Origin of the sequence: Wolbachia endosymbiont (group A) of Paraperithous gnathaulax, assembly GCF_964028485.1 — a bacterium.
Lineage (GTDB): Bacteria > Pseudomonadota > Alphaproteobacteria > Rickettsiales > Anaplasmataceae > Wolbachia > Wolbachia pipientis.
Genome location: NZ_OZ034784.1, coordinates 113,954 through 171,624 on the forward strand (window position 1 = coordinate 113,954; position 57,671 = coordinate 171,624).

General features: G+C 35.6%; 60 protein-coding genes, 1 tRNA gene and 6 pseudogenes (2 of these 67 running past the window's edge). 34 read left to right on the forward strand and 33 right to left on the reverse strand.

The genetic code is table 11. The annotated features are described in order from the left end of the window. Positions 1-142, reverse strand: the 5' portion of a protein-coding gene (locus ABWU74_RS00660; RefSeq protein ID WP_353285498.1) for a hypothetical protein. It extends 2 nt beyond the left edge of the window; only the first 142 of its 144 coding nucleotides appear in the window; it begins with the start codon at positions 140-142; only part of the stop codon is in view: it crosses the left edge, with 1 base visible at position 1. A 45-nt stretch (positions 143-187) separates the two neighbouring features. On the opposite strand from ABWU74_RS00660, the gene ABWU74_RS00665 reads away from it, so the two are divergent. From ABWU74_RS00665 to ABWU74_RS00680, 4 genes and pseudogenes are all read left to right on the forward strand, one after another. Then, positions 188-418 carry a transposase gene (locus tag ABWU74_RS00665; protein ID WP_353289437.1) on the forward strand — a complete coding sequence of 77 codons (231 nt, stop codon included), beginning with the start codon at positions 188-190 and terminating at the stop codon, positions 416-418. Continuing rightward, positions 406-540 carry a hypothetical protein gene (locus ABWU74_RS00670; RefSeq protein WP_353289323.1) on the forward strand — a complete coding sequence of 45 codons (135 nt, stop codon included), beginning with the start codon at positions 406-408 and terminating at the stop codon, positions 538-540. The genes ABWU74_RS00665 and ABWU74_RS00670 overlap by 13 nt, the downstream gene beginning before the upstream one ends. Positions 541-573: 33 nt before the next feature. Beyond that, positions 574-1,177, forward strand: a pseudogene (locus ABWU74_RS00675) (transposase); the annotation flags it as partial. A gap of 72 nt (positions 1,178-1,249) precedes the next feature. Then, on the forward strand, positions 1,250-1,534 hold the full coding sequence (locus ABWU74_RS00680) for a transposase (protein ID WP_209472580.1): 285 nt from the start codon (positions 1,250-1,252) through the stop codon (positions 1,532-1,534). Positions 1,535-1,586: 52 nt separating this feature from the next. On the opposite strand, the gene ABWU74_RS00685 is transcribed toward ABWU74_RS00680, so the two are convergent. After that, positions 1,587-2,419 (reverse strand): IS5-like element ISWpi1 family transposase gene (locus ABWU74_RS00685; RefSeq protein WP_209472412.1). Its coding sequence is split into 2 segments (ribosomal slippage): positions 1,587-2,050 and positions 2,050-2,419, totalling 834 coding nucleotides; the frame shifts between segments, so codons are not numbered across the junction. Between the two features lie 63 nt (positions 2,420-2,482). Here ABWU74_RS00685 and ABWU74_RS00690 point away from each other — a divergent pair. Further along, on the forward strand, positions 2,483-3,100 hold the full coding sequence (locus ABWU74_RS00690) for a transposase (RefSeq protein ID WP_353289324.1): 618 nt from the start codon (positions 2,483-2,485) through the stop codon (positions 3,098-3,100). Here the strand turns inward: ABWU74_RS00690 and ABWU74_RS00695 are convergent. Both ABWU74_RS00695 and ABWU74_RS00700 read right to left on the reverse strand, forming a co-directional pair. Next, positions 3,093-3,227 carry a hypothetical protein gene (locus tag ABWU74_RS00695; RefSeq protein WP_256437677.1) on the reverse strand — a complete coding sequence of 45 codons (135 nt, stop codon included), beginning with the start codon at positions 3,225-3,227 and terminating at the stop codon, positions 3,093-3,095. The two genes, ABWU74_RS00690 and ABWU74_RS00695, sit on opposite strands and share 8 nt — an antisense overlap. After that, positions 3,218-6,016 carry a WPE palindromic element domain-containing protein gene (locus ABWU74_RS00700; protein ID WP_264329429.1) on the reverse strand — a complete coding sequence of 933 codons (2,799 nt, stop codon included), beginning with the start codon at positions 6,014-6,016 and terminating at the stop codon, positions 3,218-3,220. The genes ABWU74_RS00695 and ABWU74_RS00700 overlap by 10 nt, the downstream gene beginning before the upstream one ends. A 99-nt stretch (positions 6,017-6,115) precedes the next feature. On the opposite strand from ABWU74_RS00700, the gene ABWU74_RS00705 reads away from it, so the two are divergent. The 6 genes from ABWU74_RS00705 to ABWU74_RS00730 all read left to right on the forward strand — a co-directional run bounded on the left by ABWU74_RS00705 (position 6,116) and on the right by ABWU74_RS00730 (position 14,714). After that, the gene (locus tag ABWU74_RS00705; protein WP_353289325.1) at positions 6,116-9,193 is read left to right on the forward strand and encodes a phosphoribosylformylglycinamidine synthase subunit PurL; all 3,078 of its coding nucleotides are present in this window, start codon (positions 6,116-6,118) and stop codon (positions 9,191-9,193) included. Between the two features lie 95 nt (positions 9,194-9,288). Next, complete coding sequence (locus tag ABWU74_RS00710; RefSeq protein ID WP_022626376.1) at positions 9,289-9,801, forward strand: hypothetical protein; 513 nt, start codon at positions 9,289-9,291, stop codon at positions 9,799-9,801. 50 nt (positions 9,802-9,851) lie between these two features. After that, positions 9,852-9,992 carry a hypothetical protein gene (locus ABWU74_RS00715; protein ID WP_010962923.1) on the forward strand — a complete coding sequence of 47 codons (141 nt, stop codon included), beginning with the start codon at positions 9,852-9,854 and terminating at the stop codon, positions 9,990-9,992. Positions 9,993-10,417: 425 nt separating this feature from the next. Then, on the forward strand, positions 10,418-13,213 hold the full coding sequence (gene uvrA, locus ABWU74_RS00720; protein ID WP_353289326.1) for an excinuclease ABC subunit UvrA: 2,796 nt from the start codon (positions 10,418-10,420) through the stop codon (positions 13,211-13,213). Positions 13,214-13,394: 181 nt separating this feature from the next. Beyond that, the gene (locus ABWU74_RS00725; protein WP_264705874.1) at positions 13,395-13,595 is read left to right on the forward strand and encodes a hypothetical protein; all 201 of its coding nucleotides are present in this window, start codon (positions 13,395-13,397) and stop codon (positions 13,593-13,595) included. A gap of 387 nt (positions 13,596-13,982) precedes the next feature. Beyond that, on the forward strand, positions 13,983-14,714 hold the full coding sequence (locus ABWU74_RS00730; protein ID WP_264329435.1) for a ComF family protein: 732 nt from the start codon (positions 13,983-13,985) through the stop codon (positions 14,712-14,714). Positions 14,715-14,750: 36 nt separating this feature from the next. Here ABWU74_RS00730 and ABWU74_RS00735 read toward each other — a convergent pair whose 3' ends face one another. From ABWU74_RS00735 to ABWU74_RS00765, 7 genes and pseudogenes are all read right to left on the reverse strand, one after another. After that, positions 14,751-14,885 (reverse strand): hypothetical protein, encoded by a 135-nt coding sequence (locus ABWU74_RS00735; protein WP_256437791.1) that lies wholly within the window; start codon positions 14,883-14,885, stop codon positions 14,751-14,753. 7 nt (positions 14,886-14,892) lie between these two features. Continuing rightward, entirely contained in the window at positions 14,893-15,849 is a 957-nt protein-coding gene (locus ABWU74_RS00740) for an IS5 family transposase (protein ID WP_338482730.1), read from the reverse strand. A 165-nt stretch (positions 15,850-16,014) separates the two neighbouring features. Continuing rightward, positions 16,015-17,562, reverse strand: a complete 1,548-nt coding sequence (locus ABWU74_RS00745; RefSeq protein WP_264329829.1) for a UDP-N-acetylmuramoyl-L-alanyl-D-glutamate--2,6-diaminopimelate ligase — start codon at positions 17,560-17,562, stop codon at positions 16,015-16,017. Further along, positions 17,537-18,770 (reverse strand): annotated as a pseudogene (gene metC, locus ABWU74_RS00750) (cystathionine beta-lyase). Before metC ends, ABWU74_RS00745 begins: the two are co-directional and overlap by 26 nt. Positions 18,771-18,777: 7 nt before the next feature. Further along, positions 18,778-19,062 (reverse strand): BolA family protein, encoded by a 285-nt coding sequence (locus tag ABWU74_RS00755; protein WP_077188332.1) that lies wholly within the window; start codon positions 19,060-19,062, stop codon positions 18,778-18,780. Positions 19,063-19,132: 70 nt separating this feature from the next. Continuing rightward, positions 19,133-21,055 carry a molecular chaperone DnaK gene (dnaK, locus tag ABWU74_RS00760; RefSeq protein WP_012673300.1) on the reverse strand — a complete coding sequence of 641 codons (1,923 nt, stop codon included), beginning with the start codon at positions 21,053-21,055 and terminating at the stop codon, positions 19,133-19,135. A gap of 86 nt (positions 21,056-21,141) precedes the next feature. Beyond that, positions 21,142-22,905 (reverse strand): ribonuclease E/G, encoded by a 1,764-nt coding sequence (locus ABWU74_RS00765; RefSeq protein WP_353289327.1) that lies wholly within the window; start codon positions 22,903-22,905, stop codon positions 21,142-21,144. 149 nt (positions 22,906-23,054) lie between these two features. On the opposite strand from ABWU74_RS00765, the gene rpmG reads away from it, so the two are divergent. Both rpmG and ABWU74_RS00775 read left to right on the forward strand, forming a co-directional pair. Continuing rightward, complete coding sequence (gene rpmG, locus ABWU74_RS00770; protein ID WP_010082633.1) at positions 23,055-23,255, forward strand: 50S ribosomal protein L33; 201 nt, start codon at positions 23,055-23,057, stop codon at positions 23,253-23,255. A 73-nt stretch (positions 23,256-23,328) separates the two neighbouring features. Further along, positions 23,329-23,556 carry a helix-turn-helix domain-containing protein gene (locus ABWU74_RS00775; protein ID WP_264339655.1) on the forward strand — a complete coding sequence of 76 codons (228 nt, stop codon included), beginning with the start codon at positions 23,329-23,331 and terminating at the stop codon, positions 23,554-23,556. 188 nt (positions 23,557-23,744) lie between these two features. On the opposite strand, the gene ABWU74_RS00780 is transcribed toward ABWU74_RS00775, so the two are convergent. After that, complete coding sequence (locus tag ABWU74_RS00780) at positions 23,745-23,873, reverse strand: hypothetical protein (protein WP_264374075.1); 129 nt, start codon at positions 23,871-23,873, stop codon at positions 23,745-23,747. Positions 23,874-23,876: 3 nt separating this feature from the next. Here ABWU74_RS00780 and ABWU74_RS00785 point away from each other — a divergent pair, with 3 nt between their 5' ends. Further along, positions 23,877-24,107, forward strand: a complete 231-nt coding sequence (locus ABWU74_RS00785) for a transposase (protein WP_353289437.1) — start codon at positions 23,877-23,879, stop codon at positions 24,105-24,107. Continuing rightward, positions 24,095-24,820: a transposase gene (locus ABWU74_RS00790; RefSeq protein WP_353289182.1), complete on the forward strand. Its 726-nt coding sequence runs from the start codon at positions 24,095-24,097 to the stop codon at positions 24,818-24,820. Before ABWU74_RS00785 ends, ABWU74_RS00790 begins: the two co-directional genes overlap by 13 nt. A 224-nt stretch (positions 24,821-25,044) precedes the next feature. On the opposite strand, the gene ABWU74_RS00795 is transcribed toward ABWU74_RS00790, so the two are convergent. Beyond that, positions 25,045-25,926 (reverse strand): zinc ABC transporter substrate-binding protein, encoded by an 882-nt coding sequence (locus ABWU74_RS00795; RefSeq protein WP_341811258.1) that lies wholly within the window; start codon positions 25,924-25,926, stop codon positions 25,045-25,047. On the opposite strand from ABWU74_RS00795, the gene ABWU74_RS00800 reads away from it, so the two are divergent. Both ABWU74_RS00800 and ubiB read left to right on the forward strand, forming a co-directional pair. After that, entirely contained in the window at positions 25,918-26,658 is a 741-nt protein-coding gene (locus tag ABWU74_RS00800) for a metal ABC transporter ATP-binding protein (RefSeq protein WP_038199232.1), read from the forward strand. The genes ABWU74_RS00795 and ABWU74_RS00800 overlap by 9 nt on opposite strands. Beyond that, on the forward strand, positions 26,655-28,085 hold the full coding sequence (gene ubiB, locus ABWU74_RS00805; RefSeq protein ID WP_070356945.1) for a 2-polyprenylphenol 6-hydroxylase: 1,431 nt from the start codon (positions 26,655-26,657) through the stop codon (positions 28,083-28,085). Before ABWU74_RS00800 ends, ubiB begins: the two co-directional genes overlap by 4 nt. A gap of 416 nt (positions 28,086-28,501) precedes the next feature. On the opposite strand, the gene ABWU74_RS00810 is transcribed toward ubiB, so the two are convergent. The 5 genes and pseudogenes from ABWU74_RS00810 to ABWU74_RS00830 form a co-directional block, all read right to left on the reverse strand. After that, positions 28,502-28,837 (reverse strand): transposase, encoded by a 336-nt coding sequence (locus ABWU74_RS00810; RefSeq protein WP_353289328.1) that lies wholly within the window; start codon positions 28,835-28,837, stop codon positions 28,502-28,504. Positions 28,838-29,004: 167 nt separating this feature from the next. Next, positions 29,005-29,352 (reverse strand): IS630 transposase-related protein, encoded by a 348-nt coding sequence (locus ABWU74_RS00815; RefSeq protein ID WP_022626382.1) that lies wholly within the window; start codon positions 29,350-29,352, stop codon positions 29,005-29,007. Between the two features lie 176 nt (positions 29,353-29,528). Further along, positions 29,529-30,086 carry a hypothetical protein gene (locus ABWU74_RS00820; protein ID WP_341813882.1) on the reverse strand — a complete coding sequence of 186 codons (558 nt, stop codon included), beginning with the start codon at positions 30,084-30,086 and terminating at the stop codon, positions 29,529-29,531. After that, positions 30,041-31,141 carry a hypothetical protein gene (locus ABWU74_RS00825; protein ID WP_353289329.1) on the reverse strand — a complete coding sequence of 367 codons (1,101 nt, stop codon included), beginning with the start codon at positions 31,139-31,141 and terminating at the stop codon, positions 30,041-30,043. The genes ABWU74_RS00820 and ABWU74_RS00825 overlap by 46 nt, the downstream gene beginning before the upstream one ends. Before the next feature lie 157 nt (positions 31,142-31,298). Continuing rightward, positions 31,299-31,706, reverse strand: a pseudogene (locus tag ABWU74_RS00830) (IS4 family transposase); the annotation flags it as partial. A 216-nt stretch (positions 31,707-31,922) separates the two neighbouring features. On the opposite strand from ABWU74_RS00830, the gene ABWU74_RS00835 reads away from it, so the two are divergent. After that, on the forward strand, positions 31,923-32,870 hold the full coding sequence (locus ABWU74_RS00835; protein WP_209472550.1) for an IS110 family transposase: 948 nt from the start codon (positions 31,923-31,925) through the stop codon (positions 32,868-32,870). A gap of 193 nt (positions 32,871-33,063) precedes the next feature. Here ABWU74_RS00835 and ABWU74_RS00840 read toward each other — a convergent pair. Next, positions 33,064-34,048: pseudogene (locus ABWU74_RS00840) on the reverse strand (IS4 family transposase); the annotation flags it as partial. Between the two features lie 25 nt (positions 34,049-34,073). Next, positions 34,074-34,259 carry a hypothetical protein gene (locus ABWU74_RS00845; RefSeq protein WP_147155110.1) on the reverse strand — a complete coding sequence of 62 codons (186 nt, stop codon included), beginning with the start codon at positions 34,257-34,259 and terminating at the stop codon, positions 34,074-34,076. A gap of 45 nt (positions 34,260-34,304) precedes the next feature. Between ABWU74_RS00845 and ABWU74_RS00850 the strand changes: the two genes are divergently transcribed. From ABWU74_RS00850 to ABWU74_RS00875, 6 genes and pseudogenes are all read left to right on the forward strand, one after another. Continuing rightward, positions 34,305-34,535 carry a transposase gene (locus ABWU74_RS00850; protein ID WP_353289437.1) on the forward strand — a complete coding sequence of 77 codons (231 nt, stop codon included), beginning with the start codon at positions 34,305-34,307 and terminating at the stop codon, positions 34,533-34,535. Further along, entirely contained in the window at positions 34,523-35,248 is a 726-nt protein-coding gene (locus ABWU74_RS00855; protein WP_353289322.1) for a transposase, read from the forward strand. Before ABWU74_RS00850 ends, ABWU74_RS00855 begins: the two co-directional genes overlap by 13 nt. 7 nt (positions 35,249-35,255) lie before the next feature. After that, positions 35,256-35,594 carry a hypothetical protein gene (locus tag ABWU74_RS00860; protein WP_353289330.1) on the forward strand — a complete coding sequence of 113 codons (339 nt, stop codon included), beginning with the start codon at positions 35,256-35,258 and terminating at the stop codon, positions 35,592-35,594. Between the two features lie 12 nt (positions 35,595-35,606). Further along, a complete protein-coding gene (gene rpsO / locus ABWU74_RS00865; RefSeq protein ID WP_006279944.1) occupies positions 35,607-35,879 on the forward strand; it encodes a 30S ribosomal protein S15 in 273 nt (90 codons plus the stop codon). A 14-nt stretch (positions 35,880-35,893) separates the two neighbouring features. Then, a complete protein-coding gene (gene pnp, locus ABWU74_RS00870) occupies positions 35,894-38,167 on the forward strand; it encodes a polyribonucleotide nucleotidyltransferase (RefSeq protein ID WP_095742791.1) in 2,274 nt (757 codons plus the stop codon). Between the two features lie 248 nt (positions 38,168-38,415). Continuing rightward, a pseudogene (locus ABWU74_RS00875) lies at positions 38,416-38,757 on the forward strand (DUF6444 domain-containing protein); the annotation flags it as partial. Between the two features lie 28 nt (positions 38,758-38,785). On the opposite strand, the pseudogene ABWU74_RS00880 reads toward ABWU74_RS00875, so the two are convergent. Further along, positions 38,786-39,596: pseudogene (locus ABWU74_RS00880) on the reverse strand (IS630 family transposase). Positions 39,597-39,685: 89 nt separating this feature from the next. Then, a protein-coding gene (locus ABWU74_RS00885) for an IS5-like element ISWpi1 family transposase (protein WP_209472412.1) occupies positions 39,686-40,518 on the reverse strand; the annotation gives its coding sequence in 2 pieces (ribosomal slippage) (positions 39,686-40,149 and positions 40,149-40,518; 834 coding nt in all). Positions 40,519-40,663: 145 nt separating this feature from the next. Here ABWU74_RS00885 and ABWU74_RS00890 point away from each other — a divergent pair. From ABWU74_RS00890 to ABWU74_RS00905, 4 genes are all read left to right on the forward strand, one after another. After that, positions 40,664-41,675, forward strand: a protein-coding gene (locus ABWU74_RS00890) for an IS630 family transposase (RefSeq protein ID WP_094745768.1) whose coding sequence is annotated in 2 segments (ribosomal slippage) — positions 40,664-41,125 and positions 41,127-41,675 — 1,011 coding nt in all. Because the reading frame shifts where the segments join, the coding sequence is not laid out codon by codon here. Beyond that, positions 41,672-42,142 (forward strand): IS3 family transposase, encoded by a 471-nt coding sequence (locus tag ABWU74_RS00895; protein WP_353289331.1) that lies wholly within the window; start codon positions 41,672-41,674, stop codon positions 42,140-42,142. Before ABWU74_RS00890 ends, ABWU74_RS00895 begins: the two co-directional genes overlap by 4 nt. Then, complete coding sequence (locus tag ABWU74_RS00900) at positions 42,075-42,287, forward strand: DDE-type integrase/transposase/recombinase (RefSeq protein ID WP_167347179.1); 213 nt, start codon at positions 42,075-42,077, stop codon at positions 42,285-42,287. The genes ABWU74_RS00895 and ABWU74_RS00900 overlap by 68 nt, the downstream gene beginning before the upstream one ends. Further along, a complete protein-coding gene (locus ABWU74_RS00905) occupies positions 42,277-42,441 on the forward strand; it encodes an IS3 family transposase (RefSeq protein WP_080717614.1) in 165 nt (54 codons plus the stop codon). Before ABWU74_RS00900 ends, ABWU74_RS00905 begins: the two co-directional genes overlap by 11 nt. 240 nt (positions 42,442-42,681) lie before the next feature. On the opposite strand, the gene ABWU74_RS00910 is transcribed toward ABWU74_RS00905, so the two are convergent. The 3 genes from ABWU74_RS00910 to rpmE form a co-directional block, all read right to left on the reverse strand. Further along, the gene (locus ABWU74_RS00910) at positions 42,682-44,046 is read right to left on the reverse strand and encodes a hypothetical protein (RefSeq protein WP_353289332.1); all 1,365 of its coding nucleotides are present in this window, start codon (positions 44,044-44,046) and stop codon (positions 42,682-42,684) included. A gap of 83 nt (positions 44,047-44,129) precedes the next feature. Then, complete coding sequence (locus ABWU74_RS00915) at positions 44,130-44,924, reverse strand: NAD kinase (RefSeq protein ID WP_070356930.1); 795 nt, start codon at positions 44,922-44,924, stop codon at positions 44,130-44,132. A gap of 38 nt (positions 44,925-44,962) precedes the next feature. Continuing rightward, a complete protein-coding gene (gene rpmE / locus ABWU74_RS00920) occupies positions 44,963-45,166 on the reverse strand; it encodes a 50S ribosomal protein L31 (protein ID WP_007548602.1) in 204 nt (67 codons plus the stop codon). Positions 45,167-45,294: 128 nt separating this feature from the next. Here rpmE and fabD point away from each other — a divergent pair, with 128 nt between their 5' ends. Then, the gene (gene fabD / locus ABWU74_RS00925) at positions 45,295-46,275 is read left to right on the forward strand and encodes an ACP S-malonyltransferase (RefSeq protein ID WP_264373760.1); all 981 of its coding nucleotides are present in this window, start codon (positions 45,295-45,297) and stop codon (positions 46,273-46,275) included. Positions 46,276-46,314: 39 nt separating this feature from the next. On the opposite strand, the gene gpmI is transcribed toward fabD, so the two are convergent. The 7 genes from gpmI to ABWU74_RS00960 form a co-directional block, all read right to left on the reverse strand. Next, on the reverse strand, positions 46,315-47,835 hold the full coding sequence (gene gpmI / locus ABWU74_RS00930; RefSeq protein WP_353289333.1) for a 2,3-bisphosphoglycerate-independent phosphoglycerate mutase: 1,521 nt from the start codon (positions 47,833-47,835) through the stop codon (positions 46,315-46,317). A gap of 33 nt (positions 47,836-47,868) precedes the next feature. Further along, positions 47,869-47,940 (reverse strand) — tRNA-Asn (locus ABWU74_RS00935). Between the two features lie 781 nt (positions 47,941-48,721). After that, entirely contained in the window at positions 48,722-50,233 is a 1,512-nt protein-coding gene (purH, locus tag ABWU74_RS00940) for a bifunctional phosphoribosylaminoimidazolecarboxamide formyltransferase/IMP cyclohydrolase (protein WP_209472590.1), read from the reverse strand. An 80-nt stretch (positions 50,234-50,313) separates the two neighbouring features. After that, the gene (gene fmt, locus ABWU74_RS00945; protein WP_209472592.1) at positions 50,314-51,213 is read right to left on the reverse strand and encodes a methionyl-tRNA formyltransferase; all 900 of its coding nucleotides are present in this window, start codon (positions 51,211-51,213) and stop codon (positions 50,314-50,316) included. Between the two features lie 12 nt (positions 51,214-51,225). After that, entirely contained in the window at positions 51,226-51,591 is a 366-nt protein-coding gene (gene rplT, locus ABWU74_RS00950) for a 50S ribosomal protein L20 (RefSeq protein ID WP_006279340.1), read from the reverse strand. A 20-nt stretch (positions 51,592-51,611) separates the two neighbouring features. Then, the gene (gene rpmI / locus ABWU74_RS00955) at positions 51,612-51,818 is read right to left on the reverse strand and encodes a 50S ribosomal protein L35 (RefSeq protein WP_007548610.1); all 207 of its coding nucleotides are present in this window, start codon (positions 51,816-51,818) and stop codon (positions 51,612-51,614) included. Positions 51,819-51,916: 98 nt separating this feature from the next. Beyond that, positions 51,917-52,360, reverse strand: coding sequence for a PAS domain-containing protein (locus ABWU74_RS00960; RefSeq protein WP_010962890.1), 444 nt, complete (start codon positions 52,358-52,360; stop codon positions 51,917-51,919). 165 nt (positions 52,361-52,525) lie between these two features. Here ABWU74_RS00960 and alaS point away from each other — a divergent pair, with 165 nt between their 5' ends. From alaS to ABWU74_RS00985, 5 genes are all read left to right on the forward strand, one after another. After that, positions 52,526-55,159 carry an alanine--tRNA ligase gene (alaS, locus tag ABWU74_RS00965; RefSeq protein ID WP_353289334.1) on the forward strand — a complete coding sequence of 878 codons (2,634 nt, stop codon included), beginning with the start codon at positions 52,526-52,528 and terminating at the stop codon, positions 55,157-55,159. A 186-nt stretch (positions 55,160-55,345) separates the two neighbouring features. Beyond that, positions 55,346-55,585, forward strand: coding sequence for a hypothetical protein (locus ABWU74_RS00970; protein ID WP_353289335.1), 240 nt, complete (start codon positions 55,346-55,348; stop codon positions 55,583-55,585). Continuing rightward, the gene (locus tag ABWU74_RS00975) at positions 55,578-56,237 is read left to right on the forward strand and encodes a RadC family protein (protein WP_236514289.1); all 660 of its coding nucleotides are present in this window, start codon (positions 55,578-55,580) and stop codon (positions 56,235-56,237) included. The genes ABWU74_RS00970 and ABWU74_RS00975 overlap by 8 nt, the downstream gene beginning before the upstream one ends. A 103-nt stretch (positions 56,238-56,340) precedes the next feature. Continuing rightward, entirely contained in the window at positions 56,341-56,676 is a 336-nt protein-coding gene (locus ABWU74_RS00980; RefSeq protein ID WP_264375456.1) for a helix-turn-helix domain-containing protein, read from the forward strand. A gap of 1 nt (position 56,677) precedes the next feature. Beyond that, the gene (locus ABWU74_RS00985; RefSeq protein ID WP_353289235.1) at positions 56,678-57,040 is read left to right on the forward strand and encodes a helix-turn-helix domain-containing protein; all 363 of its coding nucleotides are present in this window, start codon (positions 56,678-56,680) and stop codon (positions 57,038-57,040) included. A gap of 180 nt (positions 57,041-57,220) precedes the next feature. On the opposite strand, the gene ABWU74_RS00990 is transcribed toward ABWU74_RS00985, so the two are convergent. Next, on the reverse strand, positions 57,221-57,671 hold the end of the coding sequence (locus ABWU74_RS00990; RefSeq protein WP_353289236.1) for a hypothetical protein. The gene runs 632 nt beyond the window's last position; only the last 451 of its 1,083 coding nucleotides appear in the window; the start codon falls outside the window, past its right edge; its stop codon occupies positions 57,221-57,223.

Below are 57,671 nucleotides of genomic sequence, written 5' to 3' on the forward strand. Positions count from 1 at the left end.
AAGAGAGCCCAAGAGAGGTGTCATTCCAGCGCGTGACGCTGGAATCCCAAAAAAAGGATGATGTCATCCCAGTGCTTGACACTGGGATGGCTTTGTTGCATCGCTCAAGTGAAAAGAACTGGCAGTTACTGACAAAATTCATTATAAATAGCCATTTAACTGTTGAAGAAAAAATATGCCACAAAAAATGAGAGTCAGTAACTGCCATGAATATAACAAATTTCTCCAAGAAAGAGGAAGCATTTTTTGTTATATCAATGACGCCATAGAAAATTGGTACGAGAATTGTCCAAAAATGCAGGGCGGCAACTATATTTATAGTGATAAAGTTGTGATTTTGGTGCATATAATCGTCAGTTTCTTTAGAATTGGTTTAAGACAAACAGTCGGGTTTAAAAAGGGTATTTGCAACAAATAGGAAGAGATTTGGCAGTTATCAGCTATTCACAAGCATCAAGAAGGTTTAAGAAACTTAATATTAAGATAAATGATTGCAGAATTGATAAAAATATAGCTCTTTCCATAAAAGTCCGGATGTGATAGGATAAGGGTAGATGATGATAAGGAGGTTGAATGCCAGCAGCATATAGTTATGATTTAAGAAAAAAAGCAATGGAAGCGCTAGACGAAGGAGAAAGCAGAGAAACAGTGGCAGCAAAGAAGAAAAGAAACAGGAGACTTTCAATCAAAAAAACTTGGAAATGGGGGTTACAATCACAAAATTACCGACTGGGATACCTTTGCCAAATTTGCCAGAGAACACGGAGGAAAGACTCTATCGGAAATGGCTAAACTTTGGAACAACGTTAGTATCCAAACGATCTATCGAGCCCTTAAAAAAATTGGATTTACGCGCAAAAAAAGACATATGGATACAAGGAAAGAAACGAAGAAAAACGTGCTGAATTTTTGAAAATTATAGCGACAAAAGAACCTAAAAACTTAGTGTATATAGATGAGTCTGGCATTGATAACACCGAACTACGGATATTGCCAGAAAGGACAGCGGTTTTATGCCTTAAAATCTGGAAAGAAGACTCAACGAATCAGTATGGTTGCAGCCTTAAGTGGAAGAAAGATAGTTGTTCCGTTAACCTTTGAAGGCCACTGTAATATGGATGTTTTTAATGGATGGTTTGAGCAATTTTTGACACCGATCTTGGAACCTGGACAGACTGACCTTACCCAGAAAAAGTGGAGAGAAAGAAAGGAGTTTTTTCGGGTAAAATAAAATTTTGGAGGATTAGAAATGGCAAGAGAATATACGGCAGAATTCAAATTGGAAGTTGTTAAGCTGGCAAATGAACAAAGAAAGGTAGGTCAACCAGTTGCAAAAGTAGCAAGAGATCTAGGAATAAGGGATAGTGTATTAGGAAAATGGATGAAGAAATATAACGAAAAAAAGTCAGCGGCAAATGCATTTCCAGATGTAGCACCTTATGACAAAGAGAGATTTGATTTACAGAAAGAGTTAGCAAAAGTAACAAGAGAAAGAGACATTTTAAAAAAAGCCCTGGCCAGTCAAAAAGAGTAAAATATTTTTTCATAAAAGAGCATAGTAAGAGGTTGTCCGGAAACTAGTAAATTCAAGCATATTCCCTCTTTAACATAACCCTACTCATAGCTAGGTATATGAAATTCTCAGTGGATGTTGTGAGTAAATCATACTCCTTCGATAGCCTTCTATTCCTATTAACCCAAGCAAAAGTCCTTTCTACAACCCATCTTCTTGGCTGTACTTTAAACCCTTGTTCTCTTGTTGGTAGTAGCTCAGGTGGCGTATCTTTGTGCACCCAAAATCTACATGGAGGCCTTTTAACAATTTCAATATCTATGTCATATTCTTCCTTTATGTGATTCTTTAAATTTCTTCCTTGGTATCCCATGTCAGCCCACATTTTTTTAACTTTAGTATATTTTGTTCTCATATTGTTTAATGCTATTTTAATACCATCTCTATCATTTTCGTTAGCAGCGCCTACGTAACAACCTAGTATAAAACCCTGAGTGTCTGTAATTATATGCCTTTTTCTACCCTTTACTTTTTTACTTCCATCATAGCCTTTGATCCCCCCTTTTCTGTAGTCTTTACAGATTGACTATCTACTATACAGGCACTCGGCTGCTCATTCCTTCCTATTTTTCTTCTACTATATTTTGTAATTTCATAATTCATTTTCTCAAAAATTCCCTGCTTCTTCCATTGCCTGAACTGCTCATACACAGTCTTCCATAGCGGAAAATCATTTGGTAAATACCGCCATTGACACCCTGTACGCAATACATAGAAAATTGCTTCTAATATTTCTTTTTTGCTATACTTTGGCGGCCTTCCTCCTTTCTTGTATGATACTCTGAAGTGTTTTTCTATTCTTGCCCATTCCCTTTCGCTTAGATCTGTTGGATACTTTTTTCTCATCTTTACCCCGTACTAAAATTTCAGATATTATAGCCTTTTACTTGTTTCCGGACAACCTCTAATATGGAAGATATCGAAATTGCTATAGACAGTACAGGAATTAGTATATACAACAACACTCCTGGTCACAGCAAGGAAAATAGCACTGACAGAAAATATCGTGGCTATGAGCAAACGAGAAAATTGCACGTAATGTTGAATATAAACAACAAAAAAGCCATAGCTGTAAAATACAGTAACGGTGTCTACTCTGATCACTATGGAGCTTGTGATTTGCTAAAAGAAGTTGATTTTCAGCATGCCATAAAAGCACTATATGCAGATAGAGCATGTGATAGGCACAAGTTTTATAAGTTGTGTAACGAATATGATATAAAGACAAAAATTCCACCAATAAACAATGCGGCAGAACATCCAGAAATAGATTATATGTCTGACAGGAATGCTGCTATTAGGTTAATAAAATTATACGGTGAAGATGGCATGAAAGAATGGAAAAAAGAAGTAAATTATGGGAAAAGATCTTATATTGAAGGGTTTTTCTCAAGATTAAAGCAAATATTCGGATTTAGTTTTAGGAATAAATCTGAGACAAATAGAGAGAAGGAACTACTTGTTAAATGCTATTTGCTCAATAAGTTCACTGATATTGGTATGGCTAAATTTGAGATAGTTACATGAATTTACCATAAATCACCATCTCATAAAGTGTGATGCAACAAAGCCATCCCAGTGTCTGGGCACTGGGATGACACCCTTTTGGATGGAAACCAGTGTCAGGTACTCGGATGACACCATTTACAACCACTCTCCTACCCTTTCTAGCTGTTTATAGCTGTTAAATCTCAGGAATTTATCAAAATATGGAGAGGCAATAAAGGGTGTGGAATTACTTAAATAGTTAGATAAAAAACCAGGCAGATCATTTTTTAATTCTTGCATTTTGTATCTATAATTTTGTATAGAAATAACTTTTATTTTATCATAATCAAGTTTCCAATAAGCAAGTTCTGAGACTTCTCTTTTTGTTATATGTTCTACCGCTAAGGCTTGTAAAATTAATTGCGGAAAAAATCCCGACATTACTTCTTCATTGGAAGGTGGTGTACCAAGCTTATAGTCTATAATTGCCACTTGCCCACTTGGTAGATACTCAACTCTATCACATCTTGCTATCAGTGAAATTTCTTGTGGCTTATTTGTCATCCAAGCAGTTTCATACTGATCACAAGAACCAGTGTCACGCGCTGGAATATGAAATATCGGACAGGAAAAGTTCTTTTCCAACTCAACATAATTGCTTCGAGTTTCATCAAATTCGACAAAAGATTGAATTATCCTTTGCAGTCTTACCCACCACATATTTGAAAAATTAAACTGACTAGTCGAGAATGCTTTTCGTGCAATGCTCATTGGCGATTTTTTGTTGCGTAAATATCTTGCAAGAATGTTGTGTACCATAGTGCCAAATTCCAATATCGATGGCTTGAAATTCAAGTCTCTTAATTGTTTAAGACCCAGTATATATTCAACGTAAAATGAATAAGGATTACGAATTAGCTTTTCTATTGCACTGCAAGACATCACCTGCATTTTTTCTTTTCTAACTTCGGTTTGAGGTTTTGGCATAGGCTGAGTACATGGAACAGTACATTCAGGCGTATTTAATATCCTTAGCCAATCACGATACGGCTGCTTCCCCTCCTTGAGTAGAATTTCCAAACGCTGCAATAGAATTGGCTTTCTATGGCTTAGCGATCTTGTAATATAAACCTTACTTGCACAAAACAAATTGTGTAAAGTATAAAAAAAATACCCCTGCTCTTCTTGCGCAGAAGGAAGATTAAATTTTTCTCTCGTAAGTGCATTCAAAAGCGGACTTTGAAAGCTTGGCGCTTCATTAAATCCAGCAAGTATTACAACTTTGTTGTGATATAAGCTGAATTTATTCAAGTCACTTGCTACAAAGAAAAACTCTTTCTCTAAAAATAAGGTCAGAATTTGGCTATATAACTCTAAGGAGCATTTAATTCCTACACCCTCACATGCATTTGAGAAATTACAGGTAAAATTACCTATTTCACTATTTAGCTCTGAAAAATTTATACCAGATAATATATTAATACACTGCAAATGAGTTGCTACCACATCGAAAATAGAGCAATTTATAGAACGAAGTAAAGGATTAAATATAACCTCTAACTTACTGATAATAAGTAATATATCTTCTTTGTATTTTAGCTTTTTATGGGCATTGATAGCATTTATAATATCACTCAGACCATTTGTACTAAAGTTGCGTAATATCTCTATTTCAAATTCAGATAAAATCCGAGTGTACTCTTCTTGAGTGTAACCAAAAGTCACTAGCCTATGTTTAAGGAGCGAAAGTAATGACACACTGCTCCAATTTGAGGTCAAAACTTCGATACTATAAAGCAGAAGCGTTATATAAGGGTAATTTTCCGGTATGGCACTGTGTTGCCTTGATAAACATGCTATACGAGCTGCAAGTAATTTATCAAAGACGACCAAAGAAATGTTTTCATAACCTTCATTTTCTATAATTAATGATGTCACTTGTGCTTCTTCCTCTCTGGAATCACAAGTGATGACTTCAATATTGCCAACATGTCCACTACTAACTTTGCTTAGATCGGCAGTTGTATCAAAGACGTAATCTAGATATTCCTCAGGACTTCCTGTTATCCCAGCCCTTTCTTCTGTCATCCAAGTAGCTGACACTGGGATCCAGTTTTCATTATACAGCCACCTGGTGCGCTCATTTAAAGTTAAGTTTTCTGGATCCCAGTGTCTGGGCACTGGAGAACACGCTTCTGGCAGAAAACTAACATCCCTTCTATCCACTTTTAAATAATCGAGCAGATCTTTCAGGCAATATTGATAATGTTTTTTATCAAGCGATTTCCAGTCTTTCTCTTTAATTTTCAAATTCAAGTTAGGCAAAATTATTTTTCCAAATGGCAGATCATATATAGCCCTAATTAACGACTTATCCTTTCCAATTCCAACAAAGATTATATATTGGTCTTTTTGTAAAGAGATTATCATATTGTTTATGTAATCACTCTTATGTTTTAATATATCTACTACTTCTAAATCTTTTAAAGTTTTACTCCAAGTCTCAGTGAGTAAGCTTATGAAATTCTCTATTTTTTTTGAATGTTCATCAAATTGATAACAATCCGTTGTTTGGGTAGATTGAATTTTATCAAGCAGTGATGGCAGGCTATAAGCTAAATCAATTGGAAAATTATCATTATTTTTTCTATTCCACTCTAATATGAATTGAATGAGTAGCAGTGTCCTTTTTGTTGGCTTGATAACTTTAACCCTATCAAGATTTAATATTAAATCTTCCTCATCAATATTCTCTAGCGAAACTATCTCTGGCAAAATTATGCATTTTTTAGCGTTATGATTCTTGAATGCACTCAGCAGCGCTATCACATCCCTCTTGCAAGGAAGTATGATTTTTACTTCAGGAATTTTTTCTCTTTCATATTCAGAAAATATGTGCTGAACCAGCACATCAAAAAGAGATTCATCCACATTAACGGTAAAAACTCTTCCCACTAACAGTAACAATTAATACAATATTTTATTGTATAGAAATTATTCAAAATATAAACGTGCTTGTATGCTATTATATATTAAAATTTTTTATAACATTACATGGCAAACATTAGAATAGAAGTTTTAAATAAATGCGAGCAAATTGGCCGCAGATGGTTAGTCAACGTTTACTCGATTTACATACGCAAAGGATTACCATCCAAATTATATGAAGAAATTTGCGGGCTATTTTATAATAAAGTCATACAAGACTGCCGTTATTATTCCTACAATGAAAACCTTGAAGAAGTTCCGTATGATTTCATAGAACCACAAGCAAAGTGGGGCTTGGAAATAAGCTTCCTACCTGGCATGACCGATAATGTAGGCAACACAGTGAAACAAATTGTTAGAGAGTATTTAATAAGCAAAGGCTATATCGACCAGCCTGTCATCCCAGCCCCTTCTTTTGTCATCCCAGTGCTTGACACTGGGATCCAGAAAGAGAAAACGCAGATTCCAGCGTCACGCGCTGGAATGACACCAATTGAGATCAAAGCAAGAAGTTCAAAATTGATTCTAAGTCAAGGAGATTTACCAACCGAAGATGATATAAAACAAGAGTTCAACCCCATCACTGAGTATTGCACACTTATCTGTAAAGAAAATAATAACTATAGCTGGAAATATTATGGTAAATATAAGTCATTAAATACCCACTCCGGTGTCATTCCAGCGCGTGACCAGGAAAAAAAAGAATGGATCCCAGTGTCAAGCACTGGGATGACAAAAGAGAGCACTGGAGTGATATCAAGTAGTAATGGGGCTAAATCTGTTGATTTAAATGTAAGTGACCAAGAACTTGAGAAAATCAGCAGAGATGGAATCGATGGTAATGGCACTTTAGGGCTCTCGCTGGCAGCAATGAAAGCTATAAAGGATTACTTTAAAAAACTTGGTAGAAATCCATATGATATTGAACTTGAGTCTCTGGCACAGACTTGGTCTGAACATTGTAAACACAATATTTTTTGCTCCCCTATTGATGAAATAAAAGACGGTCTATATGCTCATTATATTAAGCGTGCAACGCGTGAGATAAATTCTGATATATGCGTGTCAGTTTTCTCCGACAACGCAGGAGGAATAATTTTTGATGACGATTACTTGATTGTAGATAAAGTTGAAACTCACAATAGCCCTTCAGCTCTTGATCCATTTGGTGGAGCAATGACCGGAGTGCTTGGAGTTAATCGCGATATAGTGGGTTTCGGGAAAGGCGCAGAGCCTATAATGAATACCTATTACTTTTGCTTTGCCAAAGAAGCAAAAGGCAAATTTTATAGGGATAAAGAGCGCACTGATGAGATCTTACCGCCAAAATATATAATGAAAGAAGTGATTCACGGTGTTAATGTTGCTGGTAATTGCTCTGGTATTCCAACACAACTTGGATCGGTATATTTCGATGATAGATTTTGTGGCAAGCCATTAGTTTTTGTCGGAAGCATTGGAATTATTCCACGCAATATAAATAATGCACCTTCACACATTAAAGGACCAAAAAATGGCGATAAGATTGTAATTATTGGCGGAAGAGTTGGAAGAGATGGAATTCACGGTGCAACGTTCTCTTCAGAGGCTTTATCGGGAAATAGCCCTTCAACAATTGTGCAAATTGGTGACCCTATAACACAAAAAAAATTATCCAATGCCGTCATAAAAGCAAGAGATCTTGATCTTTATAATGCAATAACGGATAACGGAGCAGGTGGGCTGTCGTCGTCTATTGGTGAAATGGGAAAAGACGGATTTGAAGTTGATTTGAGCAAGGTTCTCCTTAAAAACGATGGTATGGCTCAGTGGGAAATATGGATATCAGAATCACAAGAGAGAATGACCTTAGCAGTGCCAGAAGAAAATCTCCCTATGTTTAAGCAAATCATGAAAAAACATGATGTGGAGGTTTGTGTGATTGGAGAGTTTAATGAGAGTGGTAAAGCTGTTGTTAAATGTCCTGAAGGGACAGTAATAATGGACATCGAAACTGAATTTCTGCATGATGGTAATCCCAAAGTGCATTTACAGACGAAACCGTGGTCTAAGGGGCTTCCAGCGCTATGCGCTGGAATGACAACAAGTTCGCCTTCTTTAGCAATTGAACTAAAAGAAATGCTGAGCAGACCAAACATTTGCAGCAAAGAGTTCATAGTGGTGCAATATGACCATGAGGTTCAAGGGTCGTCAGTGCTGAAACCACTGCAGGGCAAGGGAAGAGTGTGCAGTGAAGCTATTGTTTCAAGGCCAATCCTTTCTTCAAATAAAGGTGTTGTAAAATCGCAAGGATTTGGCTCAAGTTATGGAGAAATTGACACCTACCACATGGCAGCATGTGCAATTGACACCGCGATACGCAACTATGTAGCCGCAGGAGGAAATATAAATCATCTAGCGTTGCTCGACAATTTTTGTTGGTGTGATGCTTATAATCCAGAAAGGTTGTGGCAACTAAAGAAAGCTGCAGAGGCTTGTTACGACTTCGCAACTGCATTTAAAACACCATTCATATCCGGAAAAGACAGTATGTTCAATGACTTCAAGGGATATGATGAAAATGGCGAGAAAGTGATAATCTCTGCACCACCTTCATTACTCATCTCAGCAATTGGAATTATAGAAAATATTGAAAATGCGGTATCGCTTGATGTAAAAATGCCAGGGGACTTGATATATGTGCTTGGAGAAACACTTGATGAACTTGGTAGATCTGAATATCAGTTATATAGTGGAATAGGTAATAACAACGTACCAAAAGTTGATGCAAAGAGCGCTAGGAAGTTGTATGAGCGTTACAACCAGGCAATAAAAGATGGCATAATTGCCTCTGCAATTGCACCAAACTTAGGCGGATTAGTTATTGCTCTGGCAAAATCGCTAATTGCAGGAGACCTTGGTGCTGAAATCGATCTTTCACTAGTGCCAATAGGAAAAATACAAAATACAGACATAATAAACAAGATAATAATGTTTTCTGAATCGCAAAGTAGAATTTTGGTTACTATTGCACCACAAAATCAGAAGAGGTTTGAAGAATTGTTTGAAGGTGCAGTTTATTCATGTATTGGCAAAGTAACAGAGAAAAAGGTGCTAAACATAAAGGATGTTTTAAAAGTAGATCTGAAAGATGTGGCATGCTAATATAAAATATTTTTCTTATTATGCTAAATAACTCTTTTACTATATGTAATGTTTATTTAGAATGAATGTATGTTATTAATTTTGGGTAGGTAATTATGTCTATTTTATCGATACTCCTGTTTATCAGTCTTTCTTTACTCAACACTTCAAATAAATTGATGATATGTGCTGCCTTATTTGTGGGAGCTGCTTTAGTTGTAAATTCAATGGTTGAATTTTATGGCAGAAGCAAAGCTACGTACAACTTAATAGTGTGTACAGCGCTATGTTGTGTTTTTAAATGGCAAAGTTTTAATTTGATGATATTGATTTCATATACTGCAATTTTAGTATCTCTTCTCTCAAGCATAATTATTTTTGAAAAATTGAAGTCCAAGTTGAATTTTCATATGGCAAATTTCATTACTTTAATTATAGCATCAGTGGTTGATAGTGCCGTTGTATGTGTTGGATTACTATACAAATTTTCTGCAGGTAAATGCCTATCAATATATACTAGAGACTTAATTTTTAAGTTTTCTTATGCGTCAGTATTGAGCATCTGTTTGTTTGTAGGAATGTATTTATTTTGCTTGGCAAACAAGAAGTATTTTAAGATTTCCACATAACCTGTTTTCTGATATAGCTAAACTGACTTTGGGTCCTAGGGGTGTATTTGGTGCGTAACAACAGTTTAGAATTTATAGGTAGCCTAAACCCACAACTGTACAAACATTATGATTTGAGCCTATCAGGGGGGTGTCATTCCAGTCTGGAATCCAGAAAAAAGAATGGTGTCATCCCAGTGCTTGACACATAGCTGTACGAACATTCATTTTTGAAGGTAAATTGCACAGCAAATGGTGTCATTCCAGTCTGGAATCCAGAAATTTTGCTTATAACTGAGCTGATGAGCTAAAGGTAGTTGTCTTACGCTAAAACAAACGTTTTTAATTAAGTTGCATAGAACCAGTGTCTGGGCACTGGCCCACTGGTGGGAATTGCTCCTAAACTACAACGTTCGTACAGCTATGTGCTTGACACTGGGATGACATCATAGGGGCACTGGCCTACTTAACCGTCATACCGTCGCGGTATCTCAGCCGCTAACAAGTAGCGGAATGACGATTTATCAAACGCTGCCTAATTTTCCGTAACAGTTGAAAAAATCAATAGAAAATCAATATATCACTATAAATTCACGTATTTTGAGGCTATAATGGTTAATACGTTATATGGTATAATATGGACGATTTTATCAGAGTTAAGGGCGCAAGGGAACATAATCTGCAAGGTGTAGACGTCAATATACCGAAAAATAAGCTAGTTGTTATAACTGGGCTAAGTGGTTCTGGCAAGTCTAGCCTTGCATTTGATACGATTTATGCAGAAGGCCAACGCCGGTACGTTGAAAGCCTGTCAGCTTACGCGCGTCAATTTCTCAACATTCAGGATAAACCAGATGTTGAGTCGATTACAGGTCTCTCTCCTGCAATATCTATCAACCAGAAATCGATCTCAAAAAATCCAAGGTCAACAGTTGGAACTGTTACCGAAATTTACGATTACTTGCGCTTAGTATATGCACGAATAGGAGTTCCTTATTCACCTGCAACTGGATTACCAATAACAAAACAAACGGTGTCTCAAATTGTAGACACTATAATTGCGTTACCTTTAGAAACTAAGATATATATACTTGCCCCTGTTGTGCCTGGTAGAAAGGGAGAACATCTTAAAGAGATATTGGAAATTAAAAGACAAGGTTACGTAAGGTTCAAAATAGATGGTGAAGTGTACAATGTAGATGACTTGCCTAAACTCGATAAGAACAAGAAACACGACGTTTTTGTGGTTGCAGATAGAATATCAATATTGGGCGATATAGGAAATCGACTGCCAAGTAGTATAGAATCCGCACTAAAACTTGGTAATGGTCTAATGTATGTAGAAATAGTAAACCTACCTGACAACCATAATTCCGAGTATAAAAATGGTCAAATTCTGACTTTTTCAGAGAATTTTGCATGCCCCGAGTCTGGTTTCACTCTTGAGGAAATAGAACCAAGATTATTTTCTTTTAACAGCCCTTACGGTGCATGTGGTTCGTGTAATGGGCTTGGTAAAAAACTAAGTGTTGATATAAAGCTAATAGTACCGGATGAAACTCTTTCAATATCTGAGGGTGCTTTAAAGCCAGTGGGATCAATGTTCCGCCAAGTGCACACAGGTTATGGATTTCTAAAAAGTGCAATTCTATCACTGGCTGAAAACTACAAATTTAACCTTGATATTCCGTGGAAGAACATAGATCAAGAAGTAAAAGATATGATACTCTTTGGCTCTAATAAATTTCAAGGTTTGATCAGTATCTTGGAGAACCAGATGGATTATGATGAAACACTTGTTGAGCGATATTGCTCTGTCACTCACTGCAGAGAATGCACTGGCTATAGATTGAGAAAAGAAGCGCTTACAGTAAAAATTGATAGCAAACATATAGGTGAAATATCAGGGCTTAGTATCGATGAATCCCTTAAGTGGTTTGAAAATTTGCCAGACAAGCTCACAGAACAACAGAAGCAAATCTCAAATAAAATACTAAGTGAAATAATCAAGAGGCTAACATTTTTAAAGAATGTAGGGTTGAATTACCTAACGCTTGATCGAGAATCTAGCACTCTCTCTGGCGGTGAGAGTCAGAGGATCAGACTTGCTTCGCAAATTGGCTCAGGATTAACGGGGGTTTTATATGTTCTTGATGAACCCTCGATTGGCCTTCATCAATGTGATAATGATCGGTTAATTGCCACACTAAAAAACTTAAGAGACATGGGTAACACTGTAATCGTTGTTGAGCATGATGAAGATACAATAATGGCTGCTGATTATGCGATTGATATTGGTCCTGGAGCTGGCGTAAATGGTGGAAAAGTTGTTGCAGAAGGAACACCAGACCAGGTGCAAAGAAATTCAGGGAGCATAACAGGGCAATATTTGAGTGGAGAGAAAAAAATTTTAATTCCAAGGAGAAGAAAGAAAGCAACTCAGTTCATAAAAGTAATAAATGCATGTGAAAATAACTTAAAAAATGTGAACGTTAAATTTCCTATAGGGAATCTTATTTGTGTTACTGGAATATCAGGAGGGGGAAAATCAAGTTTAGTCATAGAAACGTTATATAAATATTCAGCACATAAGGTACATCACTCGTCTGCACGGTATGGTCGGTGTGATAGAATAGAAGGCCTTGAATATATAGATAAAGTTATAGAAGTTGATCAGTCGCCAATTGGTAGAACTCCAGCGTCAAATCCAGCAACATATGTTGGTATGTTCACTCATATAAGAAATTGGTTTGCTGGTCTTCCAGAGTCAAAAGCAAGGGGATATAATATAGGCCGGTTTTCATTTAATACCAGAGGGGGAAGGTGTGAGGCTTGTAAAGGTGATGGGCACTTAAAGATAGAGATGCATTTTCTACCGGACGTTTATGTGAAGTGTGAGCAATGTAAAGGGCGAAGGTATAATCGGGAAACATTGGAAGTTACTTATAAAGAAAAATCAATCTCTGATGTGCTTGATATGACGATAGATCAGGCTTGTGATTTTTTTGAAAACCTTCCAATGGTAAAAGAAAAGTTGGTTTCTTTGCAGGAAGTAGGGCTTGGCTATATAAAACTCGGACAGTCGTCAACAACGTTGTCTGGGGGTGAAGCACAACGAATAAAGCTGTCCAAAGAGCTATCAAAACGATTTACCGGAAGAACATTGTATATTCTTGATGAGCCAACAACTGGATTACACTTTGAAGATATAAATAACTTACTAAAAATACTCCATAGATTAGTCAATCTGGGAAACACTGTTATAGTTATCGAGCACAATTTGCACGTTATAAAAACTGCAGATTATATAATAGACATCGGACCAGAGGGAGGAATAAAAGGCGGAGAAGTGATTGCTACTGGAACTCCAGAAGAAGTGGCAAAAATTCCAGAAAGTGTTACAGGCAGGCATCTTAAAACATATTTATTATAAACTATTTCTTAATTATATTAGGCTAGGTTGCATATTTATGATTTGGAGATAAGAATATCGATACTTTAGAAGGTACGTTGAATATGGAGTTGTACCTGCTAAGAAAGCAGAAGATAACACACTAGTTCCAGAAAATAGTTTCTATAAATCTGTACGTTACGTTGATAATGTGCTAGGACCTGTGAAAGATGTAATTTGTGGAGTTGAGAGTAAAGACAATTATAACAAGTATTATCAAGATAATGATAAATGTGAATACGTGGGCCACAGAGCAGAGGGAGTGTATTCATTGTGTACACTGGGTGCTGTTTTAGCAGCCAACATAATATTGCAACCTTTATTTTTGATAGTGGCATGTTTGTCATACTTTCCAGTCAAGTGATTGTCAAAAATAACAGGGGACTATTGTTTAAAAGCAAGTACAAAGTCATTAGTTGATCATTCAAATGCATTTTAAGTGCTGGGCAAGATTGTGCTAATGCAGTAGCTAGAGTATTTAACAAGATTGTAAGTTATGCTTGCGCTGCTATCGTTTGGGCTGCCGCGTCAATCATAACGCCACTTGTGTGGGCTTGTGACAAAGTGCAAAGTAAGTTGAGTGAAATACAGGAACCAGAAAAATATCAGCGTTTATCTACTGAGTTATAAGTTCTGCTTTTTCAGCAGTGGCTTAGTTTGAACTATATTGAGATGAAATAAAAAGTGAAAGAGTGTAAGCACAAGTTACTTTAGCTATACTATATAAATTTTATAATATATTTAATGAATTGTGAACCTTCTCTTACTAAACAAAGCTACAAATCTCATATTTCCAAACGTATGCGTAAGTTGCGAGTGTATCATTGATGAAAATCTTAATCTGTGTAGTGAATGTAACAAAAAAATCAATTTTCTAACTAAGCATTACTGCAATGTTTGTGGCGTAGTAATCTTAGACAATATTTATACGTGTGGTAAGTGCATCATCAATCCTCCACCGTTTAAAGTATTAAGATCAGTTTTTGCTTATGATCAACATAGTAGAAACATGATTATAAATTTCAAATTTTTTGATAATTTGAATTACGTAAAAATCTATGCAAAGTGGATACACCAAGCTAATCAGGATACATTTCAGAACGCAGAGATCATAATCCCTATACCGTTACATAAAATGCGCTTGTTTAAACGTAAATATAATCAAGCAGCACTGCTTGCAAAAGAATTGAGTAAGTTGTCCAATTTATCCTATACGCCATTTGCAATAAAACGCCTTCGCCATACTGCGCCTCAAGCTGGTCTTTCACTTAAACAGCGTGAAAAAAATTTAAAGAAGGCTTTTAAAACAAGCAACAAGAAAATTATCGAAAATAAAATCGTGATATTAGTTGATGATGTGGTAACAACCGGAGCAACTGTAAGATCTTGCTCTCAGGAAATTTTAAACTCCGGTGCAAAAGAAGTGAGAGTGCTATCACTTGCAAGAACGGTGAATGATTGGACCTCTTGCATAAAAAATTAGCAGTCAGTATCATCCAAGTAGCTTGACTACTTGGATCTATTTTTTTCTAGATTCCAGCGCCAGCGTCACGCACATAGCTGTACGAACATTGTTTGCCAAGGAGGGTGTCATCCCAGTGCTTGACACTGGGATGGCTTTGTTGCATCTCTCTTCGGATAGTAGGTAACGCACAATAAATTTATGAAGCTATCTCAAATTTAGCCATGCCTATTTCAGTAAATTTGTTAAGCAAATAACATTTGAGTAGCAGTTCCCTCTCACGATTCATTTCAGATTTGTTCCTAAAACTAAATCCAAATGTCTTTTTTAATCGCGAGAAAAAACCTTCTATATAAGATCTTTTTCCATAACTCATCTCTTTTTTCCACTTCTTTATACCATCTTCATCATATGACTTTATGAGCTTGACTGCAGAATTTCTCTCAGCCATATAGTCTAACTTTGGATGCTCTGCTGCGTTGTTTTTCGGAGGAATTTTCGTTTTTATACCATATTGATTACACAGCTTATAGAGCTTTTCTCTGTCATATGCCCTATCTGCATATAGTACTTTTATGACATACTGAAAATCGACTTCTTTTAGCAAATCACAAGCTCCATAGTGATCAGAGTAGACACCGTTACTGTATTTTACAGCTATGGCTTTTTTGCTGTTTGTATTCAACATTACATGCAATTTTCTTGTCTGTTCATAGCTGCGATACTTTCTATCTTCGCTATTTTCTTTGCTATGACCAGGAGTGTTGTTGTATATACTAATTCCTGTACTGTCTATAGCAATTTCGATATCTTCCATATTATTTTTATCAATTCTGCAATCATTGATCTTAATATTGAGTTTCTTAAACCTTCTTGATGATTGTGAATAGCTGATAACTTGCAAATTTTTCCCAATTTGCTCAAGGTATCCTGCTATAAACCCAACTGTTTGCCTCAGGCCTATTCTAAATAAACAAGTTATTATGTGCACCAAAATTACAACTTTATCGCTATAAATATTGTTGCCACCTGGTATTTTTGGACCATTCTCGTACCACTTTTCTATGGCTTCGTTGATATAATGAAAAATATTTCCTCTTTTTTCTAGAAATTTGTTATATTCGCTATGGTTACTGACCCTCATTTTTTGTGGCATATTTTTTCTTTCAAGGTTAAATGGCTATTTTATAATGAATTTTGTCAGTAGCCACCAGATTTTTTCAGTTGCTATGCAACAAAGCCATCCCAGTGTCAAGCACTGGGATGACATCACTTTTGCTTCAATATTCGCACATTAGCGGAGGTAAGCCCATTGCGAAAATCAGTATGTTAAGGCATGATTTTTAATAACCTCAACATCGCTAAATTCAAAAGTTTGGTTGCCTATAATTTGAAATTTCTCATTTCCCTTTCCTGCAACTAGCAGAATCATACCCTCGTTATAGGCAATATCTACGCCTTTCTCTATAGCTTCTCTCCTACCTCCTATCTCCAGTGCATCAGGGCAATGTAGCAAAATATCGTGGCGAATTTTTGCCGGATCTTCATCACGCGAATTATCATCTGTAATTATTACTTTATCTGCATACATTTGTGCTATTTTGCCCATTTCTGAACGTTTCGTCTGATCGCGATTTCCACCGCATCCAAAAACTAGAATTATTTTTTTGTTGATATGCCATTTTAAAGACAATAGGGCTTGTTTAAGTGCACTTGGAGTATGAGCGTAATCCACGAATGCAAAAGGTTTCACTTTTTCCATTCTTCCTGGTGGAGAAACGAGTTTTTCTACGCATATTTCTCTGTAATTTAATCCAGATATACCAATTGCACATAGCAGATTATATGCTTGAAATTTTCCTAAAACTGGGAAAAATGTATTGTAAATTTGGTTATCAATTTTTACTGTAAGATGTTGACCATTAGGGGTTGATGTTTGCTCTAATAAAGTAATATCAGAGCCTTTTTTTCCATAAGTCACAACTTTATTACTGCGTTTTTCAGCTATTTTAAGCAATGCGCCGTATTCATCTATATCCGCATTTAAAATCGCTGTTTTTCCTTCTGGTAATACTTCGTAAAATAACCTTTTTTTAGTTTCTAAATATCCACCAAGACTTTTATGGTAATCTAAATGATCTTGCGAGAAATTAGTAAAAGCTGCAGCACTCAACTTTAATCCATGGATTCTGTATTGATCAATCCCATGACTTGATGATTCCAACACTAAGTGTTCTACACTTATACCACGCAATGTTGCGTAAAGGTCTTCTGCACCTGGAGTGGTAAGGCTGTTGCTATTACCTTTTCTGCCATTATTGATGCATGTTCCAAGTGTTCCAATAGACGCAGCATTATAGCCAGAGTTTTGCCAGATCTGGCGGCAAAATTCTACTACTGAAGTTTTACCATTTGTACCAGTTACAGCAGCAACATATTTGGGCTGTTTGAATTGATAAAACCTGCTGACTATTTCGCTGTATATTTCTTGAGGGTTTGGGTGTTCAAGCACTGCAAAGCTCGAAGTATCTGTCATTCCAGTGCGTGACACTGGAATCCAGTTTTTATTATACAATTGCCTAGTGTGCTCATTTGCAATTAAATTTTCTGGATCCAAGTAGTCAAGCACTGGGATGACATCTTTCTTGGCCCCTTGTATCACAACGTCTACACAGTTGTGTACGTAACACTGTGATTCAGTAGGAAGGATATGGATTCCAGTATCGCATGTTGCGTATTCTTTACTCCTTTCTGACACACAAACAAAAAGATAACCTTCCTTGACTCTCTTGGGATTACATGTAACGCCCTTGATTTCAATATCAAAGTTAACATCAATAATGTTATGCAGTAATTCTCTCAGTTTCATCTGCCAGCTTTGATATTCAAACATGGCAGTCTTGCTAGTGCAGCATTTAAATCAGAGATCAAATCCTCAGAATCTTCTAGTCCACAAAATATCCGCATGAAACTTCCACCATAATCTGAATTCATTACAGATCTTGACATAGATCTACGATCTATTGGTAATATCAAACTGTCGCACCCTCCCCAAGAAGCACCAATACTAAAAATTTTCATATGATCAACCATGCAGCTTAGTTCTTCACATGAATATTCTCTATCCAGTATTATACTGAATACGCTACTTGCTCCTTTGAAGTAACTTTTCCATAATTCGTGTTGAGGATGGGAGGGAAGTGCTGGGTACAAAACTTTTTTGATTTTTAAATGTTTTTCTAGCCACTTTGCCACTTCCATTGCTGTATTTTGGTGCCTTTTTATACGTGTGTGCAGTGTTCTTAGTCCCCTATGTGCAAGGTAGCAGTCGTGCGATTGAATGGTTACTCCATAATTTTTATAGCTCTCATAAAGCAATTTAAAAGTTTCACCTTCAGCAACCATAGCTCCCATCACTAAATCTGAGTGACCGGCTAGATACTTTGTCACCGCATATAGTGCAACATCAACTCCATAATCAAGCGGCTTAAATAACAAAGGAGTGGCCCATGAATTGTCACAAACGGTCACAATTTTATGTTCCTTAGCAACTTTTACTATATGCTCTATATTCGAAATCTCAAACGTTACAGAACCAGGAGTCTCGATCATTATCAATGAAGTATTACTCTGAATTAAATCAGTTATATCCTGTGTTGGATCATAAAAAGTTACTTCTGTTCCTCTTTTTGGTAGCTCATTTTCTGCAAACCTCCTAAGCCTATAATAACTATTATCTTGAATTAAAACGTGCGAGCCTGCTTTAGCGAAAGTTAGAATAGCAAAAGTAAGTGCAAATAGTCCGGAAGGATAAATAAGCGCTTGTCCACTCCCTTCAATTTCAGCCAGTGCATTTGAAAGATAATGAACAGTAGGAGTACCAACATTACTGTAGCTATAATCCCTTGCAACACCATCATTGATTACATCGTATATACTTTCTCCATTTGCTGCATTTAAGTAGTCCTTGTAAGTAGGGAATAATATGGTAGAAGAATGATAAACTGGCGGGTTCATGGAACCTTTATAGTCATTAAATTTTCTTCCTGCTTTAACTAATATAGACTCTTCCTTCACATTTTTATTATTTATTTTTTAAATTGTACTCATCTTGCGTATACAAGTGAAGAGAAATTGCATGTATTAGCTCTATCTCACCCTTCAATAACTCATAAATCAACTTGTGTCTTTTTAGAACGCTCATTCCAATAAAGCCGTCAGATATTAATATTAATTTAATGTGCGAAGGTAATGTTGAAGATGAAGCAAAATAATGATCAGCATGCTTTGCTGATTCATCGATAATGTTGATATCAATTACATCTATCGAATCGCGTATCTTTTCTTCTATTGTTTTAATAATATCCATAATGGTTTCTTTAAGCAACAATATGCTCCTCTTGTCATCCCAGTATCAGCTACTTGGATGACAATCGCAATTACTTATTCTCTTCTTTATTATCTATGTCTTGATAATCAGAATCTACTACTTTTTCCTCTTTATCATTTGGATTTCCTTCTGATGAAAAGCCATTTTCAGCACTATTTTGTTGAGATGCTTGATACATAGCTTCTCCAAGTTTCATAGATAATTGAGAAAGATTAGTGACTTTCTGCTGTATTGAATCAGCGTCATCAATGTTATCAGATTTACTAACTTCTTTTAATTCGTTAACTGCATTTTCAATAGCAGATCTATCTTCTGGTGAAACTTTATCACCATACTCTGTCAGAGACTTTTCTGTAGAATGGACTAAGCTATCCGCTTGATTCTTCACTTCAATAAACTTTTTGCGCTTTTCATCTTCTTGCGCTTTTTCTTCAGCTTCTTTTACCATGCGATTTATTTCATCATCAGATAAACCACCTGAAGATTGAATGCGTATTTTTTGCTCTTTTCCAGTAGCTTTATCTTTTGCAGAAACGTGTGCTATTCCATTTGCATCTATATCAAATGTCACTTCAATTTGTGGCCTTCCGCGCGGAGCAGGAGGTATCCCTTCCAAACTAAACTGACCGAGTAGCTTATTATCAACTGCCAGTTTTCTTTCACCCTGATGCACCTTAATTGTAACAGCTGTTTGGTTATCTTCTGCAGTTGAAAACACCTGAGATTTTTTAGTAGGAATTGTAGTATTACGCTCAATAAGTGGAGTGAATACTCCTCCTAGAGTTTCAATACCAAGAGAAAGTGGGGTCACATCAAGTAGTAACACATCTCTTACATCACCTTGAATGATCCCCGCCTGTATTGCAGCTCCAATTGCTACAACTTCATCAGGGTTAACTCCTCTATGTGGATCTTTGCCAAAGAATTCTTTAACTTTCTCTATGACTTTTGGCATACGAGTCATGCCACCAACAAGAACCACTTCGCCAATTTGACTAGCAGATAAACCAGCATCCTCAAGAGCTTTTTTACAAGGAGCCATAGTTCTTTCGATTAAATCATTCACTAAGCTTTCAAGTTTTGCTCTCGTTAATTTCATATTTAAGTGTTTTGGACCACTTGCATCAGCTGTAATAAACGGTAGATTTATTTCCGTTTCCATTGCACTTGATAATTCAATTTTCGCTTTTTCAGCAGCTTCTTTGATTCTTTGCATAGCCATTGGATCATTTTTCAAATCAATGCCATTACTTTTCTTGAATTCATCTAGTAAATAACTCACTACTCCATTATCAAAGTCTTCACCTCCAAGATGGGTATCACCGTTTGTTGCTTTCACTTCGAAAACTCCATCACCTATTTCAAGTATTGAAACGTCAAATGTACCACCACCAAGGTCATATACTACTATTGTGTGCCCATGTTTCTTATCAAGACCATAAGCAAGTGCTGCAGCAGTCGGTTCATTTACTATTCTGAGTACATTTAATCCGGCAATTTTTCCTGCATCTTTTGTTGCTTGACGTTGAGAGTCGTTGAAGTATGCTGGCACTGTTATCACAGCATCTTTTACTTCCTCTCCAAGATAAGCTTCTGCTGCCTCTTTCATGTTTTGTAGTATAAATGCACCAATTTGACTAGGAGAATATTCTTTATTATCAGTTGTTTTAACCCATGCATCACCACTTTTTGCTGCAAATACTTTGTATGGTACACTTAGATTTTTCATCTCAGGATCACTATATTGACGGCCTATTAATCTCTTAGTAGCAAAAAAGGTATTACTTGCATTGGTGGTTGCTTGCCTTTTTGCTGGAGCACCAATCAACCTTTCTCCTGAAGAAGTCAATGCAACTATAGATGGAGTAGTTCTTGCCCCTTCTTTATTTTCTATTACCTTTGTATCCTTGCCCTGCATTATTGCAACACAAGAATTTGTTGTTCCGAGATCTATGCCTATTGCTCTTCCCATAATGAGTACCCCATTGTAAATATTATCTGATATAAGAATATATAAGTATAGGGCTCATTAATTACAAGCCCAATTTAGGTTTCTAATTAGTTATTAGAACTTAAAAGGCGCGAAAGCCACTTAGTCAGCCAAAAATTGCCTCGTAGTTTATTTGAATTATCAGCTTCTTCATTGCTGCTATCCCCAATTTGGTATCCAGAGTTCTGTAATGGCTTATAACCGTTTAAATTAACATCATCTCCTTGTTTTAAAACAAATGTATTTACATCTAAACTGTTATCAATACTAACGTTCAATGTAATATTAAACTCTTTTTCGATTGTAGAAACTGTATTGCGTTTGTTATTAAAAATGTGCGCTATAACTGCACTGTGTGCTACTAAATCAAAAGACTTATTTCGATTCTTGTTAGCAATATGTTGTAAATCCCTTAGTATTGATGAAACAATTACTTCGTTTGATTTTACTCTTCCAGTACCTTTGCAGCGTAAACACTCTGTAGTATTAATTTCTTGTATGTTTGGTTTAATTCTTTGTCTTGAAAATACCATTAAACCAAAGTCATTTATGTAGCTAAATTGAACTTTAGCTTTATCATCTTTAAACGCTTGCTTTATAGCAGACTCAACAGCTCTGCAATACTGATATTTCAACATATCAATAAAATCGACTACTATTAATCCTGATAGGCCCCTAAGATTCACCTGTCTTGATATTTCAGGTACTGCTTCCATGTTGGTTCTATAAGCTGTTTCTTCTATGCTATCTTCTCCTGTCATCTTTCCTGAATTTACGTCTATTGAAACAAACGCCTCAGTTAAAGTTATTATCAAAGACCCACCAGATGGCAATTCTACTCTATTGCTATATAACTCAGAAATTTGATCTTCGATTCCGTAGTAAGTAAAGATCGGAGCATAACCTCTATACAATCTATAGCGCAACTTACTACCTTTTAGTGCATTGTTAGCATATTGCCTAACTGCCTCAAAAGCTTCCTTTCCAGACACTATAACTTCTATACCATCGCTACAAAAATCACGAACAGATCTCATAATTACATCTGCTTCATTGTAAATTAATGATGGAACGTTTACAGAGAAGGCATTTTTTTGAATGCTCTGCCATAATGAGGATAAGTAATTGTAATCCTGCTCAATTTCTTTCTTATTTTTTCCTGAACCAACAGTTCTTACTATTAAACCTGATCTTTTTGGCAAGTTTATTGAACTCAGTATCTCCTTTAACTGCTTTCTGACATTAGCATCTTCAATTCTGCGGGACACTCCACCTTTGCTCATGGAATTTGGCATGAAAACACAGTATCTACCCACTAAAGTTATGTATGTTGTAAATGAAGCTCCTTTATTGCCTCGTTCCTCTTTAGTTAGCTGGACCAATACTTTTTGATTTACTGAAATAACATCTTGTAATTTGTATTTTTTATATAAAGGTACCTCTCTTACAAAACCACTACCTGATCCGTTGACATTCTTACTAGCTGCAGAATCTGAAGAAACATTTGCTGAGGCTTCTTCTATACAATCGTCATTTGAGTAGCCCTCAAAGATAGTTTCCTTTTCTTTTTCTGGAATGTTGAAGTAATCTAGAGATATCTCGGAAAAAGACAAAAAACCTTGCTTATTTTTCCCATATTCAATAAATACGGCTTGCAAAGAAGGCTCTATACGCTTTATATAAGCAACGTATATATTACCTCTTAATTGTTTTTTTTCCTTGAATTCTTGTTCAAATTCTACAACCTTGTTATTAATTGACAAGGCAACTCTTACCTCATTAGAACAGATAGAATTTTCTATCAATAATACCCTTTTACCACTATTTGTCACTTATTTACCGTTTGCTTTTTATTCTGAAGTTAACTTTATGCTACTTAATGCACTGTTGATTGTCAAGGATTTTGCAATCTGCATTATTCGATTGACTTTTAGTATTTTGCGTAATAAACTCGCATAGAATTTATTATATCATTATAAGTATGGCGAAAAAAAATGCTTCTTTGCTCGTTAAGTTAGTCAGCACTGCAATCAAGATAACAAAAACTGGTGAAGAAAAATCAACTGGCTATTTTTATGTAAAAAAGCGTAATCCAAAAAAGCTCACCAAAAAACTGGAGTTTAGGAAGTATGACCCAGTAGTCAGAAGGCATGTGTTATTTAAAGAAGAAAAACTAAAGTAATTTTTTTATAAGGAATTTTATTATTATGCAAAATTTACAATTAAGTTATCCTATAATAGTAGAGTTGGGGGATGTGAAAGATACAAAACTGAAATTAATAAAGGTCATTGCACAATTAATAAGTAAGAAGTACACAACACAGAAAAAAGCAGCAAACGCTCTAAAGATTGATCAACCTAAAGTATCTCAAATCAATAGGTCAAAAATCGAAGGGTTCTCCTTAGAATACTTGCTTAACTTATTGATTGTATTGGGCCAAGACATAAACGTAAGAATAAAGCATAATTCTAAACCTGCATAATATGGTATCCGTTCAGCGGAGTGGCAAAATAAGGTAGACAAGATAAATCAATCTCGGTGTCAAGCACTGGGATGACAAGGTATAAACCTTATCGTCATGCCGCCGCGAACCGTCATACCGCGATTCATTCGCGGTATCTCTAGATCCCGCTAACAAGTAGCGGGATGACGGTTATCAGGCCAGCACCCCTACGATGTCATCCCAGTGCTTGACACTGGGATGGCTTTGTTGCATCGCTCAAGTGAAAAGAACTGGCAGTTACTGACAAAATTCATTATAAATAGCCATTTAACTGTTGAAGAAAAAATATGCCACAAAAAATGAGAGTCAGTAACTGCCATGAATATAACAAATTTCTCCAAGAAAGAGGAAGCATTTTTTGTTATATCAATGACGCCATAGAAAATTGGTACGAGAATTGTCCAAAAATGCAGGGCGGCAACTATATTTATAGTGATAAAGTTGTGATTTTGGTGCATATAATCGTCAGTTTCTTTAGAATTGGTTTAAGACAAACAGTCGGGTTTAAAAAGGGTATTTGCAACAAATAGGAAGAGATTTGGCAGTTATCAGCTATTCACAAGCATCAAGAAGGTTTAAGAAACTTAATATTAAGATAAATGATTGCAGAATTGATAAAAATAATATGGAAGATATCGAAATTGCTATAGACAGTACAGGAATTAGTATATACAACAACACTCCTGGTCACAGCAAGGAAAATAGCACTGACAGAAAATATCGTGGCTATGAGCAAACGAGAAAATTGCACGTAATGTTGAATATAAACAACAAAAAAGCCATAGCTGTAAAATACAGTAACGGTGTCTACTCTGATCACTATGGAGCTTGTGATTTGCTAAAAGAAGTTGATTTTCAGCATGCCATAAAAGCACTATATGCAGATAGAGCATGTGATAGGCACAAGTTTTATAAGTTGTGTAACGAATATGATATAAAGACAAAAATTCCACCAATAAACAATGCGGCAGAACATCCAGAAATAGATTATATGTCTGACAGGAATGCTGCTATTAGGTTAATAAAATTATACGGTGAAGATGGCATGAAAGAATGGAAAAAAGAAGTAAATTATGGGAAAAGATCTTATATTGAAGGGTTTTTCTCAAGATTAAAGCAAATATTCGGATTTAGTTTTAGGAATAAATCTGAGACAAATAGAGAGAAGGAACTACTTGTTAAATGCTATTTGCTCAATAAGTTCACTGATATTGGTATGGCTAAATTTGAGATAGTTACATGAATTTACCATAAATCACCATCTCATAAAGTGTGATGCAACAAAGCCCACTGGGATCCAGGAATTTTATTAAGTTAGTAAGCATAAAAGCAGCCATTTTATGTTAAAATACAACGTTTTGATGATTATGAAAAAGCTGGATTCCAGACTGGAATGACACCATTTGTTGTAAACTCACTTCTTCTTGATTTGTAGAACAATAAAACAGTAAGCTAAAAGGGAACTTATTACTCAACAAAACAAGACTTAAAATTTTGTGCAATGCTATTGATTATAGCTAGATATGCATCTTTTCCAGGCTCTATGTCTGATCCAATAGGATCAAGAACTACCATTTTTGCGTCATTAGAAAGGGCGTTAGGCTTTATGCTATCTTCCTGTGAATGAGCAAATATACATTTAACGTTTTCTTCCTTCATTATCTTTTTTAGCTTCATTAAACTCTTCATACCTATGTAAGAATCCTCTTCTATGGAAAGAATAGCGCTTGGATGATTTAGACCGAAATATTTTTCAAAATATTGATAAGCATCATGAGTAACGATGTATTTTTGATTTTTAAAATCATTCAGTTCTTTCATGATTTCTTTTACTTCTTGGTCTATTTTTTTTATAGCTTTTGTTGCATTAGAACTGTATCGATGGGAATTTCCTTTATCTATGTCAGACAATGTTGCACTTATAGAAAGTATCATGCTCTTTGCATTTTTGGGACTCAGCCACATGTGTAAATCTTTTTCATCTTGAATGTGAGTGATTTTTCTAGAAAATGAATGTGGCCGAGTAGGAAGTAGGTTGATTGCCTTTGACAATTGCACTAGTTCTTTATTATTTTTGGCGAAAGTTTGAACAAACGTCTCTAAGTTATCGTCAACATAAAATATAACGTCACTTGATTCTAAATTACTCGCATCAGATGGCTTTAATATATAATTATGTGCAGATGTTGCATAGCCAAGCAATTCCGGTTCTAAAATCCCTTCTGTAACAGAAGCTACAAGTGAGTGGATAGGTTTGATTGTAGCTACAACTTTTAAATTGGATGAAAAGGCAATATTATAGTATAGTGTAAGTGAAAGTAATAGAAAAAAAGCCAGTAAATGTCTCATATAAACGTTGAGAAGAAGTTAAATTTTGTCAATAAATTGAATAATGTCAATAATCGTGTTCTAAAAATAGAAAATCTTGCTCTCGCATATGATGGTAAAAGAATCCTTGACAATATCAATATGTTCATGGAAAGAGGAGACATAATTACAATACTTGGTCCAAATGGTGGAGGTAAAACCTCTTTAGTGAAAGCAATTGCTGGTATAAATAAAAATTATACTGGAAATATTGTGTTAGCTGAGAACACAAAAATTAGCTACATGCCGCAAAATTTTAGTATTAGTAATTTGATGCCAATAACAGTTGAATATTTTCTTTTAAATAGCTCCTTGAAAAGACTAAAGAAAAATCAATCCATTATTACAGAAACGATAGAGTTGGCTGGTATCGGTAACATTTTGAAAAATCAAGTGTTAGAAATTTCTGCAGGGCAAACACAATTATTACTGCTTGCACGTTGTTTAATTGCAGAGCCTGACTTGATCATTCTAGATGAACCAGTTAGTGCAATGGATATTAACGCGCGGGCTAAATTTTATGATATTATAAATAAAATAGCAAAAAAACGATTGGTATCGATTCTTATGACTTCTCATGATCTTAACTCTGCTCTACCATCCTCAGATTACATAATTTGTATAAATAATACTATCTATTGCCAAGGCAAGCCTGATGAGATTATGAAAAATAGAACCCTAAATGAAATATTTAGCAGTTACGCAGCGAAATGATTCAAAATATTTTGCGTCTTCTGCACATAACTACGGTGCTGACGCGTTACAATATATTACCTTATTTACTTCCACCATCAAAAAAATCAATAAATAAAATACAAGGCCACAAGCTAAAGTGTGCTCTTGAAAAATTAGGTCCGGTGTTCATTAAGTTTGGGCAGTCTATCTCATCACGTACTGATGTTTTAAATGAGGATATAACAAATAACTTGTTATTGATATGTGATAGATTGCCATCATTTTCACATAAAATAGCAGTTAAAACTATAGAAAGTGAGTTTAATTGTAAATTGAGCGACATTTTTTCAAGCTTTTCTGAAAAGCCAATTGCAGCAGCATCGATTTCTCAGGTGCATAGAGCGGTTACAACTGAGGGTAAGGAAGTTGCTGTGAAGGTTTTAAGGCCAAATATTGAGAAAACATTCTCAAGGGATATAAAAATGCTTTCTTGGCTTGCAGAAATTGCAGAAAAATTTAGCGAACAATCAAAAAGGCTGAGGCCAATTGAATTAGTCAAAACTTTTGCTGAAATTTGCCGATTAGAGTTAGATCTACGTTTTGAAGCTGCTCACTCTTCGGAACTAAAGGAAAACACAAAAAATGACAGAGGTTTTTACGTACCTGAAATAGATTGGAATAGAACTTCGAAAAAGGTTTTAACATTAGAATGGATAGAAGCAACGCCAATATACGAAGTTGAAAAACTGAATAATCGTAAGCAAATAGCTATCAATCTTATAGAATCGTTTTGCAATCAAGTATACAGGGATTGTTTTTTTCATGCTGATATGCATCCTGGAAATCTAATGGTTGATAGTAATAACAATATTATTGCCCTGGATTGTGGAATCATGGGTAGAATAGATCGTGAGACATGCTATTACGTTATAGAGATACTCAAAGGCTTTTTAAATCGGGATTATGATCACGTTGCAAAAATGCACTTTAGGGCTGGTTATGTTTCATCACAGCATAGAAATTTTGTCACAGCTTGCAGGGCAATAGGTGAACCCATTATTGGGCAGCCTATACAGAAGATTTCATTTGCTAGTTTACTTGCTCAGCTATTAAAAATAACTGGTGATTTTGATATGAAAGTTCAAACACAATTGTTATTGCTGCAGAAAACTATGATTTTACTGGAAGGGACATGTAGAAAGATCTACTCAGAAATCAATATGTGGAAAGTAGTTGAAGCGTGGATAAGCAGTCAACATGAAAATAAAATAGGGTATAGGGAAAAAATTAGAAGTTCTTATCCTGTAAAAACAATCCAAGGGATATTTAGCCTTATAGAAAAATTAAACCTAATAGCTGATAAAAAATTAGAAAACATCCAAATTAAAAATAAATCAAATGGAAAAGTCTATTTTTTATTGTGGTTTGTAATTATAATTCTAATCGTTAAACTTTTAATTTCTTAAACTATGGGAAAAAACTGCGTCAAATCCAATTTTTATTCAACTTAATTTTTAATCTGCAGGAGCCGAGTTGAGAATGTCCAATTTTCCACTTTCTTTATGTATCTGTTCAGCAGAGTGGCAAAATAAGGTAGACGAGAAAAGACAACTATAGGAACAAATGGGTGTCATGCCAGTGCGTGACACTGGCCTCTTGTTTCAATGTTAAACAAAATACCATAGAATTCAAAAAGACAATTCCTAGAAAATTTCTACATCCAAAAAAGGCATAAGTTATGTTAATGCTGTTTGAATGAGATGATATAAAGATAAGCCAAATTTTTACAAAGAAAACATTTCAAGCAGCAAGACACCTTTGATTGAAAGAGAGCACCAAATTTATGGGGTGAGTAACTGCGCTATTTCAACTATAGTATTTTCTAAAACGAATGATAAACGTCTAAAATGGTATTACCAACTAAAAGGTGTAAGTCTGTACATTGATGCATTAGAGGTCTGAGGCAACTTTTGATGGTGTGCCAACAATGCTCTATCGGATTTAGATCAGGTGAATATGTTGGAAGATAAAGCAAATGACAGCCAAAAGACTCTATTAATGACTTTGTTTTGGGAGTTTTATGGAATGTAGCATTATCCATAACTATGGTTGTATCACGCTGTAATTGTGGAAGTAATCTTCGCTCTAACCATACATTAAACATATCTTTATTACACCCTCCTGTGAAGGTCATTGGTGCAATAAACTTCTCATCCACCTATTATACTCACTCTTTCCCGCTTTTTTCCTGGAACATCAGCATATATTTTTTCTCCTCTTGGAGCTCGTGCATATTCTCGGTATAGTCTATTATCAACTCCTGCTTCATCTATATATAAAATGCTACAGTGGTCTATTTTTGAGACTTTATCGATAAATTGCTGCCTATCTTCTTGATTGCGCTCTTGATAGAATGTGACTTTTTTTAAAGGTTATTTTTAGCTGTCTTAATCTATACCAAATTGCACTTATCCCAAAGCCAAGGTTTTGTTTCATTTCTGCTAGTGTGTGATCTGGGTGTTTTTTGACATATTCTTTGAGTATTTCTGGATCTATTTTTCGAATAAAACCAGTACTTTTTACCGCTTTGAGACCTTGGCCAGTAGCTTTCTTTTTTAGCCATCTATATAGTGTTGCTATCCCTATCTCAAAAACCTCTGCAACTTCAACCTTTGACTTTCCTTTTTCTACCAAAGACACTGCTTTTTCCCTTAAATCTACACTATATACCATCGCTTTCCCTACTTTAAAAAAACATATTATACCTTTATCATTCGCTTTTGAAAATACTATAGTTAGCGGAATGACGGTTTTTCAAATTGTCGGTAAATCTAAGTCAGTTTAGCTATAATTTCCTAAATTTGCTCACAATCTCTTGACTTGACACATATGTTTTTTCCCAAATGTTACTATCTTCCTCCTTTTCCTTTCTCAATTTGTGCAACCATTTCCTTTACATTTGCATGCGTGAGAAGGGAATTTTTGCTGACATGAGATTTTGGATCAGATTTTGCTGTTACGTGTTTCGTTGCAGATCTTTTATTCTCTGTTAGAAATGAATGAGATTGTTTTTTCTTCACACCGATATCCGCTTGTGCTGCTGGAGTGGTTTTGCTTTCAGCAAGCTGTACATTAGCATTTCCTTTTGCTTGATTTTGCTCAAATTTTTCTTTTAATGCCTTTACTTTACTGCCCATCTCGCGATTAGCTCCTCCTTTCATAGTAGCTGCTGCTACTTTTGGTATCGCCTTACCAGCAGCTTTTTGTGCTGATTTCCTATTGTCTTGATTTTCAGATTTTAGTGGTACTCTTTCAGCTGATTTTTTAAGAATTACTCCTACTACTTTTGGCTCTGTGCTTACTTTTTGATTAGCACGGCTTAGATTTTTAGGCTTTGGCGGTACTGCAGGTTTATCTTTGATTACCACTTTCGATTCTTGTCTAACTTCTTGACCAGTAGTAAACATTTTTTTGGCACTTGCGGTGGTTTTGGTGGTACGAGGGATTGAGGTTGTTGTTTCTGCTTACGTTCTCTTTTTGCTTCTATATGTTCTTTAGGAACTGTTGCATAAATTGGCTCTTCTTTGGGCGATTTTGAACTCTGCGAATTTTCTATTAAAATTTTACTCTTCTTCTCTTGATAATTTGATATCTCTTTGTATACAGACTCTTCATTTAATGAACTTCCATAGCCTGAATCTTCTCTCTGCTCATATAAAGGATTTTCCTTTTGCTTTTTCTCTTGATAATTTGATATGTCTTCATATTCAGACCCCTGATCTAATGAACTTTCATAGCCTGAATCCTCAGAAGGATTTTCCTTAGCATCAGGCATACTAAAACTATTAGCTCCTTTTAGTAAAGAAGATGTAGACTTTGCCTTGCTTTCTCCATCTGAGGATATTTCTGATTTAAAGCGTACCTTCCTCGAATCTGGAGCAGCCGGAGGTGCTGTTGTTGGTCGCTTTATTTGCCTCATGCGATTACCACCTAATTTTTCTTTCGGCTGTTCTTCTTTTCGCAGCTCAAAAGTACCTTCCTTTTGCTTTCTACCTTCCAAACTCACTTCGTGTGATCTATCTTTTCCTTGACTCTTTTCACTTTGTTCTAAATTTAAAGAATCTTTTAAAATATTATTTTTTCTGAAATCTTTTTCTAATTGTTCCAAGAGATCAATTTTTTTTAAAATTCTTGTATACTTAGCTGCTGTTTCTAAAGTGAAACTTGACAACTCATCATTTACAAAATTACTTATACTACTGTTCTTGGTTGGAAAATTTTTTCCCAAAATTCTATTCATTAATGTTTTAAAAAGACCTAATGGCTGTTCTACATAATTGTTCAAGTCAGTATATATAACAAACTCAGCTATACCTTTTGCCTCACCTGTAAAACCTTCTAATGCATGAGATAAATCCCTTAACGTTTTGTTATATTGTTTCTCTGCATTTCCTAGCTTTACAGCTTTGATCAGAGAATCGAGATTTTTTTTATAGTTCTCACTTTTAAATGGATTATTCATACTAATTACAGCTCATTATTTATTAAAATATAGATCTAAAATATTAAGATCTAGTAAATATTACTTTTGTAATTCATGTAGAACTATAGCTATAATAAGTAAGATTTCCCTACGTCATACCGCCGCGGTATCTCCAGATCCCCCTAACAACTTACTATTACCCACAAATATGAGGTTCGTGAGCAAGTCGCCATCCTTCTGCTAAATCAAAGAGACGTTTATATCCTTTCCAAAGAGTAATTGGTCCTGGTTTTGGGTCATTTTTTCTTGCTAAATGGCCTCCAAGTTCATGAAACAGCTTCTTTTATGTTGGGAACTACACTTGGACATGGTTTTCTGTGTATTTTAACGTATAAAACTTTCCATTCTTCTTCAGCTAATAAGGTAGTACATGGTAATGTTGGGTTAGCTCTTGCAATTGATGTAATAAAGAAGATCCTCCAAGCAATAATACTCATAACTGTTAGATATCTCATTAGTCTTTCTGCTATTCCAAGCCTACATTCTTCAACTTTGAGACCGGATTTAAAATTTTATGTAATATCTCTATTTTCCATCTAAGGCAATTGTAAGTTAAAAACGTGATATAAAAGAGATAAGAGAGAAAGATAACCCTGCTCACTAGGAATAGCGGGCGTGCGCGACCGAAAGGAAATTGGTATTACAACCGTTGGTATCAAGGTACGCTAGCCCTATCTCTCGATACGTTTGAATAGTTGCTTGGGACATATATATGCACCCGTTTACAATCTTAAATTAACTAAAACTATCGAGGTTTATTATGGTTACATCTTATCAAAATTTTATTGGCATTGACATCGGAAAATTTAAAAATGTCGTTGCAATTCACAAACAGAAGAATGCTGTCGAATTTGATAATAATGCTTCTGGTTGGCAACAATTATTTCAAGAGTTTTCAGATATTCTACCTAATGCTTTAGTGACTTTAGAAAATACAGGGAAATATGAGCTTGGCTTATCACATTTTCTTACCGACAAAAATATTGCCGTGCATCGAGCTAATACTCGTAAAGTAAAAAGCTTTATTTTATCTCACGGAACTTTAGCAAAGTCTGATAGATCAGATGCAAGAGCTCTTGCTCAATATGGATTTGAACGCCATAGAACTATCTCTCTATTTGTACCTACCTCTACAGAACAATCAACTTTGGCTGCACTTTGTCAACGTCGTGATGATATTACGCAAATGAGAACTCAAGAAAAATGCAGACTTGAAGCACCGGAAAATGATCATATAAAAGAAAGCTGTCAAAAGACCATTGAGTTTTTCGATAGTCAAATAAACGAACTCAATGATACTATACAAAAGATTATTGATGAAAGCCGCGAATTACAACAACGCCAAAAAATTCTTAAAACAGTTCCTGGAATAGGTAAAAAGTTATCACAAGATTTTTTGTGTTTAATGCCAGAGCTTGGTTACTTAAATAGAAAAGAAGTAGCAAGTCTTGCCGGAGTTGCACCGCATCCAAAAGAAAGTGGTAAAGCTGTTGGTTACCGAAGGATTACAGGTGGTAGAAGTAACGTTCGTTCAAAGCTCTTTACAGCCGCTATGGCTGCTACAAGGTCAAAATCTATACTTGGCGCCTTTTATTCTAAGCTTGTTGAAAGTGGTAAGAAGAAGATGGTGGCTATAACAGCCCTAATGCGTAAAATTATAGTAATTGCTAATACAAGACTTAAAGAAGCAATTAATTTGCATACTTAAAAATCTTCACAACGGTAACTGAAATTGGCTAATGAATATGTGCGTCCACACAGACTTAAAGCACATATTCATTAGCTTAAGCAGAAATTGCTGTGGTAGCTGTTTGATATAAAATTCTATTTCTATGACAAACGGGTTTTTATTGCCCATATAATTTGCAAAATTACACAAATAAAAAAATTTTTAAAAAACATAGTTGATACCAACTAATTTTTTCAACAGCTTCATCGAAAGTATTAACTGAAAGATTCGTTAATAGCATCCATTCTAGCGGTTTTTTTTAAGGGAAGGGGAGTTTTCTCAACAACATAAACTGCATAAAGTGGTAATTTAGGTAGTTCTTCCGTCTTATGCCTAATATTATTCTTAGATGGATTCATCATAAACTTTCCAAATCTAACTTCCAAACGTGCTGTTCTTTTTGGCTTATTATCTTTTACAGGAACTTCAACTTCTACCGTACCTGCACAATGAGAGGATTTAATAAATGCCCATAACTTCTGCTCACCTTTTTCAGGATATCGAGATTTTCTATTTACTGCTCTATCTCTGCATGCTCTAACTAGCACTGCCGAATTAAGATTATGTGCAAGCTCAAAAAAGTCATATATATATCTGCTTCTCTATCGCATACAGTTATAGTCTCAGTTTGAGTTGGATCAATAATATTATTTGTTTTTCTTAAAGTTTCCAACCACTTTACGCTTTCTTTATCTTCAATGCGATCGCTCTTTTTTTTAAGGTTCTCAGTTTCTTCAGGTCTTGAATAAACTTTTTGATCTAGTATCCCTAGTACCAAACCTTCTATACTAACGGCAAGAGCTGTATGCATTATAATACCTTTTGCAGTATCATAACTGGACAAATTTGCTAATCCGCTTGTTTTTTTATGGTTATTATATACAATGTAACTGGTATCTTGAATGACAAGAACCCTCTTGTGAGCTTTTGTTCTCTCAACCGTCTTATTAATATGTGTAGCTAAAATATCACTTTCTTTTACATTCTCATTTTGAAAAAAACGTTATGCTGTTTTTGCTTCTGACCAACTTTCACATGCTTGATTAATCTAACTTTCAGGTAATTTTGTCAAACATATCAGCAATCTTTACTAATCGCTCAGTTAACCTTTTATCTCCAAATTCATTTTTAGCCCATTCACTACTTTTACTTGCCATTTTACACCCTCAATATTTGCAAACTTTAATATTGTAATATTTTACTTTTTAGTCCATTTATATTTGTGGGTAATAGTAAGGAATGACACCGTCTTGGATGGAAACCAGTGTCAGCTACTTTCATGACACCATCACAAGGTGAAACTGGATCCCAGTGGGCTTTGTTGCATCGCTCAAGTGAAAAGAACTGGCAGTTACTGACAAAATTCATTATAAATAGCCATTTAACTGTTGAAGAAAAAATATGCCACAAAAAATGAGAGTCAGTAACTGCCATGAATATAACAAATTTCTCCAAGAAAGAGGAAGCATTTTTTGTTATATCAATGACGCCATAGAAAATTGGTACGAGAATTGTCCAAAAATGCAGGGCGGCAACTATATTTATAGTGATAAAGTTGTGATTTTGGTGCATATAATCGTCAGTTTCTTTAGAATTGGTTTAAGACAAACAGTCGGGTTTAAAAAGGGTATTTGCAACAAATAGGAAGAGATTTGGCAGTTATCAGCTATTCACAAGCATCAAGAAGGTTTAAGAAACTTAATATTAAGATAAATGATTGCAGAATTGATAAAAATAATATGGAAGATATCGAAATTGCTATAGACAGTACAGGAATTAGTATATACAACAACACTCCTGGTCACAGCAAGGAAAATAGCACTGACAGAAAATATCGTGGCTATGAGCAAACGAGAAAATTGCACGTAATGTTGAATATAAACAACAAAAAAGCCATAGCTGTAAAATACAGTAACGGTGTCTACTCTGATCACTATGGAGCTTGTGATTTGCTAAAAGAAGTTGATTTTCAGCATGCCATAAAAGCACTATATGCAGATAGAGCATGTGATAGGCACAAGTTTTATAAGTTGTGTAACGAATATGATATAAAGACAAAAATTCCACCAATAAACAATGCGGCAGAACATCCAGAAATAGATTATATGTCTGACAGGAATGCTGCTATTAGGTTAATAAAATTATACGGTGAAGATGGCATGAAAGAATGGAAAAAAGAAGTAAATTATGGGAAAAGATCTTATATTGAAGGGTTTTTCTCAAGATTAAAGCAAATATTCGGATTTAGTTTTAGGAATAAATCTGAGACAAATAGAGAGAAGGAACTACTTGTTAAATGCTATTTGCTCAATAAGTTCACTGATATTGGTATGGCTAAATTTGAGATAGCTTCATAAATTTATTGTGCGTTACCTACTATCCGAAGAGCGATGCAACAAAGCCATCCCAGTGTCAGCTACTTGGATGACAGAGGGGGGTGGGATGACAGGAGATGATGGAGTGACAGGGAGTAATACAAAAAGTTTCGTCATCCCCATTGAATCGGCTTTAAAATCGATGTTCAAAGTTGAAATTTCCCTAGAAGATGCGGGGAAAATCAGAAAAGGTCAGGAAGTTGTATTAAATAACTTGCGTAATTTAAAGAATCATGATATTTGTTGTACGGTGGTGGGTAGTGTACCTATTGCAATCTGCAGTTTTATTTATGGTTGTGTGAAACCTATTCGTGTTTTTAATATTTAAAATGAGGTTTAGATGTCGATAACATCCGAAAAGAAAAAGAGTTTGATAAATATATATGCAATTAAAGAAGATGATACAGGCTCATCTTTTGTACAATGTGCAATTTTGACCGAGAGGATCAGTAACTTAACTGAGCATTTTAAAGTGCACAAGCATGACCATCACTCTAAGCGTGGTTTACTTATATTGATAGGTAGAAGACGCAAGCACTTAAATTATATAAAGCGTAAATTTGGTAATGAAGCCTATCAGGAATTAATAGAGAAGTTAGGCATTAGAAAATAATCGAGGAATTTAATATGTTTAAAATTATAAAAAAATCTATAGAGTGGGGTGGTCGTGCCTTATCTTTAGAAACAGGAAAAATAGCACGCCAAGCTCATGGTTCAGTAGTTGTAAATTACGGTGATACTTCTGTTTTAGTAACTGTTGTACGTAAAAAGAAGGAAGAAAGCGTTGATTTCCTACCTTTAAATGTGCAGTTTATCGCAAAAAGCTATGCCATGGGTAAGATCCCTGGCGGGTTTTTTAAAAGAGAAGGCAAGCCATCTGATAGAGAAACTTTAATCTCAAGAGTAATAGATAGAAGTATAAGACCACTATTCCCAGAAGGATTTCATGATGAAATTAGTGTGGTGTGCAATCTATTAACTTATGATACAGTCAATCCTCCTGAAGTGCCAGCATTGATTGGTGCTGTTGCAGCTCTTGCAATTTCTGGTGTTCCCTTTCACTTTACTATAGCTGGAGTGATGGTTGGTTGTGATGAAAATAATAACTATATACTCAACCCTTCTGTTCAAGAGATGAAAGCAAGCAGCTTGGATCTGTTTTTGTCTGGTGATGAAAATTCAATTTTAATGGTTGAATCAGAAGTGAAAGAGCTCTCTGAAGAAAATGTTTTTAATGCAATAAAATTTGGCCATGAACACCTTAAGCCTGTCATTAAGCTCATAAAAGAGTTTGCTGATACAATTGGCAATAAACCTGAGAGCTTTGCCCCTATTGATGCATCAGATATAACACAAGAGCTCGAAAAATACGGTAAAGATTTTGAAAAAGCATATTCGCAAACAGTAAAACAAGAGCGAGTTCAAGCTCTAGAAGCGATCAGAGAGAATATATTGAATACTCTTAAAGAAACTGGAAAAGACGAAAAGTTAATTACGTATGCAGTAAAAAACTTTGAAAGATCTTTAGTACGTGAAATAATTAGGAAGAAAAGTGTAAGGATAGACGGTCGTAAGCATGATGAGATACGTCAGATAGAAGTTGAAGTTGATATTCTGTCCAAAACTCACGGTTCTGCACTATTTACAAGAGGCAATACTCAGGCACTGGTTGTTACTGCTCTTGGCACCACTCAAGATGAGCAAATTGTGGATGATATTGAAGGGGATAGACGTGAGCATTTCATGTTGCATTATAACTTTCCCTCATTTGCTGTTGGAGAAACTTCTGCTGCGCGTGCACCAGGAAGAAGAGAAATCGGTCATGGCAAACTTGCTTGGAAAGCAATTCATCCTGTTTTACCCGATAAGTCTGAATTTCCTTATACAATAAGAGTAGTGTCCGAAATTTTGGAGTCTGATGGTTCTTCTTCTATGGCAACAGTTTGTGGGACTTCTCTTGCTTTAATGGATACGGGTGTGCCAATAAAGGCCCCTGTTGCTGGAATTGCTATGGGTCTCATCAAAGATAAAGACGAGTATGTAATACTTTCCGATATACTTGGTGATGAAGATTATCTTGGTGATATGGACTTTAAAGTAGCAGGAACTAGTGAAGGGGTTACGGCGCTACAAATGGACATGAAAATTTCTGGTATAAGCTTTGAAATTGTTGAAAAATCTTTAGAACAGGCAAAAGCTGGAAGATTACATATTTTAGAAAAAATGAATGCAGTGATTTCAGAACACAGTGATGATGTCAAAGACCATGCACCAAGGATGTTATCATTTTACATAGATAAAGACAAAATTTCTGCTGCTATAGGTTCTAAGGGGAAAAATATACGCAGTGTGTGTGAAAGAAGTAATGCAAAAATTGAAATAGGAGATGATGGTAAAGTTTCTGTTTTTGCTACGAGTGGCACTGAAGCTGAAATTGCAAAGAGTATGATGATTGATTCAATAACAGAACTAGAACAAGGTTCTATAGTTGATGTCAAGGTTGTAAGAATAGAGAAGTCTATTGTAGAGCTTGAATTTCTTAATGGCAGAAAAGGAAAAATGCACATAAGTGAAGTAGCTAATGAACATATAGATTCTATAGAGAGCGTACTTAAACAAGATGATACTTTCAAAGCACTAGTAATTGACTTCGAAAAAGGTGGGTGTCCAAAGTTGTCAAGACGTCGGGTTGATCAAGAGACGGGAGAGTTTTTTGAAGGTGAGCTTTACAACGAGGAAAGGAAAGATGGTCCAAATGACAGGGATAATTATTACAATAATTCATTTAGTAGAAAACCTGGAGGAAGTCACCATAAGAGGCCTCCTCGTCCTCGTTCTGGTTTCAGCAACAGAAATAGGCCGAAATTTGGTAATAATGATTCATCATCAGGTTTTTATTAAGAGTAAACTTCTTGCGTTACCTCTCGTCATTCCAGTGCTTAACACTGGAATGACACCCTTTCTGGTGAAGGTTGTTCTCAAATCACAATGTTAGTACAATTGTGGTGTTAGCTATAGCTAACCCAAGGTATCCGTTCAGCGGAGTGGTAGAATAAGGTAGACAAAGCAAGATAATAAAGATAATCATAGAGCAAAAGTGAGGTAATGTGGTAAACCTTTGAGAACTTTGCAAAAATTTACAGCAAAAAATAGAAAAACTGAAAGCAGAGATAGAAAACTTAAAAGCAGAAAATAAAGCTTTAAAGATAGAGAACGCTGAATTAAAGGAAAGGCTCGGTTTAAATTCAAAAAACTCATCCCTGCCCAGCTCAAAAGAGCTATACAAAATAAAAAAGGACAAGCCAAAAAGCGAAAGGAATGTTGGCGATCAGGTTGGGCATAAAGGAAATTTTCATGCCACAATGGAAGCGGATAAAGTAGTAAAAATAGAGTTGCCTAATATTTGCGAATGCGGAGGAGAGCTTGTAATATGCGAAAAACCTTATGTTCACCAAAAAGTTGATCTTCCGGAAATTAGGCCTTATGTAGTATAGCATTTCTCATAATAGTCCGAACAGGTCATAGGAAGGCAGAATCAACAGCACGACGAAAGGATTCGAATAGAGGAATGTTTTTCCTGGCTCTGTTTTTTATAGCAAACCAATGATGCTCAATTTTGTTGAAATCTGGAGAATAAGGCGGCAGATACAAAATTTCTGCACCAACCCCTTTAGCAAGCTCGATAATCTTATCAGACTTATGAAAAGTAGCATTGTCAAGAATGACAGTCTGTCCAGGTTCCAAGATCGGTGTCAAAAATTGCTCAAACCATCCATTAAAAACATCCATATTACAGTGGCCTTCAAAGGTTAACGGAACAACTATCTTTCTTCCACTTAAGGCTGCAACCATACTGATTCGTTGAGTCTTCTTTCCAGATTTTAAGGCATAAAACCGCTGTCCTTTCTGGCAATATCCGTAGTTCGGTGTTATCAATGCCAGACTCATCTATATACACTAAGTTTTTAGGTTCTTTTGTCGCTATAATTTTCAAAAATTCAGCACGTTTTTCTTCGTTTCTTTCCTTGTATCCATATGTCTTTTTTTGCGCGTAAATCCAATTTTTTTAAGGGCTCGATAGATCGTTTGGATACTAACGTTGTTCCAAAGTTTAGCCATTTCCGATAGAGTCTTTCCTCCGTGTTCTCTGGCAAATTTGGCAAAGGTATCCCAGTCGGTAATTTTGTGATTGTAACCCCCATTTCCAAGTTTTTTTGATTGAAAGTCTCCTGTTTCTTTTCTTCTTTGCTGCCACTGTTTCTCTGCTTTCTCCTTCGTCTAGCGCTTCCATTGCTTTTTTTCTTAAATCATAACTATATGCTGCTGGCATTCAACCTCCTTATCATCATCTACCCTTATCCTATCACATCCGGACTTTTATGGAAAGAGCTATAAGAGGTTGTCCGGAAACTAGTAAATTCAAGCATATTCCCTCTTTAACATAACCCTACTCATAGCTAGGTATATGAAATTCTCAGTGGATGTTGTGAGTAAATCATACTCCTTCGATAGCCTTCTATTCCTATTAACCCAAGCAAAAGTCCTTTCTACAACCCATCTTCTTGGCTGTACTTTAAACCCTTGTTCTCTTGTTGGTAGTAGCTCAGGTGGCGTATCTTTGTGCACCCAAAATCTACATGGAGGCCTTTTAACAATTTCAATATCTATGTCATATTCTTCCTTTATGTGATTCTTTAAATTTCTTCCTTGGTATCCCATGTCAGCCCACATTTTTTTAACTTTAGTATATTTTGTTCTCATATTGTTTAATGCTATTTTAATACCATCTCTATCATTTTCGTTAGCAGCGCCTACGTAACAACCTAGTATAAAACCCTGAGTGTCTGTAATTATATGCCTTTTTCTACCCTTTACTTTTTTACTTCCATCATAGCCTTTGATCCCCCCTTTTCTGTAGTCTTTACAGATTGACTATCTACTATACAGGCACTCGGCTGCTCATTCCTTCCTATTTTTCTTCTACTATATTTTGTAATTTCATAATTCATTTTCTCAAAAATTCCCTGCTTCTTCCATTGCCTGAACTGCTCATACACAGTCTTCCATAGCGGAAAATCATTTGGTAAATACCGCCATTGACACCCTGTACGCAATACATAGAAAATTGCTTCTAATATTTCTTTTTTGCTATACTTTGGCGGCCTTCCTCCTTTCTTGTATGATACTCTGAAGTGTTTTTCTATTCTTGCCCATTCCCTTTCGCTTAGATCTGTTGGATACTTTTTTCTCATCTTTACCCCGTACTAAAATTTCAGATATTATAGCCTTTTACTTGTTTCCGGACAACCTCTAATACCAATTCCCATTACACGGCAAACAGATGGACAAAGATGGAAGAAAAGCCATAATGAAGTAAGTAAAATAGTTGAGGTATAAATGGCATTAAGATCAAAATTATTGGATGAAAAAGTAGTAGAATCAGCAAAAGAAATGCTGAAGAAAGTAAGGAATAATGCATATGTTTCAAAAAAACTAAATGCTGTAATTGCAGCAAAAAAGTACAGTATAACGGCTGTAGCAAAAATATATTGCATTTCAAGAAGCGCACTAACTTCGTGGGTAAAACTCTTGAAATTTGGCAGAGAAGAAAAACTGTTTGCTCCTCCACAACGCCGTAGAAAAACTAAATTAAATCAGGTTCAACTACAGCAAATTGAAGAGTGGATAGAAGAAAATCCTAATATTACCATTAAAGAAATGAGAATAAGAATCCAGGAAAAGTTCAGATTAAATATCAGCAAATCTACAGTACACCGCTATATGCAAAAGATGAAATTCTCATATATTACACCAAGACCAGTTCATAATGGACAAGATAAAAGCAAACAAGAGGAATTCAAAAAAAAATCTCAATGGAGCTATTAGCAAGTATCCAGAAAAAGAGCTATTTTTCTTTGATGAATCACGGTTTGGCACACATTCAAAGGTTGGACATGGGTGGTTTAAAAAGGGGATTAGAACACAGGTTAAAACAAAATTAGGTAGGCAAAATTTCTATCTCTATAGTGCGGTTAATCCTAGAAATGGAGAGAGTTCTAGCTTATTTGCACCAAATGTCAACACTGATTGCATGAACATATTTCTTGAGCAGATGTCGCAATATCTAGAAACACGAGAGGCTTTTCTTGTTATGGATTGTGCTAGTTGGCATAGGTCAAAAAATTTAAAGGTACCTAAAAATATCGATATTATATACCTACCTCCGTACTCACCTGAGCTAAATCCTGTTGAGAGGCTTTGGTTATATATAAAACAGAACATTTTGCGCAATAAAATATACGATACAATTGCTCTGCTTGAGGGTGCTTTGTGCAAATTTATTACTTCTCTTGCCAGCTCCACAATTAAACAACTCTGCAATGTCTCCTATTTGACTGGCCAACAATGAGAGTTGGTATAAACACTATAAAGTGCAGGAATTATGTAGGATTTTCTGCTAGTGGCTACTATAAGTGGACCACAAGAAAAATAAGCAGTAGAGAATCAGCAAATAAAGAGTTATTAGCAGATATTCAAAAAATATATCAAGCTTCTAAATGTAGATATGGAGCTCCTAAAATTCATGCTGAATTGAAGGCTTTGGGTAAAAGTTGCAACTTAAAAACAGTGCAAAGTATTATGCAGAAAAATGGTATTCAGGCTATATTGAGAAGAAAATTTAAAATTAAGAAACAACAAACGGACAGTAGAGTTGTAGCTCCCAATATATTAGACCAAAACTTTATTGTCGATCAACCAAATAAAGTATGGGATTACTTATATAAAAACCAAAGAAGGATGGCTATATTTGGCAACAATAATCGATCTATATTCACGCATGGTAGTTGGCTGGTCAATGAGCAGTTCAATAAATAAACAATTGGTTATGGACTCTTTATTAATGGCCGTTAACAAGCGTAAACCTGCCAAAAATCTACTATTACATAGTGATCAAGGTTCACAATATACTTCGCAAGGTTATCAATATCTCTTATCCATAAAAAACATAGATGAGTCATAAAGGTTGTTGTTACGACAATTCTGTTGTGGAAAGCTTCTTTAGCTCATTGAAAAGAGAAATACTTATTGATACTTCACAACACTCTGCTCAACAAACTAGAACTGCAATATTTGAATACATAGAAATTTTTTATAACAAACAACGTCACTATTAACTATTGCATTCCTGAGCATTTTGATTCATCATTCTCTTTGTGAAAAACATTCCAAACTTTCTCTCCACTTTTTCTGGGTAAGGTCAGTCAGCTACTTGGATGACAGGGGAGGGAGGTGCTAACCTGACAATCGTCATCCCGCTACGTGTTAGCGGGATCTAGAGATACCGCGAATGAATCGCGGTATGACGGTCTGCAGCGGTATGACGTAGGGCTGCACTAGCTATATCATGCATTTTATTAACCGACACTATAAACAATATCCTTACAATTATGAGATTGAACCACAACTTGCTCAAGCGTTAAGCTGCTGCGTTTAGCGTCTTTACTGTGATTTTCCCCAAGAACATTTGTTCTTTCTCGTTTTATTTCCTCAATGAATTTCCCATTAACATCTTTAGGATCAATCTCTTCTTCAGAATATATAAGGTTAGTGCAATTTGTTTTTCTATAATAATGCACGCCAAGACATATAATTGATAATGCAAGTATACCAGAACCTATAAGTAATGATAATCCTATGTTATTAGTCAAAGGGTTTTGGTAAAATTTTTGTACACCATTAACACCATGTGTTGCAAGTAGCCCTAGAGGAAACGCTATATTTGCAGCAACTACACCAGTAAATAATGCAGTAAATATTGGTCTGTCGTTAATTACTGATTTTATTTTATTAGTTCTAGTAATTACTTTTTCGTCAATGTTAGTGAAGCCTTGTTTAGCTTCCCAAGCATTAAGTACAAAATTTGAATGAGTGCCATTGCTATATTCCAGTCTTACAGATTTTATAGCTTTATCTTTTGGCTGGTGCTCCAACACCTCAGCTAAAATTTTATCCGCATCTTTTTTTTGAATGGAATGTTCTTCAGTATCTATAAATTGCCTTGTTGCAAAAAATATTGGACCAATTGCAAGCAATGCAGCAAGTGCGATAACTGGTATAGTGATATATTTTGGGCTGTTTGTAAAAAATGCAATAAATTTTGCTTTATCTTGTAAATATAATAAAGCTGCAGATATACTGAGTATAATAGCACTTGCAGTAAAAATTATAAAGCCCTTCTGCTGCATGGAATACTTTGCTCTTGGCAAGAATCTGTTTGTTTTTTTATTTGTTGTGCCACCTACATCAGAATTTAGTGACAAAGACTCTTCAGAGTCATCTGTCTTATATGATGGTGGAGAAGTTGAAGGTACATTGCTAAGTTTGTTACTTGATTCTCTGCTTAACCGTGTTAATGTTTTATCAAGATCATCAGGATCATCAAATACTGTCTCTTGAGAAGGGGATCTGCTTAGAATTGAATTTTGACCATCTATTCCACTGTCTAAACTCTTTTTCGAAGATTTTGTATCTGGGTCTATAGTTGCATAAATAGGTTCTTCTGATCCATCACCAACTGATCCTTCCATATTTAAGTTTGCTGTTTCTTTATCATCAGACTCGCCATCAAACGGACTTGTAGAGTGTGAAATTTCATTTTTATCGTTTGTTCGTGGCACTGTGCTTCTAGGTGCTGGTGTCGGCAGTACTTTCTTGCCATCTTCATCCTTTTTTGTATAAGAAGTTGGTGTGACATTATCTCCGTTTTCTAATCCATGCATATCTGCTCCAAAATTAATTACTATGCTGCATTGATTACGCTATAGTTATTAAGATGTAGTAAATACCAGTTTACGGATAATTATTAGTATAGAAATTGTCTATCAAAGATCCTTTCATTCAGAGGGTAATCTTTGTCAAAGAGCAAAGTTATTGTGTTTTCATGGTCTTTTTGTATTTTTATCTGTGATATATTATGAAACTCCTTGTAATCTGATACTACAAGTGCTGGACGGTTTTTTGTGTCGTTAATGTCAATTTGTACGATTGTATCGTTTGATATTAACGCTCCATTCCAATGCCTTGGGTAATAGCTATTGATAGAAGTGAGTGCAAGTAAATTTGAATTTAGCGGCAAGATTGGGCCACCGGCAGAGAAGTTGTATGCAGTGCTGCCTGTGGGGGTAGATAATATTACTCCGTCCCCTCTAAATTTTTCTACTTTTAGCTTATCATTAATAGTAATATTCATCTCTACTATTTGGTTCGCTTTTCTAAAAACGTATACTTCGTTTACTGCTATGTAATGATATCTCTTGCCACTTGTGTCTGTTGCTTCCATTTTTAGCAAAGTTAACTGAGTTGAAGTTGCATGCTCTATATGATCAATTAAATCTTCACTGCAGCTAAAGCATTTATTCATCAAAAACCCAACATTGCCAGTGTTTATCCCATACACATGCATGTTTTTATTTTCTATGACGTAATTGTGCAAAGTGCGTAGCATAAAGCCATCACCGCCAACAACTATCAATAGATCGATTTCGGACTTATTTTCTTCTGTTATATTGATAAAATTAAGTTTCTTTAATAGTTTAGATACTTCCTGCGATTTTGGTGATGGAGAAGCAACATAGCCTATATTTTTGTATTTATGCATGCTTCAGTAAACTCTCTAAAACTTAAAGAGGAGGAGAATTAGAAAATGCTTCCATATTTATCGTTAAACTTAGCTAATTTGCTAGTTTTACTTGCTAACCCGCTTGTCAAACTTCCAGTCCATGCAGGGTGAGTAAGAGGATCTCTATCAAGTTTTACCCTATCTCCCTCCTTTCCATAAGTGGAACGAGTTTCAAACTCTTGACCGTCTGTCATAACTATAATAATTTTATGATAATTCATTGTTGTTTATAAACTTTTAGTCAGCTAATATTCTAGTGAACTTAATTCACTAAGTCAATCATTATTCTAAAATATTGACAAAAAATAAATAAAGTAGTATATTTAATAAGGAATAAATAATAACTATCATGATTTTTGCTTTCCCCGGTCAGGGCTCTCAGTTTGTAGGAATGGGAAAGAGCTTATATAGTGAGTTTTCTGTTGCAAGACAAGTATTTAATGAAGTAGATAGCATATTGGATGGAAAGCTGTCTCATTTAATCTTCAACGGTCCTATTGAAGAATTAACCATTACAGAAAACGCTCAGCCAGCTATAATGGCAGTATCAATTGCAATGCTACGTGTTATGGAGCATGTGTTTGGCAAATCTCTTTTCACTGATCACAATGTTAAATATGTTTGTGGGCATTCAGTTGGCGAATATACAGCGCTGTGTGCTGCAGGAGCGTTAACGCTTGAGTCTGCAATCGAGCTGCTGAAAGTTCGCAGCGAAGCAATGCATGAAGCTTCACTGAAATGTAAAGGCGGAATGGTTGCGTTGCTTGGAGCAGAGATAAATGAAGTGGAAGATATATTGAAATCAGTTCAAATTGACGGAATTTGTGAAATTGCAAACGATAACGGTGGCGGACAAGTGGTTATAAGTGGCACTAGAGAAGCTCTTGAAATGTTACCCGATTTATTCAAAAACTCGAGTGTGAGGAAACTAATTAAATTACAGGTTAGTGGGCCTTTTCATTCATCTCTTATGAAACCTGCTGATGAAAAAGTTTTGGAGTTTTTGAAGGGTATTAAAATAACCCGTCCTATAGTTCCTTTGATATCAAATGTTACAGCTAAAGAGGAGAGTGATCCCAAAGTTATAAAAACTTTACTCGCCAAGCAAGTTGTAAGCAGAGTGAAATGGAGAGAAATGGTTTTGTATATGTCAAGCCGTGGCATTAACAAATTTGTTGAAATTGGCCCTAATAAAGTTTTATCTAATTTGGTCAAAAGAATTGACCAATCTATCAGTACAAAAAATATAGATAGTATTGGTGATATTGACAGCTTCTTTAATGAATCATTAGTACTAACAGCGAAAAATTTAAAAGTTGGATTAAGTTAAAACACATCTATTTGATGTCATTCCGGTGCATAACGCTGCCTAGCTGGAATGACAGAGGGTAATGCAAGAAATCAACGAACTGCCTGTCATTTCGTTTGGTTTTTTAATTCCAAGTAGCTGTAAAATAGTAGGGGCAATGTCAGATAACCTTCCGTCTCTTAGTTTTAGATTATCGCAAGACACAATAAATGGCACTTTATTTAGAGTGTGTGCTGTATGAGGTGTATTATTTTCTTCATCGAACATACATTCCACGTTACCATGGTCTGCAGTAACAATTAATGCGGTGTTGCTTGACTTTTTAACAGCATTCAGCACTTTCGCAAGACAATCATCTACAGCTAGCACAGCTTTCTCGGCTGCTTTTATATTACCTGTATGCCCTACCATATCAGGATTAGCGTAATTTACAACTATCAGTGCGAATTCTTGGGAGTGAATTTTTTCTACAAGCTTTTCTGTGAGCTCGAAGGCTGACATTTCGGGCTGCAAATCGTAAGTTTGAACTTTTGGTGAGGGAATGAGTATTCTTTCTTCACCAGAGAAAGGTTCTTCTTTTCCACAATTGAAAAAGAAAGTCACATGAGCGTATTTCTCGGTTTCGGCGATACGTAATTGTCGTAATTTATTGTCTTCTATTGTTTGTCCTAGAGTATCAGCGAAAGAAGTAGGAGGAAAAATATAAGGAATTTTGAGATCTTCTTTATACTTCATCATACTTAAAATTGAAGAGAATTTTGCTACCTTAGCGTAATCTGTTTTGCCAAGCAAAATACTTGCTAATTGTATCATTCGATCAGCACGAAAGTTAGCCAACAGCACTCCATCTTCTGGTTTTATACCTTGATAATCACCTATTACTGCGGGCCTGATAAACTCATCAGTTATGTTATTTTGATAGTTATTCTCAATCAACGATACTGCATTATCATGACAAGGTGCCTTTGCAAATGCGATAGCCTCATAAGCTTCGATTGTTCTCTTCCACCTGTTGTCACGGTCCATAGCATAGTAACGCCCAGAAACAGTAGCAATTCTTGTGTCATTTCCCTTTATACTCTTTGTAAATTCTTGAATGCATTTTTTTTCTGAATTTGGCAATGTGTCTCTGCCATCTAAAAATGCATGTATCACCACTTTTATTCCATGCTGTGATATTTTATTTGCTAAAGTTGAAATATGCTTTTGATGCGAATGAACACCACCATCGGACACCAATCCCATTATATGGCATACTCCGTTCTTACTTTTTAGATCATTAATAAAACTTTGTAGATTTACATTGTTTTCTATTATTCCAATCTCTTGATTAATGCGCTGAAGGCTTTGTATTACCACTCTACCACTGCCAATATTCATATGGCCAACTTCTGAGTTACCTATTTGACCACCAGGTAACCCCACATCAGTTCCACAGGCGGATAAACTGCATTTTGGATAATTAGAGCTAATATATTGCCAACAGGGTGGATTTGCGTTGCTAATAGCATTGTATTTACTGCTTTCTACTCCATTTCCCCAGCCATCTAGTATACATAAAACCACTGATTTAATGTTCATATAAAATCAACACTAGAATTTCACAGAGAAAAGCTCCCCGGGCCGGATTCGAACCAGCGACCAATTGGTTAACAGCCAACTGCTCTACCACTGAGCTACCGAGGAATAAACCGTTTTTAATTTACCATGTTGAACGTTGGTTGTAAACGTTTTTTGTGTAGACTTTAAGTCCAACTGACCCATAGAAACAAAAAAACTTACTTGACAAACTCAGCCAGCCCTCTTATCATGAAACTGAAGCTATTGTATTTGCTTTCGCCAATCTGCAGATTAAAAGGTAAGGATTACTTAATGTATCGGCGTCTTATGTTTAATTTTTTGCAGTATATAGATACTGTATGTCTTTACAAAACTTCATCTACATCTAGATTTTTATCTAAATAAGCTGAACGCGCTTATAAAGCGTTACAAGACATCAAAAAATGCCAATACTCGACAGAGATAGTAAAGGACTAGCTAACTCGGGGATTCTTTGTCTTTTTTTCTGCTTAGTAAATTTCTTAAACATTTGCAGCATAGGTTAGTTGCAATTAAAAGCAGCTAAATCTTGCTTGTCAAGCGTTTAAAACATAAAAAACGCCAATATTTTAAAGCAGATAATAACCCCAGGGCTTCTTTTGCCTTTTTTTTCGTTTGGTAAATTTCTTAATGTTTATGGCTAAAGATTGCACGAATGTTGCAATTACAAAAGCGTTTCTACTAGGAGGGTGTCATCCCAGTGTCAGCTACTCGGATGACATTACAGGGGGCACTGGGATGACATCATAGGGGGCTACTTGGCTGACAACCGTCATCCCGCTACGTGTTAGCGGGATCTATGTTGAGAGATACCGCGAATGAATCGCGGTATGACGGTTTGTGGCGGTATGACGATAAGACACAAAGCCTAATGGAAAAAACTGCGAACGCCAGTGAAAAACATAGCAATTTTATTTTCATTTGCAGCTTTTATCACATCTTGATCTTTTAGCGAGCCGCCGGGCTGAATTATAGCTGTAATTCCATGTTTTGCACTTTCTACTATGCTATCTGGGAATGGAAAAAATGCATCTGAAGCAAGCACTGCACCTTTACATTTTTCACCTGCTTTTTTCACTGCAATGTTCACACTATCTATTCTGCTTGTTTGCCCTGCGCCGATGCCAATAGCACAACCATCTTTTGCTATAACTATTGCGTTGGATTTCACATGTTTACATATTTTCCAGGCAAAAATAAGATCTTCCTTTTCTTTTTCTGTTGTAGTGCACTTTGTTACTTGTTCTGCTTTTATTGTGTGGTCATTATTTTCTTGCACCAAAAACCCACCAACAACATTTTTAATTTGGTATTTCACATTTTGTTGGAAAGATTTATGAATAATCACTCTTAAATTTTTCTTTCTTTGTAAAATTTTTAGTGCCTCATTGTTTACCGATGGTGCTATCACTACTTCCAAAAATATCTCGTTTAATTTTTCTGCTAGCTTTAAATCTATCTCCCGATTTAAGGCAACTATGCCACCAAAACTGCTTACTTCATCACATGATAGAGCCTTTTCATATGCCTCCAAAGCATTATTACTAACAGCAGCGCCACATGGGTTATTGTGCTTGATTATCACTGCTGCAGGCTCTTTAAACTCAGAAATTATGTTAAGTGCGGACTCTATATCTACTATATTATTATAACTCAACTCTTTTCCATGTAGTTTTTCCAACGGATATTCTGTAAATTGATTACTATAAAATGCAGCTTTTTGATGGGGATTTTCACCATACCTGAGTTCTTGTACTTTATGCCCATATAGTGCGAAAAACTCTGGCAACTCATTATTTTTACTCTGGGATAAAAACCAACTGTGAATATTAGAATCGTAGTGTGCAGTGAGAGCAAATGCTTTGGTTGCTAAATATTTTCTATATTCCAATGTTGTTTCATTGTTATTTTTTATCATCTCAGCTTTTAGTGCTTCATAGTCTTGAATGCTAGAAATAACTGAAGTAAAACGAAAGTTTTTTGCTGCAGCTCTAATTAACGCCACCCCGCCGATATCAATTTGTTCTATAATTTGCTCTTCATTTGAGCTGCTACTTACTGTCTCCCAAAATGGGTATAGGTTAGTTATAAGCAGGTCTATTGGCTCAATACCTAGATTTTGTATTTCCGTTTTGTGTTTTTCTCTATTGCAAAGTATGCCTCCATGAATTTTAGGGTGTAAAGTTTTTACTCTACCACCCAGTATCTCTGGAAATTGTGTGTAATCTGAGACCTCTTGTGTTTTTATTCCTGCACTAGATAGCACTTTATAAGTATTGCCCGTTGAAAGAATTTCTATTTGTTGCTGCGTTAAAAACGATGCAAGATCAATTATATTCGTTTTATCGTATACTGATATTAAAGCTCTTTTTATTTTCATTTTTATATGGAAAGTTTTTTAAGATTATATCTAAGAAAAGGAAATTTAGCTATTACATTTCTACACTAATTTAAAGCAGCCTATTCTATAAATTTTTTTACCATGCTTGATTTCAAGCCACGAATAAAATCTTCAATACTGCAAGGATTTCTCCCTTCCATTTGTACAACTTTAGGAATTAAAGTGCCACCTTTTAAACTTATGTGCATATTATCATTAACGATCTTGCCTTGTTCTGAAGCGAGAGCTTCAAAGTCAGCATCAAGTATCCTGATACGTTTATTCTCTATCTTGATGAACGCTTTTGGGTAAAACGCTTTAACCTTTCTATAAGCAACTTCACAGGCATCACTTGCATAAATTTTATAGTCTTCCACTTTGTTAGCGTAACATGCATCATTATCATTCTGCTCTATAGGAACCTGTTTTTCAATTTCATTTAACACCTCAAGCAGTAAATCACTGCCTAATTCAGACAATTTATCATGCAATGTCTTGTAGTTATCGTTCTTTTCGATAAGAAATTTTTCCTGTTTTAAAATAGGGCCGGAATCTAATCCTTCATCCAATTGCATAATGCTAACCCCGGTTTCTTGATCTCCTGCTAAAATTGTGTGCTGTATCGGGGCTGCACCACGCCACCTTGGTAGTAATGAAGGATGAATATTAATACAACCATATTTTGGAATATTCAAAATTTCTCTTGGAAGTATCAATCCATACGCAGCTACAACTGCAACGTCTGGTTTGAAATTTCTAAATTTTTCCTGCTCTGCCGAGAACTTTAGAGAGATAGGAGTACATACCTCTATGTTACTTTCTTCAGCGATAACATGTACTGGAGATTTCGTTGGCTTCTGTCCACGCCCTGAAGGTTTTGGAGCCTTGGTGTATACTGCCACCACTTCGCTCTTTGATTTCAGTAACAAGCTCAGAGAATTAACAGCAAATCCTGGTGATCCCATGAAAATAATTCTCATGGTGTTTTTGCTTTAAGAATTCTCCGCTAATTTACCACTTACAGTTTCTACTAATTTGGCAAAATCATCCTTATAATTAACTGCCATCTCAGCAAGAATTTTTCTATTTAAATCAATGCCGGCAAGTGTAAGACCATGCATAAACCTACCATAAGTAAGCCCATGCTCTCTTGCTGCTGCATTAATACGTATTATCCATAAGCTACGGAAATCACGTTTACGGGTTCTTCTGTCTCTATAAGCATATTGCAGTGCTTTTTCAACTCTTTGTAATGCAATTCTATAACAACTTTTTGCGCGCCCTCTATAACCCTTTGCCAGTTTCAATATTTTTTTATGACGAGCGTGAGTAGTGACTCCACGTTTTACCCGAGCCATTTTATTTTACCTCCATTTTGTTAAATACCGTAAGGCATATGAAGCTTAACTATACGCGAGTCAGATTTACCAAGAATCGTTGTACCGCGCTGATTACGAATATTAGATTTACTTCTCTTTACCATGCCATGCCTTTTGCCTGACTGAGTAGAAATAACTTTACCCTTAGCTGTAAGGTGAAAGCGCTTTTTCACAGAAGATTTGGTTTTTAATTTTATTTTCTTCATATTCCAAATAAATTTACAAGCACTACTATTGAGTTCTTTAATAGTAATTAAGCATTAGTATAAATAATTTTATTAAAGAATCAAATTAAAATTGTATATTAAAGGAGTTTAAAAGTAATTACGCCCAATATGTGTGTTATACCTTCTTTATTCCCAAGTGGCAACAATACTTGCCTCATTTTAACACTTTCACTTTCTTCCTCTTCATTGATCGGGCATTTACTCTCTATTACAGTATCAAGTTTATCAATAACTGCATCTATTTTATATAGTCGCAAAAATGGTGCATCAATTGCATACTTATTATCAATGCGCGTCTTTTTCTCAAAACCATAGAATTCAACAGCCTTTTCTCCTGCATTTTCACAAATATAACCTTGATCCTTGACTTCAATGACAAAACAATGCTGCCATGATTCCATTATTTCTGCAGTGTCTATTTCATGCCTTTCTGGCCAATCTCTGTCTGATCCTTTTATGTCATTCCAGTGTTGAGTCACCACATTTGCTATTCTTTTTTCTTTGCCTACATAAATTTCCATTCCAATTTCCACATATAAAACACAGATATGAGGTAAATTTATCGTGAATATATTGATTTTTTCTTACCACAAGGTGCATGTCACTAGAAGTTCTGAGATCTAGAGAGTGGTATTGATTTTATTTCCATTACAACTTATTATTTATAGATAACCTCAATAAAAACGATGAAGCTAAACGAAATCAGAGAAAGATTTATAAAATTTTTTGTAAATAATGACCACGAGCAGGTTTCTTCTTCTCCTTTGATTCCAGAACATGACCCAACGCTCATGTTCACAAATGCTGGTATGGTGCAGTTTAAAAATATTTTTACTGGTGCTCAAAAAACTGAAATGAAACGTGCTGTCTCAAGTCAAAAGTGCCTAAGAGCAGGCGGTAAACACAATGATCTGGAAAATGTTGGCTATACAACTCGGCATCACACATTTTTTGAAATGCTCGGAAATTTTAGCTTCGGTGATTACTTTAAGGAAACTGCGATAGAATTTGCGTGGGAATTTATCACTAAAGAGTTATCTCTTGATAAAAACAGACTATCCATAACCGTCTACCATACTGATGATGAGGCGTACGAGATTTGGCGTAAGATAAGTGGCTTTTCAAGTGATAAAATCATAAGAATTACAACGGATGATAACTTTTGGAGTATGGGAAGCACTGGTCCGTGCGGTCCATGTTCTGAAATTTTTTATGACCATGGGAGTCCTAATTTACAAGAGGACGATAGAATTGTTGAAATCTGGAATCTGGTATTCATGGAGTTTAACAAAGATGAAGAAGGTAATTTACACAAATTGCCAAAAAAATGCATCGATACTGGAATGGGCCTTGAAAGAATAGCGGCTGTTATGCAAAACGTCCATGATAACTATGATATTGATCTATTTTCTGCTCTGATAAGTAAATCACAAGAGTACTGTGGAAGAACGGAAAATAAAATAGCGCATAAGATCATAGCAGATCATCTTCGCGCGGCTGCATTTCTCATCGCAGAAGGAGTGCTTCCTGGAAATGAGGGCAGGAATTACGTATTACGCAGATTAATTAGGAGAGCCACACGTTATATTCACCTGCTTGGATATAATGATTCCCTACTCCATCGTATTTTTCCAGTGTTGATAGATAGCACGAGTTCGGCTTATATGGGAGCTGAATTAGTCAGAGCTAAAAGCTTAATAGAAACGACGTTAAAATCAGAGGAAGAAAACTTTAAAGACACTTTGATGAAAGGTATCAATCTCCTGGAGAAATTCACTACAGATTTAAAATCGGGCGATACTTTGCCTGGAGAATCAGCGTTTAAGCTATATGACACCTACGGATTTCCTTTGGATATTACACTTGATATTTTAAAAGAGAAAAAAATAAATTTTGACCAGAAGGGTTTTGATGATGCAATGGGAGAACAAAAAGAGAGAGCACGTGCTAAATGGGCTGGATCTGGTGAAAAATCTGTTGAGCAAGTATGGTTTGATTTGATCAATAAATTTGGCAAAACAAAATTTGTTGGTTATGAGTTCAATGAAGTAAGTGATGCGAAAATACTAGCTATAGTTTCCTCTAAAAATGAAGTAATTGATTCTGCAAAGGAGGGAGAAAAGATAACCATTATACTTGATAAAACACCTTTTTATGGCGAGTCAGGTGGACAAGTGGGAGATACTGGCAGTCTGATCAAACCTGGTAGAAGTATTATTATAGTCGAGAATACCAATAAGGTTAATGACCTATATTTGCACAGATGCATAGTTAAATCTGGCTCAATGTGTAAAGGTGACACAGTTACAGCAAGCATAGATAAGGAAAGAAGGCAAGCCTTAAGAAGAAATCATTCAGCTACACATCTTCTGCACTTTACACTCAGAAAAATTCTAGGTGATCATGTCACTCAAAAAGGTTCCCTAGTTGCACCAGATAGACTGAGATTCGACTTCAGCCATAACACTCAAATGACTCAAGATCAGTTGTTTTGGGTAGAGGATATGGTAAACTCTCTAATCAGAGAAAATCTTTCCGCATCTACAAAAATTCAAAGCATGAATCAGGCAATAGACGAAGGAGCTATGGCGTTATTCGGCGAAAAATATAGCGATCAAGTAAGAGTAGTGAAGATTGGAGATTCAAGGGAACTGTGTGGTGGCACGCACGTTGAACATACTGGAGAAATCGGTTTATTTAAGATAGTAACAGAGAGTTCTGTTGCTTTTGGAGTGAGGAGAATTGAAGCTTTAACTGGTCAGGAAGCAATCAATTATGTACGTGATAATGAAATTAACTTAAAAAAAGTTGCAGAATTCGTAAAAGCGCCAGTGAGTGAAATAACAAGCAGATTAAGTATTTTAAGTCAAGAACACAAAAAATCCGAAACCAAAATAAAAAACCTATATAAAAAGCTTGTGAGTGCAGAGAATATAAAAAGCACCGAAATAAATGGAATAAATTTTATAAGCCACACTTTCACTGATATTCCAGCAAATGTAATAAGAGAGTTTGTTTTGCAGCAACAAAAACCAAAAACGGTAATAGCTTTTACGGCAACAGAAAAAGATAAAACAGTCTTGATTATTAAAGTAAGTAAAGACTTAATCAATAAGATTAGCGCAAAAGAACTAATATCCATAGCAGTTAAAAAGAACTGTGGTGGGAATGCTGAACTTGCACAAACAGGCTGTGATAGCAATAAAATAGATGATGCCATTACAGCCATTTATAGCAAAATAACAGCTTCTAAGCACTCTACGTCATACCACCACGAACCGTCATACCGCCGCGGCGCTAACAAGCAGCGGGATACTTAACCATCGTCTACACCGTCATACCGCGATTCATTCGCGGTATCTCTTAGCCGCTAACAAGAGATCCCGCTAACAAGCAGCGGGATGACGAATTACTATGCCGCCGCGAACCGTCATACCGTTGCAAACCGTCATACCGCGATTCATTCGCGGTATCTCTTAGCATAGATCCCGCTAACAGGTAGCGGGATGACGGTTGTCAGGCTAGCTGTCATCCAAGTAGCTCGACTACTTGGATCCAGGAAAAAGAATGGTGTCATGAAAGTAGCTGACACTGATTCCTTTATGATGGTGTCATCCCAGTGCCCAAGCAACAAGGACAACATTGCAAATTTAGAGTTCAAGAGGGTTATTCCTCGAGAACTACTGCGTCAGAAAGCTGGCGTTGAATTTGTATATAATGTTGATCTTGGAGGTTTTTATGAATAATAGTGAGAGAAAAGAGAAATTAGAAACTCGTATTCTATCAAGCAGAGGTAGGTCTTTGCTTGACCATGAGCTACTGGAACGTAATCTATCTGCATACACAGAAGGAAGAGAAGTTGCCAAAAAGCTAATGGAGCTCTTTAGTAGTTTAGGAAGGGTAATTAATGCTGATCTTCACGAGCTAAAAAATGTTACAGGAATGAACGATGGAGCAATAGCAAATATCTTTTGCCTGAAAGAGATTTTCGATAGGATATTGAAAGGTAAGTTAAAAAAGCTGTCGATTCTTGATAATAGAGAAGAGCTACTAAAATACTTTAAAGCAGCAATAGGACAGTCAAGAAAGGAAAGCTTACGAGTGGTATACTTAGATCGAAGTGGTCATTTAATATATGAGTATGTTCAAGACTGTGGAACTATAGATAGAGTGCCTCTATATGTGAGGGAAATAATAAAACAGGGATTACTGATTGACGCATCATCTGTTGCAATTTCACATAATCATCCAAGTGGAGATATAGAGCCATCTAAAGAGGATGAAGATAACACACTTACATTAGCTGCAACCTGTGAAAATGTAGGAATGAAATTAATAGATCATATAATCGTAACACAGAAGAGCCATTTTAGTTTTTATGACAGTGGTTTATTGTAATCTGTAGACTGAAAGGAAAGTTCTCTAGCTTTCCTTCTTTTTTTTCACTTCATAAATTAAAAAATTCAATATAAGCTTGAACAGCTAAAATTAGTAATAAAAAGTGGAATTAGGCAAAAAAATAAAGGAACTTAGGTTATACTGTGGTTTAACACAAACTGAGTTAGGAAAAAAAATAGGTGTTTCATATAGGCAGATACAAAGGTACGAAAATGGTTCAAACCACATTTTGGCTAGTAGACTATACGACTTAGCAAAAGCTCTATCAATTAATGTGGCTGATTTTTTTACTGATGTGCATGACGACTCACATGAAGCTTATGATGAGGAGATATTAAAATTAGTCAAAGGATACAATGAAATTAAGAGCAAAAGGTTACGTAGTGTAGTTTATATATTGGTAAAATCTTTTTCTCAAAGTATATTATCTGATACGTAAAATGACCATACAACATCCTATCGATAAGCAAATAGGTGAAAGAATAAGGAAAAGAAGGCTAATATGTGGTTTTAGCCAAAGGGACTTAGGAAAAAAGCTTGGAATTTCATTTCAGCATATACAAGGATATGAAACTGGAGAGGTAAGGCTTGTAGTTGATAGATTGTATAATTTAGCAGAAGCTTTGTCTGTTGATATGTCATATTTTTTTACCAAAGCCTCTGAAGACTTGCATGATAAGGCCTTTCACAGCGATGTAGGCAGCGAAGAAACATCAAGATTAGTAAGAGAATATAGAAAAATTAAAGATGAAACATTGCGTGATATTGTACATTCAGTGATAAAGGCTCTTGCTAACAAATAGTACAAATTTTAAAGTTCAGGTATTCTTTATAATATAAAACACTTCTACAAGCAATACTAATTAAAGTAAATTATTTATGGTAAATTGGATTAAGTTTTAAAAACCACTTTACTTTGTAATAGTTAACCATTTATTTCTGATATACAAGTAGCTATGTGAAACATAGCCACTTGTCTCCAATCAAGAACGTCCTACGGATGTTGTTTTGTTGTCTTTTAATTTATTCACCCAAGAAAAGGTCTCACTACTTTTAGAATTTTGGTCGCCCCACCTTCCACATCTAGTAAAACTGCCTTTTTCTACTGCTTCTTTAACAGACATTCCACCAAATAAACAACCCTTTCCTACGATTTCTCCTATTTCTTGCAACTCGTTCCACATTTCTTCATCTTCTACCTTAATTTGTACTTGATGATAGTCTGCTGTGTCATGATATACCATTAAATTTAGCTCTCCTAGGCTAGTATAAAATGTGACTGCAAAAGCACTGTTATCCGATATATCCACGTAGTCTCTTTCACCGCCTTTCCCAGTTTTGACTTCAACTTCACCATCACCTATTTTTATAATATTGCCACCAAGGTTTAAGTCTCCTTTACTTAAGCCCAAATTTTTTGCACCTTCTACAACT

Excerpts from the sequence above, each read along its gene's own strand:
- ABWU74_RS00665 (WP_353289437.1), top strand. The coding sequence starts at position 188 with ATGAGAGTCAGTAACTGCCATGAATATAACAAATTTCTCCAAGAAAGA.
- ABWU74_RS00680 (WP_209472580.1), top strand. The coding sequence starts at position 1,250 with ATGGCAAGAGAATATACGGCAGAATTCAAATTGGAAGTTGTTAAGCTG.
- ABWU74_RS00690 (WP_353289324.1), top strand. The coding sequence starts at position 2,483 with ATGGAAGATATCGAAATTGCTATAGACAGTACAGGAATTAGTATATAC.
- ABWU74_RS00705 (WP_353289325.1), top strand. The coding sequence starts at position 6,116 with ATGGCAAACATTAGAATAGAAGTTTTAAATAAATGCGAGCAAATTGGC.
- ABWU74_RS00710 (WP_022626376.1), top strand. The coding sequence starts at position 9,289 with ATGTCTATTTTATCGATACTCCTGTTTATCAGTCTTTCTTTACTCAAC.
- uvrA (WP_353289326.1), top strand. The coding sequence starts at position 10,418 with ATGGACGATTTTATCAGAGTTAAGGGCGCAAGGGAACATAATCTGCAA.
- ABWU74_RS00740 (WP_338482730.1), bottom strand. The coding sequence starts at position 15,849 with ATGCCACAAAAAATGAGGGTCAGTAACCATAGCGAATATAACAAATTT.
- ABWU74_RS00745 (WP_264329829.1), bottom strand. The coding sequence starts at position 17,562 with ATGAAACTGAGAGAATTACTGCATAACATTATTGATGTTAACTTTGAT.
- ABWU74_RS00755 (WP_077188332.1), bottom strand. The coding sequence starts at position 19,062 with ATGGATATTATTAAAACAATAGAAGAAAAGATACGCGATTCGATAGAT.
- dnaK (WP_012673300.1), bottom strand. The coding sequence starts at position 21,055 with ATGGGAAGAGCAATAGGCATAGATCTCGGAACAACAAATTCTTGTGTT.
- rpmG (WP_010082633.1), top strand. The coding sequence starts at position 23,055 with ATGGCGAAAAAAAATGCTTCTTTGCTCGTTAAGTTAGTCAGCACTGCA.
- ABWU74_RS00785 (WP_353289437.1), top strand. The coding sequence starts at position 23,877 with ATGAGAGTCAGTAACTGCCATGAATATAACAAATTTCTCCAAGAAAGA.
- ABWU74_RS00800 (WP_038199232.1), top strand. The coding sequence starts at position 25,918 with ATGTCTCATATAAACGTTGAGAAGAAGTTAAATTTTGTCAATAAATTG.
- ABWU74_RS00795 (WP_341811258.1), bottom strand. The coding sequence starts at position 25,926 with ATGAGACATTTACTGGCTTTTTTTCTATTACTTTCACTTACACTATAC.
- ubiB (WP_070356945.1), top strand. The coding sequence starts at position 26,655 with ATGATTCAAAATATTTTGCGTCTTCTGCACATAACTACGGTGCTGACG.
- ABWU74_RS00815 (WP_022626382.1), bottom strand. The coding sequence starts at position 29,352 with ATGGTATATAGTGTAGATTTAAGGGAAAAAGCAGTGTCTTTGGTAGAA.
- ABWU74_RS00820 (WP_341813882.1), bottom strand. The coding sequence starts at position 30,086 with ATGTTTACTACTGGTCAAGAAGTTAGACAAGAATCGAAAGTGGTAATC.
- ABWU74_RS00825 (WP_353289329.1), bottom strand. The coding sequence starts at position 31,141 with ATGAATAATCCATTTAAAAGTGAGAACTATAAAAAAAATCTCGATTCT.
- ABWU74_RS00835 (WP_209472550.1), top strand. The coding sequence starts at position 31,923 with ATGGTTACATCTTATCAAAATTTTATTGGCATTGACATCGGAAAATTT.
- ABWU74_RS00845 (WP_147155110.1), bottom strand. The coding sequence starts at position 34,259 with ATGAATTTTGTCAGTAACTGCCAGTTCTTTTCACTTGAGCGATGCAAC.
- ABWU74_RS00850 (WP_353289437.1), top strand. The coding sequence starts at position 34,305 with ATGAGAGTCAGTAACTGCCATGAATATAACAAATTTCTCCAAGAAAGA.
- rpsO (WP_006279944.1), top strand. The coding sequence starts at position 35,607 with ATGTCGATAACATCCGAAAAGAAAAAGAGTTTGATAAATATATATGCA.
- pnp (WP_095742791.1), top strand. The coding sequence starts at position 35,894 with ATGTTTAAAATTATAAAAAAATCTATAGAGTGGGGTGGTCGTGCCTTA.
- ABWU74_RS00895 (WP_353289331.1), top strand. The coding sequence starts at position 41,672 with ATGAGAGTTGGTATAAACACTATAAAGTGCAGGAATTATGTAGGATTT.
- ABWU74_RS00905 (WP_080717614.1), top strand. The coding sequence starts at position 42,277 with ATGAGTCATAAAGGTTGTTGTTACGACAATTCTGTTGTGGAAAGCTTC.
- ABWU74_RS00910 (WP_353289332.1), bottom strand. The coding sequence starts at position 44,046 with ATGCATGGATTAGAAAACGGAGATAATGTCACACCAACTTCTTATACA.
- ABWU74_RS00915 (WP_070356930.1), bottom strand. The coding sequence starts at position 44,924 with ATGCATAAATACAAAAATATAGGCTATGTTGCTTCTCCATCACCAAAA.
- rpmE (WP_007548602.1), bottom strand. The coding sequence starts at position 45,166 with ATGAATTATCATAAAATTATTATAGTTATGACAGACGGTCAAGAGTTT.
- fabD (WP_264373760.1), top strand. The coding sequence starts at position 45,295 with ATGATTTTTGCTTTCCCCGGTCAGGGCTCTCAGTTTGTAGGAATGGGA.
- gpmI (WP_353289333.1), bottom strand. The coding sequence starts at position 47,835 with ATGAACATTAAATCAGTGGTTTTATGTATACTAGATGGCTGGGGAAAT.
- purH (WP_209472590.1), bottom strand. The coding sequence starts at position 50,233 with ATGAAAATAAAAAGAGCTTTAATATCAGTATACGATAAAACGAATATA.
- fmt (WP_209472592.1), bottom strand. The coding sequence starts at position 51,213 with ATGAGAATTATTTTCATGGGATCACCAGGATTTGCTGTTAATTCTCTG.
- rplT (WP_006279340.1), bottom strand. The coding sequence starts at position 51,591 with ATGGCTCGGGTAAAACGTGGAGTCACTACTCACGCTCGTCATAAAAAA.
- rpmI (WP_007548610.1), bottom strand. The coding sequence starts at position 51,818 with ATGAAGAAAATAAAATTAAAAACCAAATCTTCTGTGAAAAAGCGCTTT.
- ABWU74_RS00960 (WP_010962890.1), bottom strand. The coding sequence starts at position 52,360 with ATGGAAATTTATGTAGGCAAAGAAAAAAGAATAGCAAATGTGGTGACT.
- alaS (WP_353289334.1), top strand. The coding sequence starts at position 52,526 with ATGAAGCTAAACGAAATCAGAGAAAGATTTATAAAATTTTTTGTAAAT.
- ABWU74_RS00970 (WP_353289335.1), top strand. The coding sequence starts at position 55,346 with ATGACGGTTGTCAGGCTAGCTGTCATCCAAGTAGCTCGACTACTTGGA.
- ABWU74_RS00975 (WP_236514289.1), top strand. The coding sequence starts at position 55,578 with ATGAATAATAGTGAGAGAAAAGAGAAATTAGAAACTCGTATTCTATCA.
- ABWU74_RS00985 (WP_353289235.1), top strand. The coding sequence starts at position 56,678 with ATGACCATACAACATCCTATCGATAAGCAAATAGGTGAAAGAATAAGG.